36 protein-coding genes are annotated in these 55,437 nt (G+C 62.9%); 17 read left to right on the top strand and 19 right to left on the bottom strand.

Features of this window, described 5'->3' with window-relative positions:
- Nucleotides 1–337: 337 nt before the first annotated feature.
- The 7 genes from ACFODV_RS15750 (at nt 338) to ACFODV_RS15720 (ending at nt 25,018) form a co-directional block, all read left to right on the top strand.
- Nucleotides 338–547: a hypothetical protein gene (locus ACFODV_RS15750; RefSeq protein ID WP_379761137.1), complete on the top strand. Its 210-nt coding sequence runs from the start codon at nt 338–340 to the stop codon at nt 545–547.
- Nucleotides 548–607: 60 nt separating this feature from the next.
- The gene (locus tag ACFODV_RS15745) at nt 608–17,740 is read left to right on the top strand and encodes a matrixin family metalloprotease (RefSeq protein WP_379761135.1); all 17,133 of its coding nucleotides are present in this window, start codon (nt 608–610) and stop codon (nt 17,738–17,740) included.
- A 108-nt stretch (nt 17,741–17,848) separates the two neighbouring features.
- Entirely contained in the window at nt 17,849–18,193 is a 345-nt protein-coding gene (locus ACFODV_RS15740; protein WP_379761133.1) for a DUF3467 domain-containing protein, read from the top strand.
- Between the two features lie 61 nt (nt 18,194–18,254).
- Entirely contained in the window at nt 18,255–20,132 is a 1,878-nt protein-coding gene (locus ACFODV_RS15735; RefSeq protein WP_379761143.1) for an efflux RND transporter periplasmic adaptor subunit, read from the top strand.
- Nucleotides 20,132–22,285: a biotin/lipoyl-binding protein gene (locus tag ACFODV_RS15730; RefSeq protein ID WP_379761131.1), complete on the top strand. Its 2,154-nt coding sequence runs from the start codon at nt 20,132–20,134 to the stop codon at nt 22,283–22,285. Before ACFODV_RS15735 ends, ACFODV_RS15730 begins: the two co-directional genes overlap by 1 nt.
- A complete protein-coding gene (locus ACFODV_RS15725) occupies nt 22,278–24,134 on the top strand; it encodes a hypothetical protein (protein WP_379761129.1) in 1,857 nt (618 codons plus the stop codon). Before ACFODV_RS15730 ends, ACFODV_RS15725 begins: the two co-directional genes overlap by 8 nt.
- 158 nt (nt 24,135–24,292) lie before the next feature.
- Nucleotides 24,293–25,018 carry an efflux RND transporter periplasmic adaptor subunit gene (locus tag ACFODV_RS15720; RefSeq protein ID WP_379761127.1) on the top strand — a complete coding sequence of 242 codons (726 nt, stop codon included), beginning with the start codon at nt 24,293–24,295 and terminating at the stop codon, nt 25,016–25,018.
- 25 nt (nt 25,019–25,043) lie between these two features.
- On the opposite strand, the gene ACFODV_RS15715 is transcribed toward ACFODV_RS15720, so the two are convergent.
- Genes ACFODV_RS15715 through ACFODV_RS15705 form a run of 3 tightly spaced genes read right to left on the bottom strand, consistent with a single transcriptional unit; the run spans nt 25,044 to nt 29,469 of the window.
- Nucleotides 25,044–26,249, bottom strand: a complete 1,206-nt coding sequence (locus ACFODV_RS15715) for a lipocalin-like domain-containing protein (RefSeq protein ID WP_379761125.1) — start codon at nt 26,247–26,249, stop codon at nt 25,044–25,046.
- Nucleotides 26,249–28,789 carry an FtsX-like permease family protein gene (locus ACFODV_RS15710; RefSeq protein ID WP_379761123.1) on the bottom strand — a complete coding sequence of 847 codons (2,541 nt, stop codon included), beginning with the start codon at nt 28,787–28,789 and terminating at the stop codon, nt 26,249–26,251. Before ACFODV_RS15710 ends, ACFODV_RS15715 begins: the two co-directional genes overlap by 1 nt.
- The gene (locus ACFODV_RS15705; RefSeq protein WP_379761121.1) at nt 28,789–29,469 is read right to left on the bottom strand and encodes an ABC transporter ATP-binding protein; all 681 of its coding nucleotides are present in this window, start codon (nt 29,467–29,469) and stop codon (nt 28,789–28,791) included. The genes ACFODV_RS15710 and ACFODV_RS15705 overlap by 1 nt, the downstream gene beginning before the upstream one ends.
- Before the next feature lie 150 nt (nt 29,470–29,619).
- Here ACFODV_RS15705 and ACFODV_RS15700 point away from each other — a divergent pair, with 150 nt between their 5' ends.
- A complete protein-coding gene (locus tag ACFODV_RS15700; protein ID WP_379761119.1) occupies nt 29,620–30,627 on the top strand; it encodes an AraC family transcriptional regulator in 1,008 nt (335 codons plus the stop codon).
- A 15-nt stretch (nt 30,628–30,642) separates the two neighbouring features.
- Here ACFODV_RS15700 and ACFODV_RS15695 read toward each other — a convergent pair whose 3' ends face one another.
- The 9 genes from ACFODV_RS15695 to ACFODV_RS15655 form a co-directional block, all read right to left on the bottom strand.
- A complete protein-coding gene (locus tag ACFODV_RS15695; protein WP_379761117.1) occupies nt 30,643–32,295 on the bottom strand; it encodes a fatty acid--CoA ligase in 1,653 nt (550 codons plus the stop codon).
- Nucleotides 32,296–32,312: 17 nt separating this feature from the next.
- Nucleotides 32,313–33,500 carry a beta-ketothiolase BktB gene (bktB, locus tag ACFODV_RS15690; RefSeq protein WP_379761116.1) on the bottom strand — a complete coding sequence of 396 codons (1,188 nt, stop codon included), beginning with the start codon at nt 33,498–33,500 and terminating at the stop codon, nt 32,313–32,315.
- 14 nt (nt 33,501–33,514) lie between these two features.
- Entirely contained in the window at nt 33,515–34,621 is a 1,107-nt protein-coding gene (locus tag ACFODV_RS15685) for an acyl-CoA dehydrogenase family protein (protein ID WP_379761141.1), read from the bottom strand.
- A gap of 44 nt (nt 34,622–34,665) precedes the next feature.
- Nucleotides 34,666–36,219 (bottom strand): acyl-CoA synthetase, encoded by a 1,554-nt coding sequence (locus tag ACFODV_RS15680; protein ID WP_379761114.1) that lies wholly within the window; start codon nt 36,217–36,219, stop codon nt 34,666–34,668.
- Nucleotides 36,220–36,240: 21 nt separating this feature from the next.
- Nucleotides 36,241–37,464, bottom strand: a complete 1,224-nt coding sequence (locus ACFODV_RS15675) for an ABC transporter substrate-binding protein (protein ID WP_379761112.1) — start codon at nt 37,462–37,464, stop codon at nt 36,241–36,243.
- Nucleotides 37,465–37,741: 277 nt separating this feature from the next.
- Nucleotides 37,742–38,821: a metal ABC transporter solute-binding protein, Zn/Mn family gene (locus ACFODV_RS15670; protein WP_379761110.1), complete on the bottom strand. Its 1,080-nt coding sequence runs from the start codon at nt 38,819–38,821 to the stop codon at nt 37,742–37,744.
- A 55-nt stretch (nt 38,822–38,876) separates the two neighbouring features.
- A complete protein-coding gene (locus tag ACFODV_RS15665; RefSeq protein WP_379761108.1) occupies nt 38,877–39,767 on the bottom strand; it encodes a metal ABC transporter permease in 891 nt (296 codons plus the stop codon).
- Nucleotides 39,751–40,485: a metal ABC transporter ATP-binding protein gene (locus ACFODV_RS15660; RefSeq protein ID WP_379761106.1), complete on the bottom strand. Its 735-nt coding sequence runs from the start codon at nt 40,483–40,485 to the stop codon at nt 39,751–39,753. The genes ACFODV_RS15665 and ACFODV_RS15660 overlap by 17 nt, the downstream gene beginning before the upstream one ends.
- The gene (locus tag ACFODV_RS15655) at nt 40,485–40,637 is read right to left on the bottom strand and encodes a hypothetical protein (RefSeq protein ID WP_379761104.1); all 153 of its coding nucleotides are present in this window, start codon (nt 40,635–40,637) and stop codon (nt 40,485–40,487) included. The genes ACFODV_RS15660 and ACFODV_RS15655 overlap by 1 nt, the downstream gene beginning before the upstream one ends.
- 114 nt (nt 40,638–40,751) lie before the next feature.
- Between ACFODV_RS15655 and ACFODV_RS15650 the strand changes: the two genes are divergently transcribed.
- The gene (locus ACFODV_RS15650; protein WP_379761102.1) at nt 40,752–41,636 is read left to right on the top strand and encodes an alpha/beta hydrolase; all 885 of its coding nucleotides are present in this window, start codon (nt 40,752–40,754) and stop codon (nt 41,634–41,636) included.
- 4 nt (nt 41,637–41,640) lie between these two features.
- Here the strand turns inward: ACFODV_RS15650 and ACFODV_RS15645 are convergent, their stop codons facing one another.
- Nucleotides 41,641–42,843, bottom strand: coding sequence for an FAD-dependent monooxygenase (locus ACFODV_RS15645; protein WP_379761100.1), 1,203 nt, complete (start codon nt 42,841–42,843; stop codon nt 41,641–41,643).
- A 72-nt stretch (nt 42,844–42,915) separates the two neighbouring features.
- Nucleotides 42,916–43,719: a putative inorganic carbon transporter subunit DabA gene (locus tag ACFODV_RS15640; RefSeq protein WP_379761098.1), complete on the bottom strand. Its 804-nt coding sequence runs from the start codon at nt 43,717–43,719 to the stop codon at nt 42,916–42,918.
- Here ACFODV_RS15640 and ACFODV_RS15635 point away from each other — a divergent pair.
- Both ACFODV_RS15635 and ACFODV_RS15630 read left to right on the top strand, forming a co-directional pair.
- Nucleotides 43,702–44,589, top strand: a complete 888-nt coding sequence (locus tag ACFODV_RS15635; protein ID WP_379761096.1) for a LysR family transcriptional regulator — start codon at nt 43,702–43,704, stop codon at nt 44,587–44,589. The genes ACFODV_RS15640 and ACFODV_RS15635 overlap by 18 nt on opposite strands.
- A gap of 56 nt (nt 44,590–44,645) precedes the next feature.
- A complete protein-coding gene (locus ACFODV_RS15630) occupies nt 44,646–45,635 on the top strand; it encodes a DUF4349 domain-containing protein (protein WP_379761094.1) in 990 nt (329 codons plus the stop codon).
- An 8-nt stretch (nt 45,636–45,643) separates the two neighbouring features.
- On the opposite strand, the gene ACFODV_RS15625 is transcribed toward ACFODV_RS15630, so the two are convergent.
- Nucleotides 45,644–46,651, bottom strand: a complete 1,008-nt coding sequence (locus tag ACFODV_RS15625; RefSeq protein ID WP_379761092.1) for an aldo/keto reductase — start codon at nt 46,649–46,651, stop codon at nt 45,644–45,646.
- Nucleotides 46,652–46,663: 12 nt separating this feature from the next.
- Nucleotides 46,664–47,257 (bottom strand): SAM-dependent methyltransferase, encoded by a 594-nt coding sequence (locus ACFODV_RS15620; protein ID WP_379761090.1) that lies wholly within the window; start codon nt 47,255–47,257, stop codon nt 46,664–46,666.
- A gap of 179 nt (nt 47,258–47,436) precedes the next feature.
- Here ACFODV_RS15620 and ACFODV_RS15615 point away from each other — a divergent pair, with 179 nt between their 5' ends.
- Nucleotides 47,437–48,681, top strand: coding sequence for a YbfB/YjiJ family MFS transporter (locus tag ACFODV_RS15615; RefSeq protein WP_379761139.1), 1,245 nt, complete (start codon nt 47,437–47,439; stop codon nt 48,679–48,681).
- 7 nt (nt 48,682–48,688) lie between these two features.
- Here ACFODV_RS15615 and ACFODV_RS15610 read toward each other — a convergent pair whose 3' ends face one another.
- The gene (locus ACFODV_RS15610) at nt 48,689–48,868 is read right to left on the bottom strand and encodes a hypothetical protein (RefSeq protein ID WP_379761088.1); all 180 of its coding nucleotides are present in this window, start codon (nt 48,866–48,868) and stop codon (nt 48,689–48,691) included.
- Between ACFODV_RS15610 and ACFODV_RS15605 the strand changes: the two genes are divergently transcribed.
- The 5 genes from ACFODV_RS15605 to ACFODV_RS15585 all read left to right on the top strand — a co-directional run bounded on the left by ACFODV_RS15605 (nt 48,860) and on the right by ACFODV_RS15585 (nt 52,577).
- Nucleotides 48,860–49,786, top strand: a complete 927-nt coding sequence (locus tag ACFODV_RS15605; RefSeq protein WP_379761086.1) for an acyltransferase family protein — start codon at nt 48,860–48,862, stop codon at nt 49,784–49,786. The genes ACFODV_RS15610 and ACFODV_RS15605 overlap by 9 nt on opposite strands.
- Nucleotides 49,787–49,911: 125 nt before the next feature.
- On the top strand, nt 49,912–50,295 hold the full coding sequence (locus ACFODV_RS15600; protein ID WP_379761084.1) for a DUF4168 domain-containing protein: 384 nt from the start codon (nt 49,912–49,914) through the stop codon (nt 50,293–50,295).
- 47 nt (nt 50,296–50,342) lie between these two features.
- A complete protein-coding gene (locus tag ACFODV_RS15595) occupies nt 50,343–50,687 on the top strand; it encodes a hypothetical protein (RefSeq protein WP_379761083.1) in 345 nt (114 codons plus the stop codon).
- A 387-nt stretch (nt 50,688–51,074) separates the two neighbouring features.
- The gene (gene mscL, locus ACFODV_RS15590) at nt 51,075–51,506 is read left to right on the top strand and encodes a large conductance mechanosensitive channel protein MscL (protein ID WP_379761081.1); all 432 of its coding nucleotides are present in this window, start codon (nt 51,075–51,077) and stop codon (nt 51,504–51,506) included.
- Between the two features lie 324 nt (nt 51,507–51,830).
- Nucleotides 51,831–52,577: an HIRAN domain-containing protein gene (locus ACFODV_RS15585; protein WP_379761079.1), complete on the top strand. Its 747-nt coding sequence runs from the start codon at nt 51,831–51,833 to the stop codon at nt 52,575–52,577.
- A gap of 78 nt (nt 52,578–52,655) precedes the next feature.
- On the opposite strand, the gene ACFODV_RS15580 is transcribed toward ACFODV_RS15585, so the two are convergent.
- Together ACFODV_RS15580 and ACFODV_RS15575 are read right to left on the bottom strand one after the other, a co-directional pair.
- Entirely contained in the window at nt 52,656–53,768 is a 1,113-nt protein-coding gene (locus ACFODV_RS15580) for a hypothetical protein (protein WP_379761078.1), read from the bottom strand.
- A 69-nt stretch (nt 53,769–53,837) separates the two neighbouring features.
- Nucleotides 53,838–55,262 carry an AAA family ATPase gene (locus tag ACFODV_RS15575; RefSeq protein WP_379761076.1) on the bottom strand — a complete coding sequence of 475 codons (1,425 nt, stop codon included), beginning with the start codon at nt 55,260–55,262 and terminating at the stop codon, nt 53,838–53,840.
- Nucleotides 55,263–55,437 lie beyond the last annotated feature (175 nt).

Genomic DNA, 55,437 nt, shown 5'->3' with positions numbered 1-55,437 from the left:
AACACGCGGCCGCGCAAGACATTGGACTGGCGCACGCCGCTGGAAGTTTACGCCGAGGTGCTCAAGAAATCGGTTAGTGGCCCGAGCACCCTTCAATAGTGTTGCGCTTGGAACTTGAGACCGCCCTCTGATGGCGGGCTGAATATAATTTTTTCTTTATTAGTAATTAATGCTTTTATGGCTCTTTTGCAAATTCCCCATTGCCAAGAACAGGTTAGATGCTATCCGGTATCAATATGTTTTGAATTGTTGCGAATTGAAAAAAATATCTTGGCTCTTTGTCACTTCACACACTATTACTTAAAGGCTATCAGGCAATCGATGCCATGGCACCATGATGTTTTTTGGCACCAAAGTTCAGATACATGGGCGGCATTTTCTCGAGTTAGCTTTTTTAGTGAATGAGGATGGAGTGCTTCGCTCCAGCCTCGACACCTGCTTAGCGTTTGGTTTTGAGGGAGCAGGATGTCGAGAAAATGCCATGGATTTGGGAGAGTACTTGCTGGCCAGCGTTGCTGGTCAAAAAATGCTTCCGGCTCAGCAGTGATGTCAGCTCCCGTCGATGGGTGGGGAGGACAGCCAGCCTGAACAGGGGCGGGAGAAGATCATGACCAGGGCAGCGGCTGGGCAGGGAGTCAACGATCAGGGCACCGATACCCAGGGTGCTAACGAGAACAAGAAAGCGCACACCGATATTACACTCCCCGTTACGGACTGGTGGCGACCCCGATACCCCTACCGGGGGTTCAGGCGCGGTGGCAAGTCACTCCGGCAGCGCCGTCAGGTGGGAATGGGGCAATCGGCTCGATCCACCCACCATGGCCTGGAACCCCTGGAACCCCGCTTCCTGCTCAATGGTGAACTGACCTCGCTGTTTGGTAGCGGTGCCTTTGGCGACATGGCCACGGACGCCGCCGATGGCTTCCTCGCCTTCGGCAACAAGCTCGATGACATTATCTCCGATCTGGACGAAGGTTTTGCCGGCCTGCCGGGGATGCTGACAGAGCGCTTCGAGGTCGATAGTGACACCGGTGACATCACAGGTACGGAAACACGCCCGCCCAAGATCGCCGGCCTGCTCGGCCAGGCGCTGAAACGCGACCCGGATTCAATTGATCCAGATATCCCTAATGATCTGGGTTCTCTCCAGGAGCATGAGCAGGATTTCAGCGGAGATAAGTACCAGAACCTGGCCAAGCGGGCTGATTATCTCTATGGCTATGCGTCAGGCACTGTAGGATCCAATGGCCAGTGGAATGGCCCCGACCAGGATGCCGTCCTGGCCACCCTGGATCTCGATGGCGACGGCATGGCCAGCTGGCGCGAAGCCTTCGACGTGCTGTTCGTCGGTAACTTCCTCTCGGTGCTGGATGACTTCGCGTCGGCCGTAGACGGTGGCGCAGACATGGCAGATGCTACCGACGATACCGTTAGTGCCCTGAACTCGCGCACCGGCGCCATCGCTGCCGAGTCGACCTCCTTCGACCTGTTCGAAGAAGTCGTGTTTACCGCCAGCGAAACGTTCAATGACCTGCTCAGTCTGGAAAGCGGCGGCTTCACCTTTGCGGCCAACGATAACGATTCACCTGATTTTTATACCCTGGGCTTCTCCGGCAACCTGATGTTCGGCTTCGCGCATACCTTCCAGCTCGACTTCGGCATCGTCGCCGACCAGCTGGGTATCGAAGCGTTGACTGAGCGATTCACCAGTGGCGGCAGCCTGACCCCGTCGACTACCCCGGTCCAACCCGAGATCGACCTGACCGCCGACCTGGATATCCCCCTGGCCTTCTCCTTCTACTTGCCAGAAGTCGGAAGCGATCCCGACCTGCTCGACCTGGCCCCCTTCCGGGAGAGTTTCGGCCTTCGGGCCGGTACCTTCGTTGACGATGCTCCCATCCAGATGACCCTGTCGGCGGATCAGGTCCCGAATGGGAACTTGGCTGACTTGTTCATTAATGCAGGTTTCCTGGGCCTTCAGGCCACGAGTGGCAGCACCTTCACCCTGGATATTGTACAGGAGATCGATTTCACACCCGCTAGTCTTCCCTCGACCTTGGGTTTCGACGCGGTGCCGCTGGAGAGTGACGGTGGCGTATTGACTGCTGTGGATGCGGTTGGTGACTTCAATCATCCCGTGGAGTTCGAGCTGACGTTTGCGCTTGACGCATGGAGTGGTGGTACGGATACCTCGACCACTGCCGTCGCGGTTGATGTTGCTCCTCCCGGGGACGGTGAGACAGCCCAAGTAGTACTGGAAACCGCTCTCGCTGCGCAGTTCGAGGAAGCCCTAAAGGTCGAGACAATTGATGGAAAACTGACGATTTCTCTCAACGAAGAAAATCGTTCGACCTTGGATCCTCGTTTCGATGGCAACGATATTCTTATCGACCTGAGTGAATCTCAGGTGGATGACCCAACTTTTATCTCGGCGTTTCTGCTATCGGTGGGTGTCGCACTTCCTCAGCGAATAGGCGTTGCAGGGGCAGTCGGCAAGACCATAGACGATCTAGTCTCTGAACTCGATGATCTTAGCGGTATCTCTGCTGAAAAAATCATGCAGGACGTTGCAGATTCGGAGACGGATCCTCCTGAACAGGAATATGCTGGTCAGATCCGTATCAGTTCCTCTTCTTCCGAGTCCCTCTATCTGGTCGACGAGTTTTCCATCGACGCCGATGGCGTTGTGCGCCTTGATGAGCTGTTGACCGCTGACGCTGGTGATCTCTTTGACCTTCCCGCCGCTAACGAGGCTTCCTTTGCCTTCGACCTTACCTTCGATGTAATCACAGGCCTCGAGCGTACCACCGGAAGCTGGGGCGATATTCAGATTCATTTCGGCAGCACCATCGATAGCGTTGTGGCAGGTGCAAATCCAAATATAACCGAATTCAACATCTTTGATTTCAGTGACAACGAAGACACAGGATCGCTCGTACAGGACCGCTCCGGCAACTGGCGGATGGACTACAGCGCTGAGCTGGATACCGACCATCCCAGCCTGCTCGAAACTGGCCTTACCCAGGAAGTGGTCGACTTCAATGTGGTCAGCGCCAATAGCGTACTGGGCATGCTCGGCCAGCTGCGCTCCTGGGCCGATAGCGTGGCGGATTCCGCCTATCTGGGTAACATGGATATCCCCTTCGCCGACCTGGTACTTGGCGAGGTCCTGGGCTTCAACGACCTGATACAGGAAGCTCTGCTGTTTGATCAGATCGGCGAGGAGGCGGGCAACACTCTGAACCAGATCAGCAAGCTGATCGCTCAGGCCCAGATCGATGGCAACATCGAGACCCTGGTTCCCTTTACCAATGTGCAGGAGTTGACGGCTCGGCTGAATGCACTGGGCCTGCTGGAAACGGCCAGCTTCTCGGATGGAGCGCTGGACTTTGCTGGAAGTACGGCGACTATCTGGTATGACCCTGCGGCCTCAGGCGCCCACGACCCGGCGAATGCCAAGCTGCTGGTACCGCTAACACTGTCGCGTCTCGGTGATCGCGTCAGCAGCGCCGAATCCCCGGTGGACTTCCTGAACCGCCTTGAGGGGGGGAGCGAGAGCCTGTTGGGACCGCTGGAGTTGACTTTCAGCGCCTCCACCATCGAAGTTTCCGTCTCAGAGAGCATGAATGCCACCCTCGGCATTCTTCTCGGCGAGGGGGGTAATCTCAACACCAACCCGGAATTGGCAGAGTTGGGCGTTAAGCCCATGGACCATCTGGCGGTCACCGGCGGTGCTGAGGTGCAGACCGTTCAGGGCAGGCTCTCGGCGGATGCGTCTTTCCAGCTCCGTGTCGGTGGCGGTGACTGGGAAACCATTACTGTTACCAAGCTAGCTACCAGCACAAATACCACGGCCCAGGATCTGGCCAGCGATATCAATGCGCAACTCATTGGTGACTTTAGCGTTATTACCGCAGAGGTCCTTAACGGTCGTATTGTCTTGGTCGCCGATGCCGGTGTTACGTCATTCGATGTGAATGTTCAGCAGACCAATACTGCCTTCAGCGAGATCGGTCTGGCCTCCAGTCGCGCGTCCAATGTGGCCGTGGCCTTGGCCACCCAGGCGGAATATGAGCTGGGCAGTAATGGCACCGTTACTATCATACTTAACGATGGTACTGGCACAGGTGAAAGCATCACCTTGACGCTTCTAGCAGATGACACGACCGGGAACCGTACCCTTAGTGATCTGGTCAGTGATCTGAATGCCCTGATTGGTGTAAACGATGGTGTCATCTTCACCCGCAGCGGCAACGAGTTGATTCTGGGTAGCATCGCCGAGGGCGTTCACTACCTTGATGTTCATTTCGAAGACTTCACCGGCCTTTTCGGTACGGATGATATTTCCGTAAAAGCTGGCCTGCTGCTCCAGGGCGGGGGCGAGATCGCCAGCCAGTACGGTCGGATCAGCGGCGATGCCAATTCGATAGAAGTAAACTACGGAGCTGGTACGGCCACGATCAGCATTTCCCAGACCGAAACCGACGAGCTACGCTCCATCGCCGAGCTGGTCGAGCTGCTAAATGACAAGCTGGCCGTTGAAAGCGTCAATGAAGTGGAATTTGTCGCCCTGGGTGCCAAGCGCTTGGGCATCAAGGCCTTGGATAACACGGTCACCGAGATCACCATCACCGGTGCCACGTCTCTAGGCTTTGCCGATGACGATAGCATCGATAACTCCCTGCGCCTGAGTGCCGCCCAGACCGTGACCCAGTATTTCGGCCCAAGCGAGACGGCTGAGTTCACCATCACGTATAACGCTGGCAGCGGTGAGCAAACCGTTGATATCGAGCTTTCACCTGACGATACCCTCAAGGCACGAACCCTGTATGACCTGCAGCGAGTGCTTCAGGACAAGCTGGATACGGCATTCGAAAGTCGCCTGATCAACGTCGGTATCGATAGTGGCCGGCTGACCTTCACGGCCAGCGAGGCCTCGGTCTTTGACAGCTTCGCAATTTCTACTGATGTCGGCGGGATTGGTGACCAGGCACGCGACTGGCTGGGGCTGGTCGAGATCGAGACCGGCTTCGGCAACCTGGATAGCAACAAGGATGATTTGCTTATCAGGACCCGTTCCGGCGAGATGTTTACCGTCGATCTGACGGGTTTAACAAACATTGATGGCGCCATTACTGCTATCAATAACGCTGCCGGTGGGAAAGTAACCGTCGCCATTTCTAGCGACAACGCCAGCCTGGTGCTAACCGACAACACCGACGATGCGGATGTCATTGAGGGCGGTGTTTTCGAGGTCGAGACCCTTAACGGCTCGCGCACGGCCCGCCAGCTGGGCATCTTCTCTTCTGGTAGCGCGGACCGCCAGGCCGATGTCGGCGACGACACCATCTACGGCGACCGCATCGGCAGCCTCGGGCTGAGTGATCGCATGTCCATCGAAGATGACGGACGCGATCTGCTCCAGGCACAGATCACCCTGACCCTGCCCGACTTCGCCGCCGAGGCGCGCCTGGGCTTTATTGGCGTAGGGCTGGAAGCCGGCACGCCGGAATTGACGGCCAGCTTCTCGCTGGGCCTGGCGGATCCGGGTACGGATGCCAGTGGTTATAGCCTGCGCCAGCTTCTCGATGCCGTGCGAGATGACAACATCACGGCACTCGGTGATTTCCTTGATGCGCCTGAGATTGATGTCACCGCCGGTGATATCGCCTTCGATGTCGCCGTGCTGGGCGAAGCGGGAACGGCCGTTGCTGGTCTCGGCCTTGCCGGTGGTGAGATCGTGGTTCGCTTGATGGACTTCGGGGGTATTGTCGCCGGAGAGTTTGCCCTGCCGACAATCGAGATCGGGAAGTACGAAACGCCAGGTGAGCCCCCATCGGGATTTACTTCCTTTGATACCTTCGAGCAGGCCTTGCAGGCCGTTCTGGGCGACCTGGGCAGCTTCGCTGCGCTGGATTTCTCCACCTTCGGCGCGGCACTGGAAAGCCTGCGCGATATCGTCGACGGCTTCTCCGATATCGGCTTTCTCAGCGAGGAAATTCCCATTCTGGGTGTCAGCGTTCTCGACATGGTGGGCATCGCCGACGACTTTGCCGCCGGCATCGAGGAGATCCTGGCCAACCCGGTCGCCACGATACAAGAGCTTGAAGGGCGCTTGACCGAGGCGCTGGGCCTCCCGTCTGGCGCCATCGGCATGTTGATCGACGGCGATGAACTGATTCTGGATATCGACTTCTCCCGCAGCTTCAGCGAGCCAATCAATATCCAGCTGGATTTGCTGGCATTGGGCGCTGCGGTGCCGGCGGGTCTCACCGGAGAGTTTGGCCTCTACGGCGCCGCCGGACTGGCGGTCAGCGGGGCTATCGATGCCAAGCTCAGCTTTGGTATCGATCTGGAAAGCTTGATTGAAGTAAACGGGGAGCTCGGCACGCCTTCCGTCGAAGTGCTCTACGGCGAGAACCGTACCAACCTGTCCGGCAACCTGCGTGCCACTGGAGACAACCTCACCTTCAATGCCGCCTTGGGGCCTTTGGGTGCCGCCGTTCGTGACGGAACTGCCCTTATAGATTTTTCTTTCGACCTTCTTGATGATTCCGGGAATGTTAAGACTGACTTGGGAGATATTGGGGAGGTATCTGCCACCTTGCCTGTCTACTTCCCCACCAGCTCAAGCTATCTGGGGGATATCTTGCTGGGCGCGGGTTTGTCGCTGGATGCAAACGGCGAGCTTACGCTGACGGGTACAGTAGGCGGAGGAACTGACGTACTGGCCTTCAGCGACGGCTTCTTCGACGCCCTGGACTTCGCGAACTTCGATATCTTCTCCAGCCTGCCGCTGATGATCGACGGCTTCGACCTCTTCCTGTCCAGCCTGCAGTCACTCCTCCAGGGTCAGGTGCTGGGCGTGGATATCCCCTTCCTGGGCGACAGCCTCGCCGATGGCGCCACGGTGATCGAGGACTTCCGCCAGGACTTCGTCGACCCCTTCCGCGAGCAGGTGGCAGAGGCCCCCCAGCGCGGCCTGGAAATCGTTCAGGACCTGCTGTTCCGCTCGCTCTGGGCGACTACGGTACTGGTCAAGCTGGATGAGTCGGCGCCAGCTGACTTCGCTGGGCTGAGCCTGGAGCAGCTGTTCGATCCCACAGACACCGACTGGATCGATATCGGTGCTCTCGGTGGAGTCCTGAGTGGTACCTACGGGGCCAATATCGATCACTACATCAATGCCGATCTAACAGCTGATGGCGTCCAGTGGAACTTCGTGCTGGGTGGCTCTTGGAGCCCCGATGTCGCTTTCGACTTCGATCTGGGCTTCCCGGCCCTGGGCCTGGACCTGGACGTGGACCCCGAGATTATCCTCGAATGGAACCTGGGCCTGGGCTTTGGCCTGAGTACCCAGCAGGGAGCCTACTTCGATGTAGGCCGAGTCGACTACACGATTGATGGAGAAGGGGTAACGGCCGGCGTCACGGCGGGCGCTGAGATCGCTGAGTTCCAGGCCAGAGCGGAGTTGGCCTTTGGCCCGACCGATACCCTGACCGGCCGGCTGGGCTTCCTGGAGTTGGAGGTTTCGCCCAACGGTGACGCCTTCGCCATTATCGATGGCAAGCGCGAACTGGTCGGCACCGGTGTCTTCGCCGACTTCCAGGTCGATCTCGTCAACACCGGAGTCAGTGGCAGTAACAAGCTTGCCTTCTTCGAACTGGGCCAGCTCGATGCCAACGTCACCCTCGAGGCGGGCGCACGCCTGGATGTTGAGGGTACCGTCCAATTCAACGACGATATCCTGCCGTCGGGCACCATCGCCCCACTGCTGCCCAGTATCCAGACCGACTTCATCTTCGACTGGGGCAATACGGCCGATGGGCCTAAGACGACAGATGGCGATGTAGTCCCACTGATTACCGCTAGTCTGGCTTCCGGGTTGCAGTTCAACTTCGCCGACTCTCTCAACGAGATCGCCTTCAATGATGTGAAGCTCAACGTCGGCTCCTTCCTCACCGATTTGTTGGGGCCAATCGTCGGGCAGATCCAGCAGATCACCGGGCCACTTGAGCCGATCATCGATGTGTTGACGACACCCATACCGGTGATCTCCGACCTGGCCGGCAAGCCGATCACTTTGGTCGACCTGGCCGCCACCTTCGGCGAGTTCAACCCCGGTTTCATCTATGCCATCGCCGATATCATCCAGTTGGTCAACACTATTGAAGGCCTTGGTGAAGGCGATGCTTATATAACGATTGGTAGCTTCAGTGTCTTCGACAGTGGCCTGAATTCGGCGGTATCCGGTAGTCAGTTGGCTAGTGGCGGCTTCGATCTCTCGGGCGCCTGGGGTGAAGGGGAGAGCTTCCTCGAGGGGATCGCAGGCTTCCTCAGCGGTGAGGATGGGCAAGACTTCATCAGTGACTTCTCCACCCTACTGGCTGGAAATAGCAGTGATGCCGCGGGTACGACTAATAAACTACTCACCAGCGGCTTCGGCGAGGGCGGTGGCTTCGACTTCCCGATCCTGAACGATCCGGCACAGATCTTCGGGCTGCTGGTGGGCCGGCCGGCGGTGCTGGTCACCTACGACATGCCGCCCTTCGTACTGGATTTCGAGTACCAGCAGAGCTTCCCGGTCTACGGCCCCATCTTTGCGGTGATCACCGTGGGGCTGGGCATGCAGATCGATCTGGCCTTCGGCTATGACACCCAGGGCTTCCAGACCTTCGCCGATGGCAACTTCGAGAACCCCCTCGACCTGCTCGGGGGCTTCTATATCAGCGACCGTGAGAACCCGGATGGCAGCGGTGCCGATGTGCCCGAGCTGATCCTCACCGGCGAGGTCTTCGCCGGTGCCGAGGTCAACCTGGGGATCGGCAGCGCCGGGGTGGAAGGCGGCATCATCCTGACGGTCAATTTCGATCTCTATGACCCGGATCGCGACGGTCGGGTGCGGTTGAGTGAACTGCTCAGCGTGATGGAGTTCGAGGCACGGACCGGCAGCCCGCTGCTGGCACCTATCGCCATCTTCGATATCTCGGGGGACATCGCCGCCCAGCTGCGTGCCTATATCAAGATCCTGACCAGCAAGTTCACCATCGATATCACTCCGCCCATCGTGCTCTTCGAGTTCTCGATTCCCTTCGATCGCGAACCTATTTTGGCCACTGAAGCCGGTGACACGCTGATTCTCAACATTGGTGACTCGGCGCGCCTGCGCCTGGAAGGGGATACCCGTGATATCGGCGAACATATCATCGTCGAGCAGACGGGGGCGGACTCGGTCAAGGTGTGGTCAGACCAGTTCGGGGTGCCGGTCAATGCGGCACAGACCTACAGCGGGATCGGCAAGATCCTGGTGCGCGGCGGCGAGGGCAACGACTTTATCGACCTCAGTCGCGTGACCAGCATCGCCGCCGAGGTTCACGGCGGGGAAGGCAACGACACCATCTACCTCGGCGGCGGAAACGACCTGGTCTACGGCGGCCTGGGCAACGATCTCATCGATGCCACCAAAAACAGCGGGGGAGGCAACAACACCATCTTCGGCGGCCGGGGTGACGATATCATCCATGGCGGCAGTGGCGATGACCTGATCTTCGGCGGTACGGGAACACTGCGTCAGGTGGATGTCGAGGTCGACGGAAGCACGGAAGACGGGCTGCGCATCAACGCCTCCGCTTCCCGTGACGATGGCAACAACAGGATCACCACCGGCAACGGCAACAACCTGGTCTTTGGCGGCGGTGGCGATGACATCATCATCGGTGGCAATCTTGCCGATATTCTCTTCGGCGATGGCGGCCAGGTCACGGTAACCAAGAGTTCGCCATGGACGCTGCACTCCGTTCAGTATATCGACCTTGGCGCTGGCGGGAATGATCGTATCTTTGGTGGCGATGGCAATGACATCATCTATGGCGGCCCCGGCGATGACATTCTCAAGGGTGGTGAGGGCGACGACACGATCTACGGCAACAAGGGCTTCGATATCCTCTTCGGTGATGGCTCGGCCTTCGGTATCAACGATTCCTTGTCGGCTGATCCGGACTTCACCTTCAATGATAACGAAACCCCGCTTGATGGTGATGACGATTTTCTTGAAGTCATCCAGTGGACCTTCGCTGGCACCTCTCATGGTGACAACACCCTCTATGGCGGCACCGAAGACGACCTGATCTTCGGCGGCTTCGGCGACAGCATCATCGATGGCGGCAAGGGTAGCGACACAATCTTCGGGGATGGTGGAAAAGTCACATACACCGCTGACGGAATTGCTATCAGTATCGAATCCCTTGTCGACGAGTCAGATACCGATCCTGTCAGCGGCACCAATACCCTTATCGGTGGGGGTGAGGGCGGTAACATCATCTTTGGCGGCGCCGGCGTGGATACCATCCAGGGTGGCGGTGGTCCAGACCTCGTTTTCGGCGGCGCTGGTAATGACAATATCGATGGTGGTGATGGCCCCGATGTGATCTTCGGTGATACGGGGCTGGTCGCCTACCGCAACTTTGGCGGGGAGACCGTGCACCGTCTGATCGGTGACGATGAGCTTCCTTACGATATCAAGACCATCTTTAATGACAGTGAAAACAATACGTTCGATCTCAATCCCGCGACGGTCGATCTGATCCTTGCCCTGCCTAATGACATCAACGGCGATGACACCATCGTCGGTGGTGCCGGCGACGATATCATCATCGGCGGCGGTGGCGATGACCATCTTTATGGTGACTGGGAGGTCGACCCTGGCAACTTGCCAGCCACCGCACCTCAGGGTAGCGATATCGTCGTGGGCGATTGGGCCAGGCTGGATTTCAACAGCCGACGCATCACTGCTATTCAGAGCCTGTTTGCCGGTGACGGCGAGGGCGGCGCTGACACGCTCTACGGCAACGGCGGTAACGACGTGCTGATCGGTGGTTCCGGTGGGGATACGATCCACGGGGTCAACGGCGGTACGCTCACTGGCAATACCTTCACGGCGAATATCGTGCAGGTCGTAACCGCCTTCGATAATGATCCGGAATCTCTCACATACGGCGAGCCCATCACCGAACCTGCTACCGGCGACGATATTCTGGTTGGCGATAACGCCCTGCTGACCTTCGCCCCGGCCGTGGGTCTCCACGCAAATGGCGCTGCCCTTGTGACTTTCGGCGGCTACCTGACCCAAGTCGAGACGACCGACACGAGAAATGCGACCGGTGGAATCGATACCCTCTACGGCGACCTGGGCAGCAATATCCTGATCGGCGGCGCCGAGGGCGACTTCATCTATGGCGCCAATGGCGACGACATCATTCTGGGTGATAACGGCGTCGTTACCTTCGGCAGCCAGTCAGTGGACGGCAAGTCTTTCGTCTTCCTTGATCGAGTCGAGAGCGTGGTGACCGAAGATGATGATACCGATGGCTTTGTCGGCGGCGTCGATCACATCCTCGGTTTCACTGGCTCCGAGATCGTCCTGGGCGGCATAGCTGGCGACATTATTGACGGCCATGAAGGCGACGATATCCTGCTGGGCGATAACGGCCTGGTCAAACTGATCTCGTCCTGGGATGTGAATACAGATGCCCCCGGCGCCAGGCTCTTCCTTTCCGGCGTGGTCGAGCGCATCGTCACCACCGATACCGAGAATGCCAGCGGCGGCGTGGATACCATCAAGGGCGGTGAGGGCAACGATATCCTCCTCGGCGGTGCCCAGGGCGACTTCCTCTACGGCAATCTGGATATCCCGTTGACGGATGGCCAGGTCGTCGGCGACAACCTGATTCTCGGTGATAACGGTGAGTTGGTCTTTGATACGAGCAATCCCGACTGGGTCTACCTCTCAATGGTCCGCAGCTTGCTGGGTGGCGACGGCGTCGCCGCTCCTAGCGAGTACGTTGGTGGTGTGGATACCGTTGAAGCCGGGGACGGCGCGGATATCGTTATCGGCGGCATTGCCGGCGATACGCTCTATGGCCAGAAGGGCAGCGATATTCTCCTTGGTGACAATGGCCGGATAGAGCTGGTCTCCGCTGCGAACGTTGTTTCAGGTCCTGGGGTGCTGCCTTATCTGGGCGGTACCGTCTCACGCATCGTCACCACCGATACCGAGAACGCTAGCGGAGGCGCAGACGATATCTTCGGTGGCGAGGACAGCGATATCCTTCTCGGCGGCGCCGAGGGCGATACCCTCTACGGAGACCTGGATGCTCCTTTAATCAACGGCCAGGTCGTCGGCAACAACCTGATCCTGGGTGACAATGGAGAACTCCGGTTCAATAACAGCGACCTTGAGCATGTGTATCTCGAATTTGTCCAGAGCTGGCTCGGGGGCACGGACTTTAACGGTGTGCTGCTAGATAAGCCGGTTGACGACAGTAACTTTGTCGGCGGTGCTGACCTGATCTACGCGGGCGACGGCGACGATATTGTCCTCGGCGGCGAGGATAGCGACGAGATCCATGGCCAGATGGGCAACGATATTCTTCTGGGTGATAACGGTCAGCTGGACTTCGAGTCTGGCAAGTCCCCAGCTGGCGATGTTATGACGCTGGGTGGTGTCCTAAGGGTTCTGCAGACCACCGACGACCACGATGATGAAGGCGGCCAGGATTTAATTTTGGGTGGTTTCGGCAACGATATCATCCTGGGTGGTGTGCTCGGCGACCTGCTGTTCGGCGAGGAGGGCAACGACATCCTTCTTGGTGACCAGGGCCGCCTTGAGTGGAACGAGAAGGAAGGCGATGCCGGTTATCGCATTCTCGACCTGGTTACTACTGCCAACCCGACCTTGGGCGGCCGCGACCTGATTGATGGTGGAGCCGATGAAGATGTGATTTTCGGCGGAACCGACAGCGACCTGCTGTTCGGCGGCGCCGGCAGTGACCTGATGTTCGGCGACCATGGAGAGCTGCTACCCCAGCAGAATACCTACGAGGGTGGCCAAGCCGAAAACTTCTTCGCCATCGATACCGGTGCTGATGATGGCGGTGCCGGCGATCTGATGTTCGGCGGTGACGGCGACGACATCATGCTCGGTCAGCAGGGCAACGATGTGATGTACGGCGGAGCCGGCGACGATGACATGATCGGTGGCCACAACGTCGAGGGTGGAATCGATGAGCTGGCGGGCGATACAGCAGCCTTCGAGATGCTCGTGGGGGATCTTGGCACGGATGCCAAGGTGCGTAATGACTCCTTCAACGACCTCATGGACGGCGGTAGCGGCAGCGATGTGATGTTGGGCGACAACGGCACCATCTGGCGCACCGACGACAAAACGAGTCAGCGGCACTTTCAGCTTGTTGGCGGCGAGATGTACGCCATGCCTACCACCGCCGGAACCGAGCCTGATACCGACAGCGGCTATCCGTCACTCAATCTGGCTACCGAAGGTGGCCAGGGCACGGACCCCAACTGGTCCTTTGGACGGACCATCAGCCTGATCGATCATGACCATGACACCCAGGATGCGATCGGCGCGAACCGCCCCTACGGCGACGATCTGATGGCCGGTGGCACGGACGGCGACATGCTGTTCGGCGGCCTGGGCGACGATGTGATCCAGGGCGATGGCAGCATCGAGATCCTGGGTGACTTCGAGCTTGGCACCTTGCTGGCCCAGTGGAATATTCTCCTGACTGGCTGGCAAGCGGATACTGATATCAGATTGGGCAGCCTTGTCACTGGCCTGGAAGGAGACGATATCACCCCCTTGCTCGATAGCGGCGAGCCCGGCCCTCACTCCATCGATCTTTATGTTAACGATGACCAAGTCACCGCTGGTGACAATCCCATCCTCTCTCTGCGCTTCAACGTTATCGAACGTGCCACTGATGGCGACGACTATATCGAGGGCAACGGCGGCAGTGACCTGATCTACGGCGGCCTGGGTCAGGACGACATCATCGGCGGCAGTTCCTCCCTGTTCGGCCTGGATACTGCCGAGCAGCGACCCGACACCGGCGACGAGCTCTACGGCGGTGCCGGCGAGCGGCTGCAACGCAACGAGTACATTTCCCACAATGAGAACTTCGGGGATGACGGTCTGGCCTGGCAGGACCGCCATGGCCGCGATGCCGATGTGATCATGGGCGATAACGCCAACATCTATCGCCTGGTCGGCGCCGGTGGCCTGCCGCTAAGCTTCAACTTCGATACCTCCCGCCACCTGAGTGCCGGCGAGTTCTTCGAGGCCCGCCAGTTTGCGCATGACACCGATCCGGCCGATATCGCCGCTGCCTGGTATGACCAGGCGTGGATCCTGATCCAGCCACGCGCCTTCGAATTGCTCGACTACAAGGCTGGGTATGGAGATACCTACGAGGGTGAAGGGTTTGGCAGTAACAGCGGCGATGACCTGATCCATGGTGAGTCCGGCGATGACCTGATCCACGGCATGGCCGGCCACGACGCCATCTTTGGCGGTAGCGAAGACGACCAGATCACCGGCGGTACCGGCAATGACTGGATCAGCGGCGGTACAGGCGACGATGGCATCCTCGGTGACGACGGGCTGATCCTGCCCAGCCGCAACGGTCAGGAAGAACGGCTCTTCGGCGTCGACGCTATTGATGAGGACGAGCTCAATAAGGTGATCAGCACGCCCGGCAATATCCAGTTGGCAGTGATCAACCAGAGTCACGAGCTGAAGCTGGCCGTACGCCTGTTTGCCTTCCCCGGCGAGGGTGGTGGCGAGCTTGCGACCGAGGGCAACGACATTATCTTCGGTGGCCTGGGCAATGACTGGCTACACGGTGGAGCCGGCGACGACGCCATCTCCGGCGCCGAGGCGCTGCCCGGCTACTACGATGGCCGCCTCAACTGGTTGTTGATTGCCCAGCAGGAGCTCTGGGAAGATGAAGGGGGGAACACGTTGGATCCCGCCCTGGTGCTCTGGTACGCCGATCGCGCGCCGATCAATACCGGCGATATCCTGCAGTACGAGGGTCGCCGACCCGGCACCGGTGAGTTCTCACTCTACGACGAGCACGACCCCTGGCGCCGCACCATGCTGGGCAGCGACGGCGAGTGGGTGAAGAATGCTGGTTGGTTTGAAGCCGATGGTATCTCCGGTGAGGCCAAGACCTATCTCGACCTGCTGATTACGCGATTGGTCGATGGTAAGACCGAGTATCTGGTCGGCCTCAATGATGATGGCGATCAGGTGGCGCTGTTTGACTTCCTGCTGAACTTCGACCCCACCGAGGGCCCGATCGATACCCGCTTTGACGGTGACCGGGCCACGGCCACAGACGGCGACGACCGCATCTTCGGCGACCTGGGCAACGATTGGCTGGTTGGTGGAACCGGCCGTGACCATATGTATGGCGGCCGAGGCGACGACATGCTCAACATGGACGACGATCACGGTTCCAACTTCGGCGATGTGTCGGGCAAGAATAGCCATCCCAAATTTGACGGCGACAATCCCCTGGGCAATAACTTGCCGGACTCTTACCAGTCCTACGCCGATATCGTCTACGGCGGCGCCGGGCGCGACCGTCTGATTCTCAATACCGGGGCGGACCGGGCCATCGACTGGGTGGGTGAGTTCAACAGCTATGTGGTGCCCTTCAGCCCCTTCGGTGCCTTCCAAATCAGCCGGTCGCTGCAGCCGCAGCTCCAGGAGTTTCTCTACGCGCTATCCGAGAGTGACGGAGCGGACCAGTGGGCGCCGGATCATGAACGCCATGCGGAAGACCAGGGCAACGATCGGCGCATCGCCGACCTGGATGGGGCCCGCAACTATGAGCCCTATGGCGAGCTTGGCCTGGTGCTGCAGAAGGACGCCGATTGGCAGGAACAGACCGGCGCCCCGGACGACCCGCAGCCCGGCAACTTCCAGGGCAAGCGAGATGTCATGCGCCGTGAGCTCTTCCAGGGAGATGATATTGATGCCCTGGAGAGCAGCGCCTTCTCCGTGCAGTCAGGTGACTGGACCATGGGCGGAGGGCTCTATTCGGTCGCTGCCGAAGCCACTGTGGGGGCGGTGAGCATCCTGCACCTGCAGGACCAGCTGCCCAACTATCTCGAGATTCTGGTCGATGTCAGCGCCGATCGGCCCAGAGGTGGCGTCAAGGCCAACGCCTATATCCTCTTCGACTATCAGGACAGCGACGACTTCAAGTTCGCCGGTATCGACATCAGCACCAACAAGCTGGTGATCGGCCAGCGGATCGCAGATGAGTGGCGTGTCCTTTCCGATACCAACCTGCAGATGCGTGGTGGCCAGATCTATGAGCTCGGGCTGATCCTCAATGGCAACCTGGCGACCCTCATCGTCGATGGCCGACACGAGATCGGTCACGCCTTCGGTACGGACCTGCTCAGCGATGGCTATCTTGCCTTGGGCTCTGACAATTCGGCCAGTCAGTTTGCCAACTATCAGGTGCAGAGCCTCCCTCCGTTGACTACCTATGAGGCAACCTGGGGGTTTGATGGCGCGACCCATGGCCTCGAGGAGACTGTCGGAGCATGGCTCCTGGAAGAGGGGTGGCTGAGGGGATCAGCGACCGCTGAGCCGGCCATGCTGTTCGGCTCCCTGCCGCTGGGCGTCGCCCCTTACGCTGCTCTGGAACTCGAGGCCCGGCTGATCGCCGAGGGGCGTTCGGGTTTCGTCTATGACTACCACGACGCCGACGACTACAAGTTTGCTCTGCTTGATGTTGAGGCCGGCCAACTGCTGATGGGCTATGTGGCTGGTAAAGCAGCGCAAATCAGCGCCACCCTGGACGTGACCCTGGCCGGAGGCGAAGCCTACGACCTCAAGCTGACGCTCACCGGTGGCCAGGTTCTGGCAACCTTGAAAGTGGCCGGCGCCGAGGGCGAACCGACGATGCAGCTGGCCCACGTCTACTACAGCCAGCTCAATGCCGGTGGCTGGGGTCTGATGGTTGATGCCAACTCCGGTGGTGAATTCGCGCACTTCATGGCCCGCACCAACGATGTTGCCTACCTGCAATCCGATGAGGCCCTGACGGCGGCGCGCCCTGCCCTGGGGAATATCGTGAGCGCTGCGGTGCCGACCGAGTATGACCTCGACGTGCTGATGGCCGAGGCCTGGAAGCGGCTGAAAGCCGCCCATGGAGATCACCTGCCAGACGCAATGCCTGACATCGACCTCGAAGTGGTCGACCTCGGCGGACTGCGCCTGGCTCAGGTGGTGCAGGAGCGCATTCTGATCGATGCCCAGGCAGCAGGCCATGGCTGGTTTATCGATGCCACTCCGGATGCCGACGGCGAGTTCACCCTCGAATCTGAAGGGACCCTGCGTGCCGGAGAGGGCAGCGATGCCCACGGCCGTATCGATCTGCTCACCGTGCTGATGCATGAGCTAGGCCACTTGGCGGGCCTGCATCATGCCGACGACGATGGCGAGCTGATGGCCGAGACCCTTGAGCCGGGCGTGCGGCTGCTGCCGGTGGCGTCAGATCATGACGAACACGGCCATGCATCGGCAGAGCCGTTCCCCGGGCAGGGGGGCGAGAAACGCAGCGAGAAGAGCAGTGGCCTGGCACTAGGGCATGAGCTGCTGCTGTTCGACCTTCGAGACGGTGTCATCAGAGGGGTGATGAGTGCGGGTGGGTCGCATCAGAGCCCGTCGGTAGCGGTCTCGGCTGACCGTGCCAGCGAGCTGCCAGACCACGCCGGAGAGGTCATTCCGGTTCCACCCATTGACGAAAATCCTCTGGGGGAGGATGACGACATGGAGGGATTTGACTTCGGTTCGTTGAATTCGGCGGTGCTGTCGAAGCCGCTGTCGCTGATAGGGAAGTTCAGTTCTCGACTAAGATGAATGTGAGCCGACGGTAACGGTCCGTCACTGTCGGTATGGGAACGTAAAGGCGGTCGGTGTCGAGATGCCACCGGCCCCACCTCGGAGTGACACGCAATGGAGAACACCATGACCGATACCCCGAACGAGGCGAAGGCTGCGCCGAACGGTGCCGATGCCAAGTCTTCCGCACCGAAGGTGGTGTGGGATGACTCAGGGATGAACATGTCGTATGCGAATGTGGTGAATGTAACGAGCACACGCGAGGAAGTGACTCTGTTCTTCGGCACCAACCAGACGTGGAATGCTCGGGAATCGGAGTTCAAGGTCAAGCTGCACGACCGCATTATTGTCAGTCCTTTTGCCGCCAAACGGCTGCTGACTCTGCTGAGTGCGGTAGTCGGCGAATACGAGAAGCGCTACGGCAAGCTGGATATTGCAGATCCCAGGGACAGTCGTCCCGGTGGCCAGTAGGCCGGCTGATCGACACTAAGGGCATGATCAGGGAGCGGTGCCGTCGGGAGTACACATCGTGATGGAAGGCGCAGCTGCACGTCGTCACCAAGATGCCTCAGGACATGATCGCATTGCCTTCCTCGACCAGGCGCTATGGAAGCGCCTGGCCGATGCCGATGATGAATCCACCTATCTGCAAGCGTGGCTGAGTCTCCAGAGCAGTATGATCCCCGGCTGCCGCTCCATGGTTGTGCTGTTTCACGAGGTTGAGGACGCTTTGCTGGTGCCCGTGGCCGCCTGGCCAGATGCCAGCCCTACCACCGAAAGTCTTTCCGAGGCGGTTGATGCCGCCGTGGCAACCGCCTCCGGCGCGGCAAGGCGCATTGCCATGGAGGATGGCAGTGAGGGGCGTTTTGCCCTTGCTCTGCCTGTCTTGTTTAACGCCAGATTGGAAGCCGTTGTCGCCCTGGAGGTGGCGGGCGCAGAAAAGGAGGGGCTGCCCGAATTGATGCGCCGCCTGCAGTGGGGCGTCGCCTGGCTTGAGACCCTGTTATGGCGACGCCGCGCCGAAAACGAAGCTCAGCAGAGAGAGCGAGTCGAGGCGGCATTTGATCTGCTGGCTCCGGTGTTGGATGCCCGTCACCTGCGCGATGCCTGTGACAGCCTGGCAAGTGAGTTGGCAGCACGGCTTAATGCCGAGAGAGTGGCCGTGGGCCTCAACCGCCGTGGCCGTCTGAAGATTGTGTCGCTATCCCATACGGCTGTCGCCGACAATCGCATGCAGGCCATGCGCCTGCTGGCCGCGGCCATGCATGAGGCGCTGGATCAGGACGCCACGCTGATGCATCCGGCCCCAACCGGGCAGATGTTCTCGACCCTGGCCCATGCTCGGTTGCTGGAGCAATCCGGATGCGGAGCGGTGGTCTCGGTACCCCTGGCCTGGGGGGACCAGCGTGTTGGTGTGATTCTGGTGGAGTTTTCCGAACTTGCCCCGGTGGACGATCATTTGCTGGACACCCTGGAGACCGTAGCATCCTCCGTTGCGCCGGTGCTGGATGCTCGCCGGCGCAGTGACCGCTGGCTGCTCGGCCGCGGCTGGGACAGCCTGGTAGAGGGTGCCGGTGCACTGTTCGGGCCTCGCCACCTGGGCATGAAACTGGTGGCCGTCATGCTGGCAGGCCTGGTGGCTTACCTGTCGGTGGCTACCGGACCGTTTCGCATTACCAGCGATGCCCTGATCGAGGGTAGCGTGCAACGAACCCTGGCGGCTCCCTTTGATGGCTATGTCTCCCAGGCATCGGTCAGGCCCGGTGATATTGTCTTCGCTGGCCAGGTGTTGGCAGAGCTGGACGCGACAGACCGCCAGCTGGAATTGCTGCAGTGGCTGAGTATGGAGCGCCAGCGCCAGCTCGAATACGAACGGGCCCTGGCCGAAGGTGATCGTTCTGCCGTGGCAGTGGCCGCTGCCCAGATTGACCAGGCCAGTGCTCAGGCCGACCTCGCTCGGGAGCAGATTCGTCGTAGTCAGCTGGTCGCCCCCTTCGATGCGTATGTCCTGAGCGGCGACCTGACGCGCTCGATTGGTGGGGCTCTGTCTGGCGGAGAACCGATGCTGGAGCTGGCGCCGTTGGATGCCTACCGCGTAGTGGTTCAGGTCGACGAGCGAGATATCGGCTATCTCGCCGAACAGCAGCAGGGACAACTGGTGCTCTCCGCCCTGCCCGAACAGGTGCTGGAATTTCAGGTCGAGCGAATCACTCCCGTTTCCGAGCCTGGCGAGGGTAACAACCGCTTCCGAGTGGAAGGTGTGCTGCAGGATCCTGACGCGCTATTGCGGCTCCGTCCCGGCATGGAAGGGGTTGCCAAAGTCAGTGTGGATGAGCGGCGCCGAGCCTGGATCTGGAGCTATAAGATCATCGACTGGTTCCGTTTGAAGCTCTGGCGTTGGTGGCCCTGATGGCACTCGATGTCAGTCTCTACAGCCCCTGGTGGGGAGCCGTTGCCGACTCCCGTCCGCAGCTGCGCGGCCATGTTCAGTTGCACCGACACCTCTACCGAGACCAGCCCTGGTATGTGCTTCAAGACCCCATCTCCGGGCGCTTTCACCGTTTTGGGCCGGGGGCTTATCGACTGATCTCCCAACTCGATGGTGAGCGAAGCCTCGATGAGGTCTGGCAGGATGTGGTGGCCGCACTGGGCGGCGACGCACCGTCCCAGGACGAGACCATCCAGCTGCTGGGCACTCTCCACGGTGCCGATGCCTTGAGCCACGAAGGTGCCCTTCACCTGGACGCCCTGTTTGAGCGTCGTGATCGGCATCGCCGACGCCAGTGGCTGCAGCGGGTGCGCAGCCCGCTGGCGGTCCGGATCCCGTTGTTCGACCCGGACAGGTTGTTGGATTGGCTCTACCCCCTGGCGCGTCCGCTGCTCAGCATGTTCGGACTGCTGCTCTGGCTGGTACTGATCATTTCGGCCGCGGTTCTGGCGGTAATGAACTGGGAAGGTCTGGCGGCAGACCTCTCTAGCCAGCTGATGTCGCTCAATAACCTGCCGCTGCTGGTGGGAGTCTTCATTCTGGTCAAGTCGGTCCATGAGCTGGGCCATGGGCTGATAGTCAAGCGCTGGGGAGGCGAGGTGCATGAGCTTGGCATCATGCTGCTGGTGTTCATGCCCGTGCCCTATGTGGATGCCTCCGCGGCAACCGCCTACCCCAGCAAGTGGCAGCGCGCGCTAGTCGGTTCCGCCGGTATCATCGTCGAGCTGATGCTGGCGGCCTTGGCCATGTTCGTCTGGCTGGAAGCCGAGAGCGGCCTGGTGAAAGCCATTGCCTTCAACGTCATGGTGGTGGGAGGGGTGTCGACCCTGTTGTTCAACGGCAATCCGCTGCTGCGCTTTGATGGCTACTACGTCTTCGCTGATCTGCTCGAGATACCCAACCTGTTCACCCGTGCCAATCGCTACTTCTTCTATCTGGTGCAGCGCTACCTGTTTGGCATGCGCGAGGTTCGCTCCCCTGCGACCGCTCGGGGCGAGTCAGGCTGGCTGTTCTTCTACGCTATTGCTTCCTTCTGCTATCGCATGTTCCTGATGACCATCATTGTGATGTTCGTGGCGTCGCTGTTCTTCACCTTGGGGATCCTGCTGGCTATCTGGTCGATTATCCAGATGCTGGTGTGGCCGTTGCTCAAGGGGTTGAACTTCCTGTTCACCAGTCCTCGCCTGGAGCGTCATCGAGGACGCGCCTGGATGGCGACCGGACTTTTTATCATCGCGCTGGTGGGGCCGCTGACTCTGGCACCTGTGCCATATGCCACCATGGGGGAGGGTATTGTCTGGGTACCGGACCGGGCAGAGGTACATGCTTCCGCCAGCGGCTTCGTGGCCTCGGTGATGGCCGAGCCGGGCAAGCATGTGCAGCAGGGTGATCCTCTGATCGCTCTTGATGCCCCGCTGCTGGACGCGGAGATACGCGTCATGCAGGCACAGGTGCGTGAGCTTGAGGTTCGCCGTGCCCTGGCGGCGGTCAACGACCGGGTTCAAGAACGCATCGCGGGCGAGGAGCTGGCGCTCATGCAGGCGCGTCTCTCGGATGCCGAAAGACGACGCACTGATCTGATCGTCACCAGTCCGGTGGATGGCATCCTGGCACTGCCGGCAGCTCAGCATTTGATAGGTCGGTATCTGATCCGTGGCGAACCGGTGGCACTGATTGTCGATCCGCAGCGGCCAGTGGTACGCAGCTTGATTTCCCAGGAACGCATCGACCTGGTGATGTCGCAGACTCGGAGGGTTCTGGCGCGGCCTGCTGCTGATCCGGGCCTCGTACTGGAACTCACCGACCTTCGGCTGTCGCCGCTGGCATCGACTGAACTGCCTAGTTTGGCGCTGACCAGTGAAGGGGGCGGCAAGGTGGCGCTGGATCCGACCAATGGCCAGCGTCCCAGTGCCATGGAGCCCTATTTCATGCTCGAGGCCAATGCCCCGGGGTTGATCGGCAACGGTAGCGTTGGAGGGCGTCTGCAGTTGCGATTCGATCATGGCAATGCGCCGCTGGGACAGCAGCTCTACCGGGCCTTGCGTCAGGTGTTCCTGGAGCGCCTGAATGTCTGATGTGCTTGCGCTCAAGGCGGATTCCCACTGGCGTTCCCGAGGCTCTCCTCCTTCTGCCATTAGGACCGGCGAGCTGCCGGGGCGCTGGCTGGTGGCCTGGAACCGGCTGGTGCGACAGCTGCCCTTGGTGTCTTTCCGCCAGAAGGCGCTCCTTGTCGAGGCCTGGCAGCAGGCCGGTCGGGAATGGGAGCCGCAACGCTTGTCTCCCGTCGAACTGCAGCGCCACCTTCTCAAGGCGCTACACGAGCGCTATCTCTCATACCAAGCGGCGCTTGGAATGGCGCAGTTGCTGCGGTCTTCAGGGCTTGTCGGTTCGCTAAGCCCGGATAGGATGTCGGCGGTGTCTCTGCTGGAGCAGGCCTGGCGGCTGATGTGCGGTGACATGGTATTGGATGCGGTGCCAGTCACTCATCATCCGGCCCTTCCCCTGGCGGTCCTCTGCGCTGCCACGGCAGGTTGGCGAGTGTTGCTGGTCACACCCGATAGCGACGAGGCAACAGCCTTGCAGGAGCGGCTGGTGGCCCTCGTTCACCCGCAATGGCCAGTCGTCTCGATACCCGAAGGCGGACGTCGCGAAGACCGTCGTCCACTCTATGCCCAGCGATTGGTCTGTGTGCCGCTGGGTGTGCTTGCCATGGACCTGCTGCATGCTAGCCGTGAATCCCGCCAGGCGGCAGCGGGGCTTCGGGGCCGAATCGCGCGTTTGGGAAGTGGTGAGGCAGCGCCAGCCGAGCTGCTTTCCGGCTCCCATACCCTGGTGTTGCTTCAAGACGCCGCTGAGCTGTTTGCTGAACGCGGTCTGGATAGCGTGGCGCTGCATGCCTCAACGCCCTTTGCCAGTCAGCGTGTTCTGGCCGAACAGGCTCTCGCGCTGGCCAAGCTGCTGCAAAGGTCAAACCATTACGACGTGACAGCCGATTTCGAGCTTCCCACTTTGACCGAGAAAGGAGAAAGGATGCTTGCTGGGCTGTGCCGCTCGCGTGGCGGCCTGCTGGCCAATCTCGAGCTCAGCCAACGCGCCGTTCGGGCCGCACTAATGGTGAGTGCCTGTTGGCGCTCGGGTGAGCACTACCAGGCCGGTCCGGGCGGTGTCGATATTCTTGATGAGCGGCTGCAACGGCTGATTGCCAGCCCAGACATCGTTCCGAGCATCAAGACCCTGCTGGAAGTGCACGCCGGCGACGAGAGCCAGCACCAGGCGCTGATCAGTCAGGCGAGGGTTCACGCCTTGCTGACGGGGTTGCCGCGAATGGGCGGATTGGGACGTTGGCTTCCTTCCCTGGCACGCGAATTGGACTGGCTGCATCATCGGCCGGTGTGGCGATTTGCCAGCCAGTCTCGTGCGACCCGGCAGCTACGGCCCCTGCGCCTGGCGAGCCTCGAGGAGACCCGAGCGTGGGCTGGACAATGGCTAGACAGCTCAGCAGGCGATGACGGTAGGCTGCTGCTGGCTGCCGAGGAAGTCGTGACTTGCGTAACGCAGTCCGAGGCGTCCCCAGAGCCGAGGGTCGGCAGAAGCCTGACCCTGCGTGACACAATGCACAGCTGGCGCTACGGCGAACCGCCTGAACACCAGGTGACGCATATGGCGGTGGTCTTGACCAGCGACCAATCTATCGAAGAGTGGCTGACAGTGATCAGTGAACGCTGGCCGGCGCTAGAGAGCTGCAGCCTGGCGATCTTTCCCTCATCGTTGGCCGGGCAGGGTCTGCTGGCTAACGGGTGGCGACGCCTGATGCCTCGGCGCTGGCAGTCGCGCCGGCTGGTCAGTCGGAGAATCACTGCCAAACGGCGTCTTATCCTGCGCGATCAGGGGCTCAAGAAGATGCTGCATTTCGCCAAGGACTGACGGGACGGTGCTCTTGCGGTCAACTACCACCTTGAAGGGAGCTCCACACCATGCGGACCCATCCTCGTCGCCCAGCCGCCCTCGGGATGTATAGCCTCCTCATGGGACTGGCAACTGCCCCCTATGCCCAGGCTGACGAATTGCGTATCAGAGAATGTTTGATCGAACCCAGCGCCAGTGTGGCGATCGGGGCCCCAAGCGAAGGATTGCTCGAGGCGGTGCTGGTGGAGCGCGGCGATGTCGTCAAGCATGGCCAGCCGTTGGCTCGCCTGACGGCAGATCTGGAAGCCATTACGCTGCGTATCGCCGAGACGCGCGCCGCCAACCGCACCTCTATTGAATCCGGACGCCAGCGGGTGGAATATTTTGGTGCCCAGCATCGTCGCTCGGCCCAGCTCAGGGAGCGTGAGCTCGTTGCGGCTGAAGACCTGGAACGCACGCGTACCGAAGAGGTGCTGGCGCGTTCAGAGTTCGAGATTGCCGAACTGGAGCACCAGCTGGCCCTGCTTGAGGCTGAGCGTTCACAGATATTGCTCGCCTATCGGGAGATCAAGAGTCCGGTCGATGGCATGGTATTAATTCGTAATATGCATCCGGGCGAGTACGTCAATGAACAGTCGTCATTGATGCAAGTGGTGGCCCTGCACCCCCTGCACGTGGAGGCATTTTTGCCGATTGACCGCTTCCCCGAGGTCGAGCCGGGCATGGTGCTGACCGTGGAAACACCGCCTCCCTTCGCTGGCGCCCATGACGCCGAGGTTGTGATCGTCGACCGAGTCTTCGATGCGGCGAGCGGGACCTTTGGCATACGCCTTGCCCTCGATAATGAAGATCTGACATTGCCGGCGGGCATTCGCTGCAGTTTGCTGATGCCGCTGAAATAGTGGCCTGTTTTTTTCCGCAAGGCCGTCAGTACCCCGTCATTTCCAGGTAGCCGGTACCCAGGCGCTCGTCGCTCTCTCGATCGCGGGCGATCACTTCACCTTCCCAGTAAGGCACCGAGGTGTCCATCCAGCGCTGGGCATAGGGCGCCTCGACGATCAGGTCGAGCGCTGCTGAGGGCACCTCCAGCCGCCATCGGGTGGGTACCTCGCGGCCGGCAACCGTGGCGCTGGCCAATGGCGTGAGGGTGAGTGCCTCCGGTGCCAGCGCCCGGGGATCTCCCGCGGGGGTGATCCAGGTGCCGGAGCGGTAGTCGCCGCCGGCCTCGCCGCCGCCGCGCAGTTGAAAGGCCATCAGCCGGTGACCGTCGTCCAGATGCAGCGAGAACCAGTCCCAGCCCGCCTGCTCGGGGCCCAGCAGCTGGCTGCTCCACTCCCGATCAAGCCAACCCTGCCCGCTGACCCGATGCGACTCGCCGGCCAGCATCACCTCTCCCTCCACTCGCCAGAACGGCTGACTGACGTAGATCGAGCCCTGGCCGTCGGCGGACTTCTGGCTGAAGCCGGCGTCGCCGTGCAGCACCAGGGGGCCCTCGGCGGTGAGCTCGAGGCGATAGCCGATCCGCGACTCGCCCTCGCCGTCGAAGGCGGTGAGGGTCAGCCGCTCGAAGGTGTCGGCGTTCGGGTCCTCCACCCGCGTGGCCAGGGTCCAGTCGTCGAGCCAGGCGCGGAAAGGCTGGGCCACGGCGCCGGCCTGGCCGGTTCTGTCACGGGTCGGGTCCGCCGAGTGGCTGCGGGCGAATCGCTCGGCCACCGCGTGCTGCTCGCCGCGTGACACTGCCATGTGCGCCATCCACAGCTGGTCGGCCTCCCACGCGCCCGGCGCCTGGGGATCGGTCGGCGGTGTCTCGTTCGAAGGTGTCTCGTTGGGAGGAGAGAGCGCCTGGCGGAACAGGGTCCACTGCAGGCCCATCGGCTCGCCGGTGTCGTCCTCCAGGTTGGCGGTGAGGTACCACCACTCGATGCGGTAGTCCGGATGGGCGCCGTGATCTTCCGGAAAGCGCAGCGTTGTGCCTGGGCGCGCCTGTGCGTAGCCCTCGGCGCTATCTCCCAGGCCAGCGAAGCCTGCCCCCGAGCCTTCAGGCGGCGTATCCTCACAGCCGGCCAGCGTCAGGAGCAGGACGGGAGCCAGCAGGGCGGTGATGAGACGGGAATGAAGGGGATCGCGGCGCATCAGGAAGCCTCCTCGGCCAGCAGGGCCCGGGGCGGCGTACGCCACAGGCGCACCACCGGCAGGGCCGCGGCGGCAAGCGCCACGCCCACGGCGGTGGCCAGGGTCAGGGCGATCTCGCCGGGAAAGAGATGCAGCGGTAGGCGCCAGCCGAAGGCCGCGACGTTGATTATTGCCACCAGCCCCCAGGCGATGGCGATGCCCAGCGGGATCGCCAGCAGGCCGGTGGCCAGCGCCACGCCGCCCAGCTGGGCGAGCTGCAGCTGGCCCAGCCGCGCGCGAGGCACGCCCAGCGCCCACAGCGGTGCCAGCCGGCGGCGACGCTCTCCAGCCTGGGCGAGCAGGCTGGCCAGCAGCGCCAGGGCCGCCACGCCCAGGGTCAGGGCGTTGAGCGCGCGGGTGATGGTGAACGTCCGCTCGAAGATGTCGGTGGCGATGCGCTTCACTCCACGCTGGTCCTGCACGCTGTCCTGGCCCAAGCCGAAGGCGGCGGCCAGTTCAACGGCCAGGGCCGCACCGTCCGCGCCTTCGGTCAGCACGACGCCCAGTGAGCCGGGCGGCGCCCCGAAGCGGTCGGCCAGGTGCGGTGCGGTCAGCAGCACCTCACCGCGGGGGTTGCCGTAGTCCGGGTAGATCGCCGCCACGCGCAGCCGGGCTTCGCCGCTCGGAGCTTCCAGGCGCAGCCAGTCCCCCGGGGTAATGCCCTCGGCCACCGCCAACTGCTCGTTGACGAAGGCAGCGCCGTTGCGAAACGCCACCCAGGCCGCCTCGCGCCCGTCCTGGGTGTCGGCAAGCGGCCAGCGCGAGGTCAGCGTCTCGCCGGGGGTAATGCCGTAGAGCCCCACCGGCGGCTGGCGCTCTCCGGTGTGGTCCGCCACTGCGTCGCCCAGCCCGGTGCCGTCGGGTTCGATGGCCAGCAGGCGGGTCTCGCTGCGTCGGGTGGCGAGGCGCTCGGCTACCTCGGGGCGCTCGGTCAGCCAGTCGTCGATCACCGCGAACTGCTCTGCCGGCGGGCGCAGGTAGAGGTCGGCCACCAGGCGCTGATCGAGCCATTCCAGGAAGGTCAGGCGGAAGCCACCCACCATGCTGCTCACCCCCAGGTTGGCGGAGAGTGCGACCAGCAGCGCCATCATGGCCAGAGACAGCCGTGGGAGCTGCAGCTGCAGGTCGGCCAGGGCCCACTGGGCCAGGGGACGACGCCTTGCCAGGTGGGTCAGGCCGGCCAGAGTGACACCCAGCAGCGGCGGCAGCCACAGGGCGCTGGCCAGCAGCAGAGCCGCTACCAGACCGAAGCCGGCCACCAGACCTTCGCCCGGCGGCAGGCGGGACAGCCAGGCCGCCAACACCAAGCCCACAAGGGCCGCCACGCCTCCCGCGGCCGCCATCAATCCCAGTTGGCGCCGGAAACCGGCGCGCCAGGCCTGGGCCTGCCCTAGCCCCAGCACGCTGAGTCGAGCCGCCCGCCACAGCACGCCGCTGCCGGCCAGCATCAGGCCGCCCAGCGTGACCGCCACGCCGCCGGCCCAGTAGTGCCAGGGCAGACTCAGCTCGGCGCCCACCCCGGCGCCGTAGAGGCTGCCCAGAGTGGCGGCCACATCGGGCAGCAGCGCCCGAGCCAGCCACACCCCGCCGGCGATGCCGGCCACCGCGCCGAGCACCCCGAGCAGCAGCAGTTCCAGCGCCAGCGCCGCCACCAGAGCGCGGCCGGAGACCCCCAGGGCGCGCAGGGTGCGCAGCATTCCCAGGCGCTGTTCCAGGGCCAGGCCCAGCGCCGCCTGGACGATAAACAGACCCACCACCAGCGCCAGCAGGGCCAGGGCGGTGAGGTTGAGATGGAAGCTCTCGGTCAGTTGGCCCGGCGACACCAGCACGTCGGCGCGGGTTAGGATCAACCCCGGTGGCGCCTCGTCAAGGGCCCCGGGGCGGGCGACCAGTCGCGAGATTCCCTCGCCGCTGTCCAGCAGTTCGGCCGCGGCGGCGATATCCATTACCAGGGTATCCGGCGGTAGCGACGGGGCCATCGTCAGCGGCGGAAGCCGCCGCCCGTCGGCCAGCCGCGGAGTGGCCCCCTCGGCGTCGGTCCTGCTCAGGCCGAAGGTGTCCAGGAGATCCGGCGGCAGCTGGGTCTGCCAGGGGGGCGAGAGAAAGCCGGTGAGGTCGCCGGAGTTTGAGGAGGAAGAGCTTCCCGCCGTGGCAAAGCCGCTGTCGCCGGGCAGAGTGAGCGGGTCGATGCCGATCACGATCAGCCGGGTGCCGTCCGGCGCCTCCAGGCTGCCCTCCAGCAGCGGCGAGACCGGCACCCCCGCCAGGCGCAGGGCCAGGAAATCGTCGCGTGTCAGCGGCTCGCCGTCCCGGCGCTCCAGGCGGTCCAGGCCGGTGGAGAAGAGCGACTCGGCCCGGGCGTAGCTGTCCCGGGCCGAGGTGTTGATCGCCTGGACCCCGCTCCACAGGGCGCTGGCCACCCACAGGCCCAGCAGCAGCATCACCAGCTGACCGGGGTGGCGTCGGTAGTGGGAGAGCAGGGTGATCAGTACCACGCGCATCAGGCAGTTGCCTCCGCGGTGCCGCGCGGCCCAAGACGGCCCCGGGAGAGCACCAGGCAGCGGTCCAGGGGGGCGGCCACCTGGGGGCTGTGGGTCACCATCAGCAGCGTGCAACCGGCCTGGCGCACCAGGCCGAGCAGCAACTCGAGTACCTCGCCGGCAGTGGCTTCGTCCAGATTGCCGGTGGGCTCATCGGCCAGCAGCAACGCCGGTCGTGGCGCCAAGGCGCGGCCGATGGCCAGACGCTGCTGCTGACCGCCGGAGAGCTGCTCCGGGTAGCGTCGCTCCATCCCTGCCAGGCCCAGCCGGCGGATCAGCTCCGCCGACCAGTCGGGGTCCTCTGCGCCAGCCAGCCTTGCCTGCAGGCGCAGGTTATCGAGCACCGAGAGGCTCGGCACGAGGTGGAACTGCTGGAACACCAGCCCCACGGCCTCTCGGCGCAGCCGGGCTCGCTCGGGTTCGCGCAGCGACGATATCACCCGCCCGGCCAGGCGCACTTCGCCGGCATCGGGCAGGTCGAGCCCCGCAGCCAGGTGGAGCAGGGTTGACTTGCCGCTGCCCGACTCGCCCATCAGCGCCAGGCTCTCGCCGGGGGCCAGCGTCAGATCGACCCCGGCAAGCACCGTCAGCGGCCCCAGGGGCGTGGCATAGGCCTTTTGGACCTGGCGAAATTCCAGCATGGCGAGTTCCTGTGGCATTCACTCCCGCATGGTGACATAGATCGTTACCCACCACAGACGACACACGGAGCAATAATGAAGCTCGCGCGGCGATCGGGTATAACCGAACGCTCAGATCGATGCGGCCGCAAGGCCAAGGGGACAACAAGCGTGACGGTTACCGTATCGAGACACTTTGTCAGCGAGCTGTTCCGGGGGGTGCCGCAACTGTCGGCCGAGCGGGCTGCACTGCTGCGCCGCGCCGGTATTTCGCCGCGGCTCCTGGAGTCACCCCATGGGCGGGTCACCGTCGACCAGTTCGCCACCCTCTATCGCCTGCTGGTGAATGAGTGTGACGACGAAACGCCGGGATTCTTCGCTCGCCCCTTGCGTGGCGGCACCCTCAAACTGCTGTGCCTGAGTCTGCTGGAGGCGCCGACTCTCAAGGTGGCACTGCATCGCTACCAGCTATTTTTCCGCATCCTGCTGGACGACTTCGGCTATGCGGTCAGCCACGGCGACGACCTGGTGCGAATCGGGCTGGTGGAGATCCTGCCTCCCGCCGGCAGTCGCATTCTGGTCCACGAGCTGATGCTCAAGCTGTTGCACGGCATCGCCTCCTGGATGATTGCCCGCAAGATTCCGCCGATCAGAATGGAGTGCGCCTACCCTGAACCCGAACACAGCGCTGACTACCGCTATTTCTATCCGGGATGGCTGGCCTTCGATCAGTCGCAGACCGCGATCTACTTCGACAAATCGATTCTTGATGAGCCGATCCGCCAGACCAAAAAGCACCTGGGGACCTTTCTGCAGCGGGCGCCAGTGGACTGGTTCTACGTCTCCTTCGAGGAGCGGTTGCTCTCCCACCGGGTGCGTGAGCATCTGAGCCGGCAGCGCGCCTATTCAGCCAGCGTGGCGGAGGTGGCAGAAGCACTGCATATGTCCGTGCGCAGCCTGTCTCGCCGCCTAGCGGGGGAGGGCACGCACTTTCAGGCGGTCAAGGACGAATGCCGCCGCGACTTCGCCGTCCAGGCCCTGACCCGCAGCGACCAGCCGCTGCCTGGCATCTCCGAGTCCCTCGGCTTCCAGGACCTGGCCTGCTTCAGCCGGGCCTTTCGAGCCTGGACCGGTGACACGCCCGCCGCCTACCGGCGGGCGCTGGCCGCACCCCGCTAGGCGGTAAAGAGAGATTCAGACCTCCTGGCGGATGCGCTTCTTGTCGAGCTTGCCGACACTGGTCTTGGGGATCTCGTCGACGCAGCGGATAGTGGACGGTAGCGCCCAGCGGTTGATGTGCCCCTCGTCGACGAAGCGCTTGAGAAAGGCCTGGATCGCCTCGCTGCTGGGCGGATTGTTGAGATCCGTGGGCACTACCAGGGCGGCTGGCCGCTCGCCCCACTGCTCGTCGGCGACACCTATTACCGCGACCTCGGCCACGCCGGGGCACTGGGAAATCAGGTTCTCCAGCTCCAGGGAGGAGACCCACTCGCCGCCGGTCTTGATCACGTCCTTGATACGATCGCGGATCTCGAGGAAGCCGCGCTCGTCGAGGGTGGCCACGTCACCGGTATGCAGCCAGCCATCGCGCCAGAGTTCTTCGCTACGGGTCGTCTCCTTGTAATAAGCCTGGGTGAGCCAGGGCGCGCGCACCCGGACCTCACCCACACTTTCGCCATCCTGGGGCAGCGGCGTTCCGCTCTCGTCCACCACCTGCAGGTGCACCAGCGGTACCGCCACGCCGGCCTTGCAGCGCCACGGCAGCTGGGTCTCGAAATCCGCCTCGGCGATATCGCAGGGCAGAATAGCGGCGGTGAGCAGCGGGCAGGTCTCGGACATGCCATAGGCGCTGCGGGTATCGATGCCCAGCTCCCAGGCTTTGCGGGCCAGCGACTCGGTCAGAGGGCTACCTCCCACCAGCACCTTCCAGCCGGAGAGGTCGACTCGGCCGGAGGTGATCGCCTCGGCGCCGACCACCATACCCAGCAGGGTTGGCACGCAATGCGAGAAGTCGACCTTCTCGCTGACCAGCAGCTTGACCAGCATCTCCGGCTCGTAGCGCCCCGGATAGACCTGGGTAGCACCGAGCAGGGTGGCCGTATAGGGCACACCCCAGGCATGCACGTGAAACATGGGGGTGATCGGCATGTAGACCTTGTTCCGGTCGAGCAGCTCGAATCCCGGTGCCTGGAAAGTGCTGGCTTCGCCGAGGGTGTGCAGCACCAACTGACGGTGGGTGAAGAACACGCCCTTGGGATTGCCGGTGGTGCCCGTGGTGTAGAAGAGCGTGGCCACCGCGTTTTCGTCGAAGGTGGGGAAGTCGTAATGGCCCGGTTGTCCGGCCAGCAGCGCCTCGTACTCGCCCACCAACGGCAAGGGAGTATCCACCTTGCCGGCTTCGTCCTGGCACAAAAGGTAGCCATGAACAAGCGGCAGCCGTTCATGCATCGAGGCCAGCAGGGGGACAAAGTCCTGATGTACCAGCACGAAGGTATCCTCGGCGTGCTCCATGGTGTAGTGGATCTGCTCGGGGGAGAGGCGCACGTTCACGGTGTGCAGGATGGCCCCGATCATGGGCACAGCGAAGAAGGCCTCCAGGTAGCGGTGGCTGTCCCAGTCGAGCACCGCCACTACATTGCCGGCACCCACGCCCCGGGCGGAGAGCAGGTGGGCCAGCTGGTGCACCCGCTCGCGGAAACGGCGGTAATCGTGGCGGCTCAGGTCGCGGTAGACGATCTGGTTGTCGCCGGCCATGCGCACGCCGGTCTCGAGCAGCTCGCCGATCAGCAGCGGCGGATTGGTGGCCGACGGCGTGGGCGGCAGGATCCTGGGATTGACGGTGGTCATGGTTTTCTCTCCTATCTTCACAGGCGTTCGATCAGCAGGGCGATGCCCTGGCCGCCGCCGATGCACAGAGTGATCAGCCCGTAGCGGCCGCCGGTGCGCTCCAGTTCGGCCAGCGCCTTGATCGTGAGGATAGCGCCGGTGGCGCCCACCGGGTGCCCCAGCCCTACGGCGCCGCCGTTGGGGTTGAGTCTCTCTGCGGGGAAATTCAGCTCGTCGGCTACCGCCATGGCCTGGGCGGCAAAGGCTTCGTTGGACTCGATAACGTCGATATCGCCGATGGAGAGACCGGCCTGCTTCAGGCATTCACGTACGGCGGGAATCGGACCCAGCCCCATCAGATGCGGCTCGACCCCGGCGGTGGTGCCCACCAGGAACCGTGCACGAGGTGTGAGGCCGCGGCGCTCGGCTTCGTCAACATGGGCCAGCACCAGGCTGGCCGCGCCGTCGTTGAGGCCCGAGGCATTGCCTGCGGTCACCACGCCTTCCCTCTGGAAGGCGGGCTTGAGCCTTGCCAGGTCCTCCGGGGTCACACTCCCGCGCACGTGTTCGTCCTGGTCGAAAATACGCTCGCGCTTGCCTTCGCGCACCGTCACCGGGACGATCTGCTCGGCAAAACGCCCCTCGGCGATGGCCCGCGCTGCCTTGTGGTGGCTCTCAATGGCGAAGCGATCCACCGCCTCGCGGTTGAAACCGCAGCGGTTCGCGATGTTTTCTGCGGTGCAACCCATATGGCCGCTGCCGAAGGGGTCGCTGAGGATGCCCAGCGTTAAATCGGTGATCGTGGCGTGGCCCATACGCAGGCCGGTGCGCGCCTGGGGCGGCAGCAAGTAGGCGCCGCGGCTCATGGACTCGGCGCCGCCGGCCAGGGCCAGGCGGCTGTCCCCCAGGGTGATCTGCTGAGCGGCACTGAGCAGCGCCTGCACCCCGGAGCCGCACAGGCGGTTGACGTTGAAGGCGCCAGCAGCGTCTGGGACGCCTGCTTCCCGGGCAATATGCCGCGCCAGGTAAGCGTCTTGAGGAGCGGTGGTGATGATGTGGCCGTAGACGGCATGGTCGATGGCCTCCGCCTCGACGCCGGCGCGGTTGAGGGCCTCCCTGGCGGTGAGGGTGCCAAGCTCCTGGGGAGTGAGCCCGGCCAGGCTGCCGCCGAAGCCGCCAATGGCAGTGCGGGCGCTGCCCAGGATAACAACGGAATCAAGATGCATGGGATTCTCCAGTGTCAGGCCTTGCCCAACAGCGAGCGGGCGACCACTTCCTTCATGATTTCTGACGTGCCGGCATAGATGGTCTGCACTCGGGCATCCAGATAGAAGCGTGAGATAGGATATTCGCGGGTATAGCCGTAGCCGCCGAATAGCTGCAGGCAGGTATCGGCGGTGGCGCACTGCATCTCGGTGAGACGCAGCTTGAGGATCGCCGCTTCGGTGGGCCCCATGGTGCCTTGGCGATAAAGCGCCATGCACTTCTCGAGATAGGCGCGGCCCATTTCGATGTCGGCCTGGACCTCAGCGAGGGTGAAACGAGTGTTCTGGAAGTCGCCCACTCGCCGGCCGAAGGCGCGACGCTCTTTCACATAGTCCAGGGTCAACGCCAGTGCCCCCTCCATCGCGCCCAGTGCCTGGGCCCCTACGCCGAGGCGCTCCCGGGGAAGCTCCTGCATCAGATAGGCGAAGCCGGCACCCTCCTCTCCGAGCAGGGCATCCTCGGTTAGCTCAATGCCATCGAAGAAAAGTTCGGCTGTGTCACTTGCGTGCTGTCCGATCTTCTTGATTGGCTTGCCCCGGGAGAAGCCGGGCAGGGTGGCGTCCACCAGGAACAAGGAGACCCCCTTGGCGCCGGCCTCCGGGTCTGTCTTGGCGCAGACGATCACCAGGTCTGCCACCTGGCCGTTGGTGATGAAGATCTTGCCGCCGTCCAGCCGCCAGCCATGGCCGGTTCGCCGTGCGCGTGTCTTCATGGCGGCCAGGTCGCTGCCGGCGCCCGGCTCGGTCATGGCGATGGCGCTGATGACTTCACCGCTGGCCATGGCCGGCAGCCAGCGCTGCTGCTGCGCTGGCGTGGCGATATGCAGAAGGTAGGGCATCACGATATTGGCGTGGATGTTATAGGCGCTGGCCAGGCCGCCGAAGCCGCGCCGTGAGATCTCCTCGATAACCAGCTGGGTGATGGCGAAGTCCGCGCCGGCACCTCCCAGCGGCTCGGGCATGTCGATGCCCAGTAGGCCTGCCTCGCCCAGGCGTCTCCACAGGGCGCGGGGCACCTCGCCCGCCTCTTCCCAGGATTCGTAGTAGGGTGCCACCTCCTGCTCCAGGAAGCGGCAGATCATGTCGTGGAACAGCGGGGTCAGTTCGTCCTCGGATGTGCCTAGAGTCACGCCGGTAGCTCCTTGCGCAGGTGCCGCTTGAGAATCTTGCCGGCGGTACTCTTGGGCAGGGCATCGACGAAAAGCACGCGCTTGGGCACCTTGTAAGGGGCCATGATCTCCCTGGCATGGGCGATCAGCGCTTCCTCGCTGACGACCTGACCTTCCTTGAGCACTACCACGGCGGTGATCGCTTCGATCCACTTCTCATCGGGCAGGCCGATCACCGCCACTTCCGATACGGCAGGGTGCTGGAACAACCCCTCTTCCACCTCGCGGCTGGCGACCACCACGCCGCCGGTATTGATGACGTCCTTGATGCGATCGACGATGTAGAGATAGCCCTCCTCGTCGATGTAGCCGACGTCACCGGAGTGGAACCAGCCGCCAAGAAAGGCCTCCTCGGTCATCTCCGGCTTGTTCCAATAGCCGGTGAGCAACTGGGGTGAGCGATGGACGATCTCGCCATGCTCCCCCGGAGGGACCTCATTCATCTCGGCGTCGACGATGCGCGTCTCCACGGTCAGGATGGGGCGGCCTGCCGAAGCTGGTCTTGCGTCGTGTTCCTCCGGGCGCAGCACCGTGGCCAGTGGCGCGATCTCGCTCTGGCCGTAGCAGTTGTAGAGACCCACGCCGGGAATGCGCTGGCGTAGCTCCTCCAGCACCGGCACCGGCATGATGGAGGCACCGTAGTAGGCCTTTTTGAGCTGGCTCAGGTCGGAGCGCTCGAAGTCGGGATGGCGAAGCAGGCTGATCCACACCGTGGGCGGGGCAAAGAAGGAAGCGATGCCCTGATAGCTGATCTGGGCCAGGCAGTCGTCCGGCAGAGGCGCCTCGCGCAGGTGGACCGGCGCCCCCAGCAGCAGCGCCGGCATCAGAAAGACGTGCATTTGCGCCGAGTGGTAGAGGGGCAGGGCGGCCAGCATCGGCTCGTCACCCTTGATGTCCAGCTCCACCATGCAGGCCATGTATTCGGCGAGCAGCGCCTGATGGGTCATCATCGCCGCCTTGGGCGCGGCGGTGGTGCCGGAGGTATAGAGCAACTGGGCGAGGTGTGCCCCCTCTACAGCCACCTCCGGCTCATGGGCGGCGCCCTGGCCGGTGGCGGAGGCCAGCACATCAAAGCCTTTGCGGCTTTCTGCGTGGAGAGTGCCCGACATCGTGAGCGCCATGCCTGCGGTGGCGGCGTCCACGTTATCGGCCAGGCTGAGATCGCTGAGCAGCCCTGTGGCACCGGACTGCTCCAGGATGTAGCGCAGCTCGTCGGCATTCAGCGCGTAGTTGACCGGCACGTGCACCAAGCCGGCGCGGGTCGCGGCCAGCCAGGCGATCACGTAGGCGTCGGAGTTCTTACCGTAGACCGCCAAGCGTTCACCGGGCTTCAGGCCGGCGGTGAGCAGGCCGTTGGCGGCCCGGTTCACCGCCTGGTTCAGTTCGGCGTAGGTCCACCGACGGTCGTTGAAGGCCAACGCCAGTTTGCCAACGTGCTTGCGGGCGCTGCGATTGAGCGCGGCACCGATGGTGTTCTGCTGGATGCGCGATGTTGTGGTTGTCGTTTCCATCTGTCTCGTCTCCTCGTCCAATCAAGCGCCGTTAGTCACCAGATGGCACTTGCTGTCGGAGAGCGGGCGAAAGGCTTCCTCGGCGGGAATGGTGCGCACCAGCCGGAACAGGTCGTCCTCGTCGGCTGATTCTTCCGGCGACTTCACTTCCACCAGGTACATGTCGTGCACCATGCGGCCGTCCTCGCGGATATAGCCACCCGTGGTGAAGATGTCGTTGATCGGTGTCGCCGCCATTTTTTCGCGCACTGCCTGAGACTCATCGGTGCCGATGGCGTCGACCGCCTGCAGGTAGTGCAGGGTGCTGGAGTAGAGGCCAGCGTGGACCTGAGTCGGCATGCTGCCGGTGCGCTCGCGGAAGCGTTCAGCCCAGGCGCGGGCCTCCTCGTCGCGATCATAAAACCAGGCGGTAGTGAACTGCAGGCCCTGGGCGGCTTCCAGGCCTATGCTGCGGACATCGGTACTGAACAGCACCATGCCGGCGAGAATCTGACCCGCCTGGGTGACGCCGAACTCACTGGCGGTGGTGATGGCGTTGATGGTGTCGGAGCCGGCATTGTTGAGTGCGATGACATCGGCCCCCGAGGCCTGGGCCTGGAGCATAAACGAGGAGAAGTCGTTGCTGGGGAACGGGTGGCGGGCACTGCCCACGATGGTGCCGCCGTTCTCGACGACAACGCGCTCCACATCGGCTTCCAGGGCATGGCCGAAGGAGTAGTCGGCGCTGAGCAGGTACCAGTTCAGGTTGCCTTCCCGGGTGATGGCGCTGGCGGTGCCGTTGGACATGGCCCAGGTGTCGTAGACCCAGTGGATATGGTTGGGCGAGCAGCTCTCGTTGGTGACGCCGGAGGAGACGGCGCCGTTGACCAGGCCCAGGCGGTTTTCCTCTTCCAAGAGGCGCACGGCAGCCAGGGTCACCGAAGACGCGACCAGCCCGGTGACCATGTCGACGTTCTGCTGATCGATCCAGCCGCGAACCACGCTGGAGCCAACGTCGGCACTGTTGCGGTCATCGGCACTGAACAGCACCACGTCGGCGCCAGCCACGCTGCCGCCCATGTCATCGACGGCCATTTGAATGGCATCCAGCCCTAGCGGCCCGATGGGGTCACGATAAACGCCTGACATGTCAGCCAGGTAGCCGATACGGATTTCATTGTCGGTAATCTCGGCCGCGCCAGCCGATGCGGCGAGGAGTATAGAGGCAGCGAGCGTGCCCAGGGCGAACTGGCGTGTCTTGATCATGGAGAGGCCTTTGCGTTGTGGCGTTGTTGTTGTGAGTCTCATGACGATGCAACGTCTGAAAGAGACTAGCTTTATGGTAGGAGCAAAGGCAGAGTGTTAATTGACCTTTCGAGCCAGAGTTTTTGCATTTCGTGCCAATCTTGCTGGCATTTATGCCGAGAAGACACAAGAGGAGGCTAGCCTGTGGACATATTCGGCCAAGGAGGCTGCTCAAAGGTGCCGTTAACGTAAAGGAGCGCCCGAAGGCGCCCCTGTGTGCATTGGCAGAGCTTGTCGCTCAGTGGGCGTGGCCATGATCGTCGTCGTCATCGTTGTCATGCGCATGATCGTCATGGCCCGGCTGGGCCAGGGCGTCATGCAGGGTCTGCGCGTTGTGGCGCATCATGCCGAGCCATGTGCTGGCATCGCCTTCGGCGGCCAGGGCGTCGGCGAAGAGGGTGCCGGCGATGGGCAGGCCGGTCTCCTCGGCGAGCTGGTTGATGATCGCCGGGCTGGTCATGTTCTCGTGGAACAGCGCCTGGACGTTTTCGCTGCGAATCACGTCGATCAGCTGGGCCATGTTGGCGGCGCTGGGTTCCGCCTCGGTGGAGAGCCCCACCGGAGAGAGAAAGCGCAGACCGTAGGCGCTGGCGAAGTAGCCGAAGGAGTCGTGGCCGGTAATCACGCTGGTGGAGGCGGGGATCTCGGTGAGCAGCGCCCGAATGTCAGCATCGGCGGCGTCGATCTCGTTGATGTAGCGTTCGGCGTTGGCGCTGTAGGCCTCGGCGTTCTCAGGGTCGGCTTCGATCAGGCCGTCACGGATATTGGTGACATACACCTTGCCCACGGCCAGGTCCTGCCAGCCGTGGGGGTCATCGTCGCCGTGGTCATGGTCATCATGGTCGTCATGGTCATCGTCGCCGTGGTCATCATGGCCGTGCTCGTCATGGCCGTGGTCGTCATGGCCGTGGTCGTCATGGCCGTGCTCGTCATGATCGTCGTGCTCGTCCTGGCCATGATCGTCATGGGCCATCGCCACTCGCTCGATGCCGTCGGTGGTGATGACCAGCGGGCCGGCGTAGTCGCTGGCGTCGATCAGGCGATCCATCCAGCCCTCGAACTGCAGGCCGTTGAACACCACCAGATCGGCGTTGGCCAGGGCGCGGGCGTCGGTGGGACGCGGAGAGTAGACATGAGCGTCGCTATCGGCGCCAACCAGCGAGGTAACGTTGACATGCTCGCCACCGACATTTTCGATCATGTCGGCGAGGATGCTGAAGCTGGTGACCACCTGCACGCGCTCGGCGGCGAAGGCGGCGGGCAGGGCCAGCAGGGCGGAGACGCCGAGCAGGGCGGCGGAGGCATTCATGATGCGCATGGGGCGGAGTTCCTCTGTCTTGTGAGTGAGCGTCGCGTGTCGTGGAGGTCGCATATCAGTGGGATTCTGGGGCGCCCAGGGGCGAGGCACGGCGCTGCAAGCGCTCGCGCAGGCTGTCGTGGCGGCCCAGCAGGGCCGAGAACAGGTAAGCGGTACCGGCCAGCAGGATGATCGATGGGCCGGAGGGCAGGCTCAGGTGGTAGGAGAGCAGCAGCCCGCCGGTGCTGGCGACCAGGGCGATGCCCACGGCGATGCCGATCAGCCCCTCCAGGCGCTTGCTCCAGAAGCGTGCCGTGGTGGCTGGCAGCATCATCAGACCCACCGCCATCAGGGTGCCCAGGGTCTGAAAGCCGGCGGTGAGGTTGAGCACCACCAGGCCCAGGAAGACGCCTTGAATCAATCCGCTGTGAATCCCCTGGCCGCGCAGGAACAGCGGGTCCAGGCACTCCACTACCAGGGCGCGGAAGATTACCGCCAGGGTGACCACGATCAGGCTGCTGATAGCGGCGATCAGCATCAGGGCAGTGGTATTCACGGCCAGGATCGAGCCGAACAGCACGTGGGTCAGGTCCACGCTGCTGCCACCCAGCGACACCAGCATCACCCCGGCGGCCAGCGAGATCAGGAAGAAGCTGGCCATGGCGGAGTCTTCGCGGTGGCCGGTCATCTGCGACACGCTGCCGGCCAGCACCGCCACCAGCAGGCCAGAGAGCACGCCGCCCAGGCTCATGATCGGCAGCGAGAAGCCGGCGAACAGGAACCCCAGCGCGACGCCGGGCAGGATGGCATGGGCCATGGCGTCACCGATCAGGCTCATGCCGCGCAGCATCAGGAAGACCCCCAGCGGCGGCGCGGCCAGCGACAGCGCCAGGCCCGCCACCAGAGCGCGTCTCATGAAGCCGTAGTCGAAGGGGGCAAGCAGCCAGGCGTCAAACAGTTCCAGCATGCAGGGTATCCGGGAAGGTGATGGGCAGGCGCGGTGCGCGAGGCGGTTGACCGGCATAGCGGTCGAGCAGCGAGTCGGTGCTGACCCAGCGGCCGTGGCCGCCGGCGAGGAAGAGCACATCGTCGGCCAGGCGCGAGAGCTGCTCCATGTCGTGGAGCACCACGATGATGGTGGCGCCTTCCTTTGCCATGTCGCGCAGCACGTCCATCAGCACGTCCACGGTCTCGATATCAACATTGGCGAAGGGCTCGTCGAGGAGCAGCAGCTCGGCTTCCTGCATCAGGGTGCGGCCGAGCAGGGCGCGCTGGCGCTGGCCTCCGGAGAGCTCGCCGAGCTGTCGGTGGGCCAGGTGAGAGATGCCCAGGCGGGCCATGATCTCGCGGCCGCGGCGGTAGTGGGTGGCACAATACCCCTTCAGCGCCCCGTGGCTGGGCCAACTGCCGGTCATGATCAGCTCTTCCACGCTCATCGGAAAGCTGAGGTCCAGGGCCAGCTGCTGGGGCAGCCAGGCGCAGCGCTCTCTGGGCACCTGGCAGCACACTCTGCCCGCCACCGGGCGCAGCATGCCCATGATGGCGCTGATCAGAGTGCTCTTGCCGGCACCGTTGGCGCCGATCAGCGCGGTAATGGCGCCATCCTGGAAGCGGCCGTCGAGATGCTCCAGCACGGTGCGTCCGCCCCGGGCGAGTTGAAGGTCCTCAAGCTGCAGGCGCGACATCAGGACCACCATCCGGCGGCCCAGGAGACCGCCAGCCACAGGCCAGCCAGAGGCAGTGCTGCCGCCAGCAGCAGGCGGTGCGTCGCCGAGAGCGACATCAACGAGAAGTGGCAGGGCCCTTCCGGGCGGTGCCGATGTGCGCGGTGTGCCATGGGAAGCCTCCATCAGAATATCGCAGGTTATAACATAACAATAGCGACCCTGGCCACCGTCTCGCCAGACTCGCGTAGAATGGCGCGATACGGAGCAAGCCGGGAGCCTGGGCGATGTCGGGATGGGGGTTGGTGCTGGTGGGGATGGTGGCAGCGGGTGCGCTGCTGCATCTGTTCCATCGGCGGCTGAGGGTCAGCCTGGCGGCACCTCGGGTGCCGGTGGCGAACGGGCTGGCCGACCATGGTGCGGTGGGCGAAACCGTGAGCTTCGCTACCCGGCGAGGCAGGCGGCTGGTCGGCTGGTGGCTGCCCGGCGAGGGGCGTGGCACGGTGGTGGTCGCCCATGGCTGGGGCGCCAATCGTGAGCTGATGCTGCCGATGGCGCGGCCATTGCAGGCGGCGGGCTGGAACGTGCTGCTGTTCGATATGCGCAACCACGGCGACAGCGACGCCGATTCCTTCTCTTCCATGCCGCGCTTCGCCGAGGACATCGAGGCCGCCCTCGAGTGGCTGCGTGCCCGCCCCGGCATGAGGGATGCCCCGGTGGCGCTGCTGGGGCATTCGGTGGGCGCCGCGGCGGTGCTGCTCGCTGCCTCGCGGCGCGACGACATCCGCGCCGTGGTGAGCCTATCGGCCTTCGCCCACCCGGACGGCATGATGCGTCGCTGGCTGGCCGAAAAACGGCTGCCGTTCTTTCCCCTGGGCTGGTATGTGCTGCGCTACGTGGAGTGGGTGATCGGCCACCGCTTCGACGCCATCGCCCCGGTGAATACCCTGCCGAGGGTGCGCTGCCCGGTGCTGCTGGTCCACGGTCGGGACGACCGCGTCATTCCGCCGAGCGATGCCGAACGGCTCCACGTCAGTCGCGGCGCCACGCCGGCCGTGCTGCGCCTGCTGCCCGGCGATCACGACCTCAGCCAGCATATCGAGGCGGAACTTCCCGAACTGCTGGCCTTTCTCGACGAGTCCCTGGTAGAGGCCTCGCCGCAGCCCGCGTGACGGCCTACAGCCCCAGCGCGCGGCGCATCACCTGGCGTTTTGCCGCGTCCAGGCGATCGGCCACCGCCAGCCCGGCAGCCCCTGCCTGGCGCAGCGGCGCCGCCCCGGTGAAAACATGGTGCAGGGTCGACATGGCGGCGATCATCGCCAGGGTCTGCGGACGTCGAGCGCGGGCATAACCGGCCAGCAGACTCTGCCCACCGATGTCCTGGCTCTCCCAGAAGGCCGCGGTCACGCGCTCGGTGAGGTCCGCGGCATCCTGCAGCCCCAGGTTCAAGCCCTGGCCGGCCAGCGGGTTGATGACGTGGGCGGCATCGCCCACCAGCGCCAGGCGCGGGCGCACGTAGCGTTCGGCGTGGCGTCCCCGAATGGCGAAGCTGGCGCGCCCCAGCACCGCTTCGAGGCCGCCCAGCCGCTGGGGGAACGCCTGTTCGATAGCCTGACGTAGCGCCTCGTGGTCCAGCGCCTCGCGTTCGGCGGTGTCCTCCGGGCTGCCGTACCACACCAGCGAGGCATGCTGGCCGGGCAGTGGCAGCATGGCCTGGGGCCCATCCGGGGTGAAACGCTGCCAGCTGACATCCTGCTGGGGCAGGCAGGTGCGCACGTTGATGATCAGCGCCCGCAGGCCATAGTCCTCATCGCGGGTGGCGATGCCGGCCAGCTCGCGGATTCGCGAGCCGGCCCCGTCGGCGCCCACCACCAGCCGGGCGGCCAGCAGCCGGCCGTTGTCGAGCTCCAGCAGCGTGCGATGGCTGCCGGGCAGCCAGGCTACCGGCCCGGTGTGGCAGTGGGTTGTCACGTTGGGCAGCTCGGCGAGCCGCTGCCACAGGGCGCGGCGGATCACCCGGTTTTCGACGAAGTGGCCGAAATCGGGCAGCTCCAGGTCGGCGGCGCCGAAGTGCACATGGCGCCGCTCGGTCTCGTCGCTGGCCTCGATGTGCCGAAACGGGCAGCGCCGCGCTTCCGGAATAAAGGGCCAGGCGCCGACCTCTTCCAGCAACTGCTGCGAGGCCAGGTTCAGCGACGAGATGCGCAGATCGAAGGGGGCGTCGTCGGCAATCGCTTCGGGCGGCCCGTCGCCCTCCACCAGCGCCACCGCCATGCCGGCCTGGCCGAGAGCCGCCGCCACGGCGGCACCGACCATGCCTCCGCCGACGATGATCGCGTCGAGCGTGTCATCCATTGCGTCATCCATTGCGTCATCCATTCATTTGTCTCCTTGACGTGATGCCTGCAGAACAGCATACCGCCTGATGGCCGGATGGCATGAGCCGGCGGGTCAACTCGGCAGCCAACCACCTGCGTGATAGTGCTCCAGGCCGTCTGCTGTGTGCCGACACAGCCACAGCCATCTATTGTGTACCAGCTGCGCGACGGCTGGCTGCCGCGTCAGTACTCCTTCTATCCGCTCCCGCGGCGCATCGATCACCACCGTCAGGCGCAGCGGTTCATGGCCCCACGTCGTGCCATCGTGCAGCGACTGATGCGGCAGGCCGATGCGCAACTGGGGCGAATTGCCTTCGATGACGCCGATATGCCCCCCTACCACCGAGTGCAGCAGCTTGTTGCCGGCGCCGTAGAGCGAGGGCACCGCCACGGAGGCGTAGTACTGCAGGTTGATCCAACTGGCCACCAGCATGGGGGCGGTCATGAGTGCCTCCAGGGTCTGGCCGTCAGGGTCGCGGTGCGGGTCATACTCGTGCAGGAAGACTCTCCCCTCCAGCGGAAGGCCACGGCTGATCGAGCGCGGGGCCAATAGCAGGGCGGCATTATTGGCCAGCCCCCACTCGGTGCGCGGCTGCGACCAGTCACTGCCGCGCTGCTGCAGCGCTTCAAAACGGCGTTCATCACTGCTGGCATTGACTCCCAGCGCGATAGCGCGTTCCGCACGTGTCGCACGACCTGCCTGCTCGAGTGTCTGTTCGAAGCGTTCCAGCAGGGGGCTGAGTCGAGCGGGCACTGCGTGGGTATCCATGAGGGTGACACGATCAGTCAACGTGCAGTGGGTGGCCGCCAGGACATGCGTGGTGGCGGGCAGGGGAACGCCGCGACGCAGAGAACGACAATGAAGCTCAATTATCATCATCTCTACTATTTCTGGCAGGTGGCCAGGTCGGGCCATCTGACGCAAACCGCCGAGGCACTCCACGTCTCGCAGTCCTCGCTCTCCCACCAGATCCGCCAGCTTGAGGAGCGCCTGGGACAGCGGCTGTTCCTGCGCGAGGGGCGCAAGCTGCGCCTCTCCGAGTCGGGAAGGCTGGCGTTCGACTATGCCGACACCATCTTTCGCCAGGGAGAGGAGCTGAGCGCGCTGTTCACCGAGGGCGGCCATGCCCATCGCGAGAGCATCCGGGTAGGCGCGGTGGCGACGCTCTCGCGCAATTTCCAGGAGGAGTTCCTGCGTCCGCTGCTCGATCGTGATGACATGGCGTTGAGCCTGCAGAGCGGTGGCCTGGATGACCTACTGCGCCGTCTCTCTGCTCATCGCCTGGATGTCGTGCTCGCCAATCACGCCCTGCATGGCGACGATCAGCACCCCTGGCGCTCGCAGCGATTGGCGCGCCAACCCGTCAGCATCATCGGCGTGCCAGGCCTGGCGCCGCTGCCGGCGTTTCCCGAGGGACTGCGCGGCCGCGGCCTGATCGTGCCCGGGCCCGACAGCAGCGTGCGCCAAGCCTTCGAACAGCTGTGCGACTACCACCACCTGACGCCCACGATCATCGCCGAGGTAGACGACATGGCCATGATGCGTCTCCTGGCGCGTGACACTCTTCATCTCGCGGTAATGCCGCCCGTGGTGGTGCGCGATGAACTGCGAGCCGGCACGCTGATGGACTTTGGCGTCCTGCCGGGGGTATTCGAGGAGTTCTATGCGATTACGATTCGGCGCCGCTTCGAATCGCCTCTGCTCAAGCAGCTGCTCGCGCACTCCCGTGAGATGCAGCTCCCCTAGGCTCGGCGGCGAGATGCTACGCTTCAGGTATCTTCCCTGTCATGGACGACCCCGGCATGCCCCTTTGTCCTTCCTTCTCCTTCCGTGCGCGCTTGCTGGGTCTTGGCCTGCTGGTGGCGCTGGGGCTTTCCGGCTGCGATGCCTTCGACGGCGGCGATGCCGGCATGACGCGCCAGGGAGAGGGCTTTCCCAGCCAGGACGTTTCCGCAAAGGACGTCGCCGGCGAGGCCATGGTGCGCCAGGCCGACATCGCCGGTTCCGCCCGGACTCCGGAGGCCGGCGCCGAGGGGGTTGAGTCGCGCGTCGAGGAGCGACGCCACTACCAGCTGCAGTTCGATACCGCCGAACCGCTGATCGCCGTCTTTCACGAAGCCCATGAGGCCTGTCTGGGCATGAGCGGCTGCCAGGTGGAGCAGGGTCGACTCAGCACCCCGCGCCAGGGCCTGACCAGCGGTACCCTGGTGATGCGCATCGACCGGGCACAGGTCGATCAGGCCGAGCCGGTGCGGCGCATCAGCGAATCCTCGGGGCTGAGCGGCGTGGAGATCACCCGCCAGGACCGCACCCAGCAGATCATCGACATCGAGGCGCGCCTGGCCCAGCAGATCGTGCTGCGCGAGCGGCTCGCCGAACTGGCCCAGGAGGGCCGCGGCTTCAGCGAACGCCGCATCCAGGACCTGCTGCAGGTAGAGCGCGAACTGGCCCGGGTACAGGGCGAGATCGAATCGATGCAGGGCCGCCAGCGCCATCTCTCCCGGGTCACCGACAGCGTCTCGGTCACCGCCAGTTTCCAGCAGCAGCGCTGGGTGGAGCCCCACCAGTACGGCCCCCTGGCGCCCCTGTGGCGCGCTCTGGACCGCAGCGTCAGCCTGTTCTTCGAATCGGTGGGCCAGGTGATCCTGGTGGTGGTTTTCCTCACCCCCTGGCTGGTGCTGGGCATTCCCGCGCTGTGGCTGCTCACTCGGCTATGGCGCCCGGTGCGCCGCGGCATCACCCGTCTGGGCCAGCGTCGCCGTGCGCGTCGAACCCCGCGTCGCGACGACTAGGCCGTGCCTCAGAGCTGATCGAACTCCTCGGTATCTACCTCGGCCTGCTGCGCCTCGGCGTAGCGTTCGCCGATCACCTGCTCCGGGGTCAGCAGCGCATCCAGCTGCGCCACGGTGGTGGCCTTCAGACGCAGCTCGCTGGCCGCCAGGTTCTCGCGCATGTGCGCGATGGAGCGGGTGCCGGGAATCGGCAGGATGTCATCGCCCTTGGCCCGCAGCCAGGCCAGGGCCAACTGGCCGGTACTCACCTCGAGCGTCATTGCCACCGCCTCGAGCTCGGCCAGCAGCGTCAGGTTGCGCGGCAGCGACTCGGCGCTGAAACGCGGCATGTTGCGGCGCATGTCACCCTCCGCCAACCGGGTGGGGTCGGTGACGGCCCCGGCCAGGAAGCCCCGGCCCAGCGGGCTGAAGGCCACCAGGGCGGCCCCGGCCTCGCGGCACGCCTCGATCACCGCAATCTCCGGGTTGCGGGTCCACAGCGAATATTCCGACTGCACCGCGGCGATGGGATGCTCGGCATGGGCTCGGCGTAGCGTGGCGGCAGAGACCTCGGAAAGCCCCACGGCGCCGATCTTGCCTTCCGCCACCAGCCGGCCCAGTTCGCCCACGCTCTCCTCGATGGCCACGTTCTTGTCCCATCGGTGCAGGTAGTAGAGATCCAGATGGTCGGTGCCCAGGCGCGCCAGGCTTTCCTCGCACTGTCGGCGCAGGGTGGCCGGGCGGCCGTCGATCACCTTCTTGCCGAGTGCCGGGTCCATGGCCATGCCGCACTTGCTGGCCAGCAGGATCTCACCGCGCTTGGCCGCCATCGCCTTGCCTACCAGCTGCTCGTTGGCGGTGGCGCCGTAGAGGGTGGCGGTATCGAAATGGCGATAGCCCATGTCGAAGGCGGCATCCAGGGCGCGCAGCGCCTCGGCCTCGGGTACCTGCTGGCCGTAGCCATGGGAGAGGTTCATGCAGCCCAGGCCGATGGCGGGCGACGCAACGGCCTGGAGACGGGAAAAGAATGTTGTCATGGGAGCTCCCTGCTAGCGCTTGTGGGCGATGAACTGCACCACGGCACCCAGGCCGGTGTGGCCGCGGCCCTCCATCACCTCGCGCTCGCACTCGCGGCTGAGCTCGATGTCGAGCTCGGCGAGGGCCTCGTTCAGCTCGGCGGCGGTGGGGGTGCGGTCCGGGGTGTCCGGGCCGCCGGTGCTGCGGGGTACCTGATCCGGGGTGTAGGCCTCGAGGATCAGCACGCCGCCGGGCTTCAGGGCGTGGATCACCTGGCGGTAAAGGTGGGGGCGACCCGCCGCCGGCACGTGGCAGAAGATCGACACCACCGCATCGAAGGTCTCCGGCAGGAACTCATGCTCGGTGAGATCGGCATTCAGGGTCGTCAGCGCCACCCCCTGGTGCTCGGCCAGCCGCGCCGCCTTGCGCAGGCCTACGGAAGAAGCATCGACCGAGGTGACCCAGTGGCCCAGCCCTGCCAGGTAGACCCCGTTGCGCCCCTCGCCATCCGCCAGGCACAGCACCCGCTTGGGTGCCTCACCGATCAGGCCGGCATGCTCGCGCAGGAAGTCGTTGGGTTCGGTGCCGTAGACGTAGTCGTCCGTGCTGTAGCGTTCGTCCCACATGAAGAATGCCTCGATTTCATAAGGTGGTGTCAACAAAGAATAACAGCCGCTTGTCGGACACGGCCATCGCGCGGCGGGTATCCTGTGCCGCGTGATGCCGACGCCGCGGCAGTCGCGCGACCGACCGGGCAGTGCAGCCCGGTGACAACAATACGATTCCAGGAGCGCCAGGCATGGCCATGCCCTCTTCATCCCCTATCGGGACACCTTCTCCGGGATTTCTCTCCCCCCGCTACCGCGTGCTGCTGGCCGGCGTGTTCAGCCAGATCCTCTGCATCGGCGTGGCGCGCTTCGCCTATACGCCGCTGCTGCCGGTGATGCAGCAGCAGACCTGGCTCAGCGACGCCCAGGGCGGCTGGTTGGCCGCCCTCAACTACGCGGGCTACATGCTGGGCGCGCTGGTGGCGGCTTCCCTCCACAGTATCCGGCTCAAGGACACCCTCTATCGTCTCACCCTGGTGCTGGCAGTGGTTTCCACCGCAGGCATGGCCCTGGCCGACAGCTTCTGGCTATGGGCGGGCATGCGCTTCGTGGCCGGCTTCTCCAGCAGTGGCGCCATGCTGCTGGCCTCGGGGCTGATCCTGCACTGGCTGATCAGCCACGGACAGCGCGGCGAGCTGGGCATCCACTTCGCCGGCTTGGGGGTGGGCATTTTGGTGGCCGCCCTGGCGGTTGAGCTGATGCTGCATCTCTCCTTCGGCTGGCAGGCCCAGTGGTGGGGCTTTACCGTGCTGGCCGCGGGGCTGCTGGTGCCCGCCTGGGGCTGGCTGCCTCGCCCCGCCAAGCCGCTGGCGAGTAGCAGCGGCGGCAGTCGTCCGCCGGTGAATCCGCCGTCGCGCACTTTTATGCGGCTGATGCTGGCCGCCTACTTCTGTGCCGGCTACGGCTATGTGATCAGCGCCACCTTTATCGTTGCCATCGTGGAGCGGGAGCCGCTGCTGGCGGGCGCCGGCAACTGGACCTTCGCCCTGGTGGGGCTGGCCGCCGCGCCGGCTGTGATCGTGTGGGACCTGATCGCCCGGCGCTTTGGTTACCTCGCCGCGCTGATCAGTGCCATGGCCCTGCAGGTAGTGGGGATCGTGCTGCCGGCGCTTACCGACAATCTGGCCGGCGTGCTGATCAGCGCCGTGCTCTACGGCGGCACCTTTCTGGGCTGCGTGAGCCTGGTGCTGACCATGGCCGGCCGGCTCTACCCCCAGAGCCCCGCGAGGATGATGGGGCGCATGACCCTGGCCTACGGCGCAGCGCAGATTATCGCTCCGGCGCTGACCGGCATGCTCGCCGAGGCCACCGGCCACTACGACATCGGCCTGTGGCTGGCCGGTGGCTTCGTGGCCCTGGGCGCGCTGCTGTTGATCTGGCTGCGCGCGGTGGACCAGACCGCCCGGCGGTTGGATGCCGAGGCCAAGGGGTCGGGAGGCTGATGTCGCGTCACCGGCTGCTCTGGGATTCCATCAGCGGGGGCTGCAGATAACGAAACATGAAAGCCAGCGCCGGACCGATGCTGGCCCGCCACACTCGCCAGGTATGGCCGCCGGACAACACCTCCAGCGGCACCTGACCCGGTTGGTGTGGCGCCAGTGCCGCCTGTAGGCGACGGGCATGACCCACGGCATCGAAGACATCGCGGTTGCCGGCGCTCAGATAGAGCGGTACGACATCTTTATTTCGGTCTTCCTGTTCTCGATGCGCTACGGGCGCACCATTCCCCAAGGCTTCCTGGGCAGCCGAGTGAAGTACGTGATGATCCCCTACCTGATTTACGGTCTGGCTTATTCGATGGCAGAGTTTCTGCGCCTGCGGGCGGCCGGTGTGGATGCCAGCTTGGTGGAGACTCTGCGCGAGTACCTGCTCTATGCCGGCTGGCATGGCTACTTCCTGATCATCGCCGCCCAGTTCTACGCCTTCTACTGGCTATATTGCTGCCTGCACCTTGAACGCTGGCTGCCTTCCACGCCGTGGCTTGTGATCGGCAGCCTGATCAGCATGGCCTGGTGGGGCTACTGGCAGTGGAGTAGCAATTTGCCGCCGGGCTACCTGCACTGGATCGCCCCGCTTGGTTGGCTCTATCTCTTCTTTCTGGCCTTGGTGCTGGTACGCCACCATAACGACCGCCACGAGGCACGCCCGGCCTGGCTGGTGGAACTGGTTCGTCCGCGCTGGCTTGTCGCTCTGGTTGGCCTGGTGGCGCTGCTCTCGCTGCCCGGCTGGTTGGAGTTCTCCTCCAAGGAGGTGTGGGTAGTGCCGCTGTTCCTGCTCTTCACTCTGTGGGTGATGGGGCGGCTGCGCGGTCGCCCGGCGCCGCCGCTGGTGCGGCGCCTCAACGAGTTCTCCTTCGGCATCTATCTGGCCCACCCAATGTTTTTCAACCTGGTGGACGTTCTGGACCCCGGCCAGCGCCTGCCACTTCTGCTCTATGTGCTGGCCCTGGCGTTTGTGGGCATGGCCGGTTCCATTGTCTGGAATCTGGTTGCCAACCGGCTGGAGTGGGGCGGGCTGCTGTTCGGCAAGCGGCTGCGCGTGGCCTGATACCGGGTGAATCGCGCTGTTACCAACTTTTACCCGAAAATTTTGAACGCGAGCCGCTGACTATCGTCACAGGGGGCACATACACATAAGGCCCCTTGTTGAGGGGTGATTCTCTGGAGGTATCAATGAAACCGATGACGGCCCTGATCTCTGCCGCCCTGCTCAGCGCCGGCCTGATGTCGGCCACCGCCCACGCCCAGCAGGATCCGGCGGCCCCCACCGAGCAGCCCCAAGCCGCTGCCCCGATGACGGACATTTCCGATCAGCAGCTTCAGCAGTTCGCGGATGCTTCCGAAGAGATTGTCGTGATCTCTCAAGAATACACCGAGCGCCTGCAGGCCGCCGAGGATGAAGCCTCCATGCAGCAAGTGCAGATGGAAGCCAACGACAAGATGATCGAGGTGGTTGAGGACAGCGGCCTCGATGTGGATACCTTCAACGCCATCGGCCAGGCCGTTCAGCAGGACCCTGAACTGATGCAGCGTGTTCAGGAGATGGTCGAGTCGTGAGCCTGGTTGGCCACAAGGAGCAATAGAAGCAGTTCAAGGAGTTAAGCATGATGTCCAAGCGATTCTTCAAGAAAGCGGGCGTACTGGGTGTCTCACTAGGCCTGCTGGCCAGCCCGCTGGCCTTCGCCGACATGCATGACCCCGCGGCCGATGAGCACGAGGCCGGCGACCCCATGACCACCCAACCGGCAGACCCGGCGGCCATGCCCGCGGACCCCGCCGCCGATCCAATGGCGGATCCGGGCGCTCCGGCCGAGCCGGGCACGCCTGCCGATGAGCCTGGTTTTGGCAGCGGCACCGACCCGATGCCAACCGGTGAGGGTGTGTCCCAGCCCGATAATCAGGGCGAGGGGGAGCTGCCCGACAGCGAGGAGTCGCAGATCAACGAGTAGGGCAATCGCCCAGTCTTCTTCATGGTGTTCCCTTGCGCGGCTGGCCAGTGTCCCTCTTCCCTCGACATGTCCGGCCAGACCGCGTCCCTTACCCCCGCTGCTGCGGGGGTTTTTTTGGCTGGCCGGTGGCTTCGTGGCCCTGGGCGCACTGCTGCTGATCTGGCTGCGCGCGGTGGACCAGACCGCCCGGCGGCGGGATGCCGAGGCCAAGGCGGCTCCGTCAGGGTGAGGTATGTTTTCCCGAGGCGGTGGATGGCCTGAGGCCACTTCGGCGTCGGCATTCCTTCAGATCGAATCCGGAAACCACTTTTCTTCGGCCGGCCTGGCCGGCATTCTCGCCGGGTCGTCGAAGAGTGACGGCCGAGTCTTGGCTTCGAGGAGAGAACGGTGTTCAGGGAATTCAAGGAATTTGCGGTACGCGGCAACGTGGTGGATATGGCGGTAGGCATCATCATCGGCGGAGCGTTCGGTACCATTGTCTCGAGCCTGGTTAATGACGTGCTGATGCCGCCCATCGGGCTGCTGATGGGCGGCGTCGATTTCTCCGATATCTTCCTGGTGCTCAAGGGTGAAGGGCCCTACGCCACCCTGGCCGATGCCACAGCAGCAGGGGCGGTGACCATGAACGTGGGGGTGTTCGTCAACAACGTGATCAGCTTCCTGATCGTGGCCTTCGCGGTGTTCTTGCTGGTGAAGGTCGTGAACCGCCTGCGCCGCCAGCAGGCCGAGGCACCGACTGCGCCCACCGCCCCACCCGAGGATATTTTGCTGCTACGCGAGATTCGCGACAGCCTGGCCCGACGATCCGATGAGCCGTAACTGCTAATCGGTGACATCGACCATGTCCAACACGGCCCCTGCCTCTTGGCTCTTGCGAGCCTACGCGGGGGCTTATTGCTGATCGTCGTCGATTCGCCCGAACTGTTGGCGAGCGTCCAGATTCCCTGTTCGATGGCCATAGTCGTTTCCTGATTATCAAGAGCTACATCTCTCTTTGCTAGAGCCCGCCGTGCTCTCTATAGTAGGTGTTAACACGGCCCCGATCGGCGGACCCGCTTTGCGGTGACGCTGCTGAGGGGTTTTTTGATTCCGGGCTGGCAGGGACTTCGCCATGATCGATCGTGAGGGAGTCGAGCAAGAACCATGACCCGCTTTATCGAACATCTAGTGGAACCACAGCGGCTGCTGCTCTACTGGCAGGCTAGTAAGAGCAAGAATCGCTCTCGCTATCGCGTGGGCCAGCTGGTGCTGAAGGGCGGTCAGGTGGTGCTCCAATATGACCATGGCCCCGAGATAGCAGAGGCGAAGCAAATGGGCTTCGAAGGCTATCCCGCCTTCCCGCTGAAGCAGTTGGAGCACAGCCACCAAGTGATGGAGGCTTTCAAGCGGCGCCTGCCGCCGCGAAGCCGAGGGGATTTCAGCCGCTACCTGGAACTGCGCGCCATTACCGCCGATGCAGAGATCAGCGATTTCGCCCTGCTGGGCTACAGCGGTGCCAAGTTACCCAACGATGGTTTCGAGCTGGTTCATCCCTTCGATGACCCGCCAGGAGCCTTCGAGGTGCTGTTAGAAGTGGCAGGGTTCCGCCATGAGGCCGAGCTAGACGCCTCGGAGCTGAACAAGGGCGACCCAGTGCAGTTGGTGCCAGAGCCTGAAAACCCGGTCGAGGGGCAAGCCATCAGGATGGAGAGCGCCGGACAAAAGCTGGGTTACGTTCCACGAGGACATCTGGATATGCTGCACCGCATGCTGGACCAGGGTGCTGCCCTCGACGGCGAGGTATTTCGCATCAACGGCAGCCCCGAGCGCCCATTGGTCTATGTGCTGACCCGGATCCGGCTGGATGACCGACCGGCGATGCCGGCCAATGTGTTCCGGATGCAGGCCTGAACCAGATGGGCTGAGCGCCACCCACATGCTTTAACACGGCCCCCGCCTCTTGGCTCTCACGAGCTTACGCGGGGGTTCTTATGTGCGCTCGTCACTGATGCGCCACACCTGCTTTAACCGCTCCACGGTATGGGACCACTTGGGCGTAGTGGGCTTGCAGACGGTATTCTGATTGCCGAACAGGCCGACCTCGCTGAAGGCGACCTCACGGCTGATGGTGTAAATCCAGCGCACCGGGACCAGATACTCGGCCTCGTCGTCATCCTTGGCCGGGTCGATCTGCGGGTAACCTTCGATCAGCGTCATCTCCGGGAGGGTTCTGGGCCCTGCCGGGGTGTCGAAACGGTATTCGTCGGCGCGGCAACGCTCGCCGATTACCTCGCCGACGCCGACGTAGCCGGTCTTGGGGATATAGACCCAGACGCGATCGCCCTCCGAGAGCATGGCGAGGGTCTTGGAGTACCAGGCCGCGCCGCCGCCGCAGATGAAACCGAGGCGGCGGGCATCCTCCCACGGGTAGTCGGGGCCGAAAGAAGCATAGAACTCGCCGTTCCAGGGCTCCTTCTTCGCCTTGCGGGCAATGGGCTGGGTGGGCTCGTCCGGGTCGATCATCCAGGTGCGGCTGAGGTAGCGGTTGCCGTCGTCCTCGAAGGCGGCGAAGAACATGGCGTTGATCGACAGCTGGGCGTGCTCGTTGAGGTAGGTGATGATGCGCTCGCTGCTGGCGTCGAGCCGGGTGGCCACCACTACCAACTGGTGGCTCTCGTTGAGCGTCACGCTATCCAGCGGGATGCCGAACTTGGCCTCGAAGGCCTCGTCCAGGGTGGCGTGAGGCCTGCCGTAGCGCTCGGCGAACGCCTGGTAGATGTCGATCAGCTGGAAGTCGGCCAGGGTGACCACCCAGGAGGCGTAGTCGATGGCCTGGGCCACCACGTCTCGCGGCGTCTTGTCTCGCTTGAGCTCGATGATGATGACGTTGCCGTTGGCATCGAGCGCCAGCAGATCGACCAGCTTGTCGAAGGCGGTGCGCACCTGGCGGCCGATCAACAGCCAGTCCCGGTTGAGGATCGAGACATCCTGCATGATCTGCTCTTCCAGCAGCCCCTCGTCGGCCAGCCCCGCGGCGCGCAGCTTGCCCGGTGGTTCGCCGGTACTACCTGTCAGCTTCCAGATTCCTTGCTCAATGGCCATGTCGTCTCCCTGTGATACTACCGGTGGTAATTTCATAAAAACCCGGATGGGAAAACTTATTTTAGCAATTTAATTTGATTCGCACTTCCTTTCAATAAATTGAAAAAGTGGCCGAAAGCATTCAAATTGATCTGGATTTAATTTTGGAACAAAGCTATTGGCGAATTTAGATTTTTTTCCTTTAAATTCGATAAGCTGGCCTCCTCCCGGAGCCTCCCGTTTTTCAAACCACTCCCCAATGTAGTCCTCGTTATAGAACATGAGCTCTATGGCGAGATGAGAATTATTTCCGCTTCCCCAAGGCTTGCCTGTTCCATCTAAAACTTGACTTCGGATATCATTATTTTTAGGAACAGGAAGGAGCAATGCATAATGGTTTTGGAATACAAGCCGCTTCGCAAGCCCCTTAAATGGATCGTTCTCTTCATTAGATGTGTTGGATGGTTTTAGGCCGTTCCAATCATCGTATGCTTCGTCGAAATCAAATAAAGCAAACATTATCCTGTCCGGAAAGTTTGTCTTTAATTCATCTCGAGAAAATAAATTTTTCAAAAACATCCTATCAAAGGCATTCTGTATCAAGAAGGGCATTTCTCTTCCACTATATAGTTTTTCCCATGCAGTACCTAGAATAACTTCGTCAGTAATTCCTTCGGTAAACAATACTGGCTTTGTTGATCCCTTTATTGAGTTGTTAATGTTAAGCCTTGCTTCGCCCTCCGTAAAAGATATCAATCCGGACGAAAGGGATTTTATAACATCCGACTTCTTAGCATTAACTGCCACGACCTTGGAATCAAAGAAGTCGAAAAGCCTTATTGTTTTTTCTTTGGCACTCGAAATTGTAGACGCGCTGTGACTGCTCATAATTATGTGGTTTAATTTTGCAGTCTCGTCAGCAATATCAAAAACTTGCTCCAAGAAACCAAACTGCCACTCCGGATGGAGAAATGAATCTGGCTCATCAAGTAAAGTTACGCAATGTCTATCCTTAAAGAGCTCTGCAATTGAAAAAATATAAACAGACTGAATCTGGCCATCACTTAAATTATTAAGCGAAGTTTCTTCTTGATTTTGAAGCAAAAGTCTAAAATCTATGCTTTCTAGCATCCCTAGTGTTTTTAAATTGTCAATAAGCCTGAATTGCTCGCAGGCATCAGTGCCTGAAAACTCTTTTCGAAATAAATTAATGTCAATTTTAATTGAGTATTGGTCAATATCTTTCCGATAGATATCTCCATGGTGAAAAGAGCCTTTTACGCAGCCAGAAACTCTCTCTAAGAAGTCTCTCGCAATGCCATCAGTTCCCCAGTAATGAGTTCTCGAGTCAAAATCTTCAATTGCACTATAGCCCAGTTCTTTTAGTCTGGATTCCGCAAATTGTGGCTTTTTTATATTTAATGTCACAGACTCGGAGGTCGATTTGACTCCAAGTTTTTCAATAATGTACTTTCTTGCAGAGTTGTGTTCCGGCTGAAAAAGAAGGGCTGCCAAGAGTAATGATTTATACTCAGGCCCAACGCCGATAAACTTCCTGCTATCAGGGCGGTCTCAAGTTCCAAGCGCAACACTATTGAAGGGTGCTCGGGCCACTAACCGATTTCTTGAGCACCTCGGCGTAAACTTCCAGCGGCGTGCGCCAGTCCAATGTCTTGCGCGGCCGCGTGTT

The sequence above is a fragment of the Halomonas tibetensis genome (genome assembly GCF_042643535.1).
In the GTDB taxonomy this organism is placed as follows: domain Bacteria; phylum Pseudomonadota; class Gammaproteobacteria; order Pseudomonadales; family Halomonadaceae; genus Halomonas; species Halomonas tibetensis.
This window is presented reverse-complemented; position numbering and strand designations above follow the sequence as displayed.

Excerpts from the sequence above, each read along its gene's own strand:
- ACFODV_RS15605 (WP_379761086.1), top strand. The coding sequence starts at position 48,860 with ATGACCCACGGCATCGAAGACATCGCGGTTGCCGGCGCTCAGATAGAG.
- ACFODV_RS15745 (WP_379761135.1), top strand. The coding sequence starts at position 608 with ATGACCAGGGCAGCGGCTGGGCAGGGAGTCAACGATCAGGGCACCGAT.
- ACFODV_RS15695 (WP_379761117.1), bottom strand. The coding sequence starts at position 32,295 with ATGACCACCGTCAATCCCAGGATCCTGCCGCCCACGCCGTCGGCCACC.
- ACFODV_RS15735 (WP_379761143.1), top strand. The coding sequence starts at position 18,255 with ATGGAAGGCGCAGCTGCACGTCGTCACCAAGATGCCTCAGGACATGAT.
- ACFODV_RS15595 (WP_379761083.1), top strand. The coding sequence starts at position 50,343 with ATGATGTCCAAGCGATTCTTCAAGAAAGCGGGCGTACTGGGTGTCTCA.
- ACFODV_RS15670 (WP_379761110.1), bottom strand. The coding sequence starts at position 38,821 with ATGCGCATCATGAATGCCTCCGCCGCCCTGCTCGGCGTCTCCGCCCTG.
- bktB (WP_379761116.1), bottom strand. The coding sequence starts at position 33,500 with ATGCATCTTGATTCCGTTGTTATCCTGGGCAGCGCCCGCACTGCCATT.
- ACFODV_RS15740 (WP_379761133.1), top strand. The coding sequence starts at position 17,849 with ATGACCGATACCCCGAACGAGGCGAAGGCTGCGCCGAACGGTGCCGAT.
- ACFODV_RS15650 (WP_379761102.1), top strand. The coding sequence starts at position 40,752 with ATGTCGGGATGGGGGTTGGTGCTGGTGGGGATGGTGGCAGCGGGTGCG.
- ACFODV_RS15675 (WP_379761112.1), bottom strand. The coding sequence starts at position 37,464 with ATGATCAAGACACGCCAGTTCGCCCTGGGCACGCTCGCTGCCTCTATA.
- ACFODV_RS15630 (WP_379761094.1), top strand. The coding sequence starts at position 44,646 with ATGCCCCTTTGTCCTTCCTTCTCCTTCCGTGCGCGCTTGCTGGGTCTT.
- ACFODV_RS15655 (WP_379761104.1), bottom strand. The coding sequence starts at position 40,637 with ATGGCACACCGCGCACATCGGCACCGCCCGGAAGGGCCCTGCCACTTC.
- ACFODV_RS15635 (WP_379761096.1), top strand. The coding sequence starts at position 43,702 with ATGAAGCTCAATTATCATCATCTCTACTATTTCTGGCAGGTGGCCAGG.
- ACFODV_RS15625 (WP_379761092.1), bottom strand. The coding sequence starts at position 46,651 with ATGACAACATTCTTTTCCCGTCTCCAGGCCGTTGCGTCGCCCGCCATC.
- ACFODV_RS15645 (WP_379761100.1), bottom strand. The coding sequence starts at position 42,843 with ATGGATGACGCAATGGATGACGCAATGGATGACACGCTCGACGCGATC.
- ACFODV_RS15725 (WP_379761129.1), top strand. The coding sequence starts at position 22,278 with ATGTCTGATGTGCTTGCGCTCAAGGCGGATTCCCACTGGCGTTCCCGA.
- ACFODV_RS15680 (WP_379761114.1), bottom strand. The coding sequence starts at position 36,219 with ATGGAAACGACAACCACAACATCGCGCATCCAGCAGAACACCATCGGT.
- ACFODV_RS15600 (WP_379761084.1), top strand. The coding sequence starts at position 49,912 with ATGAAACCGATGACGGCCCTGATCTCTGCCGCCCTGCTCAGCGCCGGC.
- ACFODV_RS15580 (WP_379761078.1), bottom strand. The coding sequence starts at position 53,768 with ATGGCCATTGAGCAAGGAATCTGGAAGCTGACAGGTAGTACCGGCGAA.
- ACFODV_RS15615 (WP_379761139.1), top strand. The coding sequence starts at position 47,437 with ATGCCCTCTTCATCCCCTATCGGGACACCTTCTCCGGGATTTCTCTCC.
- ACFODV_RS15685 (WP_379761141.1), bottom strand. The coding sequence starts at position 34,621 with ATGATCTGCCGCTTCCTGGAGCAGGAGGTGGCACCCTACTACGAATCC.
- ACFODV_RS15640 (WP_379761098.1), bottom strand. The coding sequence starts at position 43,719 with ATGATAATTGAGCTTCATTGTCGTTCTCTGCGTCGCGGCGTTCCCCTG.
- ACFODV_RS15620 (WP_379761090.1), bottom strand. The coding sequence starts at position 47,257 with ATGTGGGACGAACGCTACAGCACGGACGACTACGTCTACGGCACCGAA.
- ACFODV_RS15665 (WP_379761108.1), bottom strand. The coding sequence starts at position 39,767 with ATGCTGGAACTGTTTGACGCCTGGCTGCTTGCCCCCTTCGACTACGGC.
- ACFODV_RS15710 (WP_379761123.1), bottom strand. The coding sequence starts at position 28,789 with ATGCGCGTGGTACTGATCACCCTGCTCTCCCACTACCGACGCCACCCC.
- ACFODV_RS15715 (WP_379761125.1), bottom strand. The coding sequence starts at position 26,249 with ATGCGCCGCGATCCCCTTCATTCCCGTCTCATCACCGCCCTGCTGGCT.
- ACFODV_RS15750 (WP_379761137.1), top strand. The coding sequence starts at position 338 with ATGTTTTTTGGCACCAAAGTTCAGATACATGGGCGGCATTTTCTCGAG.
- ACFODV_RS15730 (WP_379761131.1), top strand. The coding sequence starts at position 20,132 with ATGGCACTCGATGTCAGTCTCTACAGCCCCTGGTGGGGAGCCGTTGCC.
- ACFODV_RS15660 (WP_379761106.1), bottom strand. The coding sequence starts at position 40,485 with ATGTCGCGCCTGCAGCTTGAGGACCTTCAACTCGCCCGGGGCGGACGC.
- ACFODV_RS15585 (WP_379761079.1), top strand. The coding sequence starts at position 51,831 with ATGACCCGCTTTATCGAACATCTAGTGGAACCACAGCGGCTGCTGCTC.
- ACFODV_RS15705 (WP_379761121.1), bottom strand. The coding sequence starts at position 29,469 with ATGCTGGAATTTCGCCAGGTCCAAAAGGCCTATGCCACGCCCCTGGGG.